Raw genomic sequence first — 55,305 nt, 5'->3', positions numbered from 1 at the left:
TCCCAGCTGTCCGCTCCCTCGCGCTTGTCGACGTCGGGACGGATGTAGGGGACGATCTCCTCGATGTCCAGTTCCGTGAGGTCGGGCTGGCCGGGCCAGTCCGTCGGCAGGGGCATGTTCTGGTAGTGCTCCAGCGCGCGAAGGCGGCGCTCGAGCATCCATTCGGGTTCGTCCTTGTCCTCGCTGATGAGGCGGACGACCTCTTCGGTCAGTCCCTTGTCGGACCTGACCGCGGCCTGTTCTTCTTTCTTGAACGCGAATCGTTCCTCGGTGTCTGTCTCTTTGAGATGGTCCTGGTCGGAGCTCATGATATCACTTTATGCGGTCTGGTAGACTTCGTCGCGCACCCAGTCGTAACCCTTGTCCTCGAGCTTCTCGGCGAGTTCGGCACCGCCGCTCATGGCGACCTCACCGTCGAGCATCACGTGGACGTGGTCGGGTTCGACGTAGTCGAGGATGCGCTGGTAGTGCGTGATCTGAAGGATGCCGGTCCCCTGCTCGTCACGCAGGGCGTTGATGCCCTTCGAGACGTCCTGCAGGCGGTCGATGTCGAGACCGGAGTCGATCTCGTCGAGCACCGCGATGGACGGTTCGAGAATCGCGGCCTGCAGCACCTCGTTCTGTTTCTTCTCCCCGCCGGAGAAGCCGGCGTTCAGATAGCGCTGGGCGAACTTCTCGTCCATGTCGAGCTGTTCCATCTTCTCCTGAAGGATCTGCTGGAACTCGGCGACGCCGACCTCGCCCTCGTCGGCGGGACCTTCCATCGGACTCGTCTCGTAGCCTTCGTCGTCTTCTTCCTCGTCCGCTTCGGCGGCTTCGTCTTCGTCCTCGAACAGCTCTTCGCGCTCTTCGAGCTTGGCGTTGAGCGCGGTCCGGAGGAAGTTCGCCATCGTGACCCCCTCTATCTCTGCGGGGTACTGGAAGCCGAGGAAGACGCCGAGCGCCGCGCGCTCGTTCGGCTCCATCTCCAGCAGATTCCAGGTTCGCTTGTCCTCCGGAATCTCGTCGTCGAAGTCCTCGTCGTCGAGGTGGACGAGTACCTCCCCTTCTGTTACTTCGTAGGCGGGATGGCCGGCGACGATCTTCGCCGTCGTCGACTTCCCGCTTCCGTTCGGTCCCATCAGCGCGTGAATCTCGCCCGAGCGGACCTCCAGGTCCACTCCATTGAGAATCTTCTCGTCTTCCTCCACGACCTCCGCGTGGACGTTTTTGAGTTCCAGTGTTGCCATCGTTAGGTTCACCTAAGTCGTTTTGATGAAGGGGCGGTCGTCCCATAACAGTTTCGCAAGCGTCTGCAATCGGTTTCCGGAACGGGAAAATTCTTTTCCAAAGGCAGAAATTCGGCGTGGTACCATTGCTCCCGGCAAACTCGTTCGAGGCGGTCAGTGGCGGCTTCACGGTCTCACCCTGAACCCCGCTCGTTCCCCTTCTCCGGCCCGAAAACGCCCGGTTTCCTGTTCTCCGAGTTCCTCGCGTGCTCGAGTTCCTCACTCAGTCTTCGTTCGTATTTTGTACGTTAATACTTTCGCGCGCGAAGACAAGGGAGGGCTGACGAGGGCTGACTTCCCGCGAAATGGCCCGGGCTGACCTGGCCGGAAATGCCACGCGCCGACCTCACCGGAGATGGGCCGGAGCGCTCACGTGAAACTGCCCAGGCCGGTCTGCTCCTGGCCGCTCTTTACCTCCTCCCAGGAGATGTCGAGCGCTTCCAGCACGCGGGCAATTGGGCCCCTGAGCGTCTTCTCGAGCATCTTGTCCCAGTCGATTTCGAACTCGTCGGGGATCTGGTCCGCGTACTCGAAGCAGATGACGTCCGGGTCCTTCTTGAACTCGCGGTACAGGGGGTCGGACTGCGGATCGAAGTCCCGTTCGCTCTCCACCCGCTCGAAGAAGGAGGGGTGGACCTTCTTCAGGTAGAGGCGCTTCGGCTTGCTCCCGCGCTGGATGTTCGTCCCCAGCAGGAGGTTGGCGTACTTCGCGCCCCGGACCTGCGCGGTGTCGGTGTCGTAGTCGTCGAGGCGCTTGCCGATGCCGCCCGGGACCGCGACGTCGTCTAGGTCGACGTTTCCGGCCTGGAAGTCCTCGATGATGTCGTGGACGTACTCTTTCACGTCGTCCAGGTCCTCGCCGGTGACGATCATCTCGATGACGTCGCGCTGGACCTCCTTCGTGATAGGTGCGATGTCGCTGCGCTTGTACTCGAAGCCCGTGATGTCGATGTCGTCGACGTCCTTGCCCTCCTTCCAGACGATGTGGCCCGCGTAGCGTTTCTTCTTGCCCGCCTGGAAGAACCGCCGGTAGAGCTTCTCGAACTCGATCTGGAAGCGGTGCTCGTCAGCGTTCAGGTCCTCCCTGGCGAACTCGTCGTACCGGTCGTTGATGTAGTCCTCTATCTCGAACGACTGCTCGATGGCCTCCTCCTTCGAGAACTCGCTCCCGAGTTCGAGCATGACCGAGTCGGTGTCGCCGTACGCCACGTCGTACCCCACTTCGCGCGCCGCCGTCTCGGTGAACTCGATGACCTCCCGACCGGTCGCGGTGATGGCCGCTCCCATCTCCTTGTCGTAGAGGCGGAATCGTTCCCAGCCCAGGACGCCGTAGAGGCTGTTCATGATGACCTTCACCGCCGCCTGCTGACGGTCGAATATCTCGTACTCCGCGGTCTCCGGTTCGTGCTCGTTCCGGAGCGCCTTCTTCTCCTCGCGCTCGGAGAGCGTCTCGTCGATTATCTCCCGGATGATGCCGTTCCGGTCCTTCCGGAAGTGGGTCCCGTTCGGCGCGCGATAGGTGTCGCCGTCGTACTCGTCGGGGTCGACCTTCGTCTCCGGACTGGCGTTGATCGTCGCCATCGACATCGGGTACAGCGACTTCAGGTCGAGGACGGTGACGTTCTCCCTGACTCCCGTGATGGGGTCGAACACCGCACCGCCCTCGTAATCCTCGCTGTCGACCTGGCCCTTCGACGGGAGCGCGAACTCGCCGTGGGCCTTGTGGAGGACGTAGACGTCCACCGCGTCGCCGGGCGTCGTCGCGTCCTCCAGCTTGCAGCCGACGAAGGCGGCGACCTCCTCCCAGAACGCGACTATCTCCTGTTTGCGGTCGAGTTCGACGCAGATCTCGACGTCCCTGACGTTGTACTCCAGCAGGCGCTCGGGGTCCTGCTCCCAGAGGTCGCCGATGTCGCCGGGATACCGCTCCTTGCCGACGCCGAGTTCCGTCTCCCCGACGGCGTCGAGGCGGTACGATTCGAGTTCGCTGAACTGCGTGCGCTTGTAGGCGTACAGCAGGTCGAAGACCACCCGGCCCTTGACGGTGGGACCGCCCCAGTCGCTGCGCCACACCTCGTCCACGCGCGAGAGGCGGTCGGAGTCGAGGTCGTGGTCGTGGTGCCGACCGGCGAGTTCGTCGAGACGGTCGATGAGGTACGGCATGTCGAAGTCGTCGACGTTCCAGCCGGTGAACAGGTCGGGGTCGGTCGCGTCGAGGTAGTCGAGGTACGCCGCGAGCATCGCCTCCTCCTCGTCGAAGACGCGGACGTCTATCGCCGAACCCTCCTGGAGCGGGTCGTAGTCGGCGAGCTCCTCGGGCGCGACGTCCGTGGCCTCGGGCGCGTCGTAGAGCCAGGCGACGTACTCGTCGCTGTAGTTGTCGTGGCTCGTGAGACAGATTATCGGTTCCTCGCCCTCCTCGGGGAACCCCGAGCGGTCGTCGACCTCGAGGTCGAACGTGTGAACGCGGAGGTCCGCCTCGACGTCCGCCGGCGCTACTTCCTCGTGACGGACGACGAGGTCACCGTCCTCGCGGCGACGCTCCGGGAGGCGCACGCCGCTGTTGATGTCCTTGTCGATGAGAAAGCGGTTGGGAAAGAGGATATCCGCCTCGTAGTGGTCGAACTGGTCGCGGATGTTCCCGACGTCGCGCGGCGTCTGGCCGAATATCTTCGTCAGCCGCTCCCCGCGGATGCTCCGGTAGGGGTCGCCGTCGTCGTCGGTCTCCTCGTAGCCCGTGATGCGGTCGTCGTCGAGTTTGTCGTCGTCCAGCGTGTCGGTCGGCGCGTAGAAGTACGGCCGGAAGCCGACGACGCGGACGTGTTCGAGGTCGTCGTCGCGCGTGCGGCCGAAGACGTGGACGACGGGCGTCTCGTCGCCGTTGCTGCCCTCGACGGTGTAGTCGACCTGGGTCACCGCGAGTTCGAGCGTGCCTTGCGCGTCCGGGAGCCAGTCGGTGTCGACGTCGACGTGTGCGTGGGCGTCGGCCGTCTGGCCGTCCCGGCCCGCGATGGCTCGCGCCTCCTCGGCGGGGCGCTCGTCGGCGTCCCCTTCCCCGAAGTCGTCGAGCCCGGATTGAGTCATGTCGGTGATTTTGGCGCTTCCCGATAAAAACCTCCCGCTCGAGACGGGCGAGCGACGGGAGCGTCGAACACCTCGTCGGACAGGGAGGTGCCCCTCGTGCGACCGGCGACCCCGAGCACGCCGCCCCGCAAGCGTGAACTAATAGCACTGTCGCGGGCAACATGAACGCTTATACCATCCTCGTGGTAACTTCCGGGAACATGCGCGTGCGGCCCTCCACGCTGTTACTCGTCGGCGTCGTTATTCTCGTCGCCCCCCTCGCTTCGCTCGTTTTCGCACGAAGTCCGCTCGTCTGGTTCGTCCTCGGTTGCGGGTTCGTCCTCGCCGGCATCGGAACGGCGCTCCACCGACGCGACACCGACGACGTCGCGCTCTCGCGAGACACCGACCAGTACATCGTCTGTCCGCACTGCGACACGCGAAACTACGCCAGCCGCGACGCCTGCCGGGTGTGTGAACGCGAGTTCTAGAGCGAAAGCGGTATCCGGTCGTCGCCCGACGTCTCGGGCATGAGCCTGGACGACCTGAACGACGACGTGGAGGCTGCGTACGCGGACCTCGACGACGAACTGTCGGTCGAACTCGACCGGCAGACGAGAAACGAACTCGCGATGCTCGGGGCCGCCCTCGACGTCGACGACACCGACGAACTCGTTCGACGCGCAGTCCACATGCTGTTCCAGTCGACCGTCGACACCGGCAACCTCGACTTCCACCTCCGCAGCACCTACAACGTGACCTACGACGAGTACCTCTCAGGGATGACCTACGAGGAGATGGCCGGCGGCGTGAACGCGACGGGAGCCTCGACGGGACTGGACGGCGACGACAACCGACGCTACCAGTTCTAATCGAGATCGACGGCGAGCGAAACCGCTTCGCCGCCCCGACGCCACTCGACGAATCCGGCGTCGACCAGTTTCGGTACGTGGGTGTGGTGGAGCGACGCCGCCGCCAGGTCGACGCTCGGACACGAATCGTCGTGGTCCGCGACCGCTCCGGCGAGTTCCGTTACGGTGGCCCGACCGTCCCCCTCGCGTAACTTCCGGAGGACGATTCGCCGACGCTGCTCCGCCAGCACGTCGAGGATTCCCTCGGGCACGTCGAGCAGCGCGTCGAGGCCGACCGCCTCCCCGTTGGCGACCCACTCGGGGAGTTCGTGCTCACCATCGGAACCGTCGCTCGGTCGCACTCCGGCGTTCGGGTTGGGGTCAACTTTCACACGTGGAAGCAGTAACTCCCGGAGGGTATCTACGGTGCCTGTTTTTACAACCGCCTTTTGAGGGGTCAGTTGGAATTACGCTACCGTATCGCCGTCGGCTTGGGACAGCGCCGTGCGCATTACGGTCTGCTCGCCGCGTCGCAGACGCTCCGACATCGCCTGCTGGGTGATGTCGAGTTCGTCGGCGAGTTCGTCCAGCGTGACCTCCCGCGGCACGTCGAAGTAGCCGCGCTCGACGGCCATCACGAGCGCCTCTCGTTGCTCGTCGGTCAGGTCGAACTCGTACGACTCGTCGTGCGTGGCACTTTCGGTGCTGACCCGGTCGAGTCGGTAATCGAGGCCGTGTTCGTCGCAGTAGGTGTCGAACGCCGACAGATCGCCGTGGTCCGCGAATCGGAGCCGGAAGTACCACTCGTCGTTGCCCCGCGCCTCGAGAATCGTCGCACCGGACTCCGCGATGCCGTGCACGAGACTCTCGACCGCTTTGCCCCACTTCGCGCGGTACAGTACCCGATCGTCGAGACGGTCGAGCGCGACGAGGTCGTTCACTTCCTCCGTCTCGGAGACGTGACGCTCGAACTCCTCGAAGGCCGACGGATCGTCGGAGACGACCCAGAAGAACGGCAGGACGTCGGGGGAGGACGGGACGACTCGTTCGAGTTCGACGCGAGTCCGGTCCGGTATTCCCAGGGCGGTCCCGAGCAGGAACTCCTGGCTCGAGATGGTAAGTTCCACGATGACGCTCATCGCGTGCGCTTCGTTCTCGAAACGTAAACGTATCTCGCCCCTACGCGACGTCCTCGATGGCGTCGAACAGCAGGTCCATACCGAGGTCGATCTCGCGCTCGGTCACGTCGAGCGGTGGGAGCACGCGCAGCGTCTTGTAGCCACAACCCAGCGTGAGCAGGCCCCGTTTCAGCGCCGCCTCGACGACGGCCTCGCGACGCTCTTTGGTGTCGAACTCCAGCGCGAGCAGCAGGCCGCGACCCCGTACGTCGACGACGTTCGCAGGGTCGGCGTCCGCAATCCTCTCGCGGGCCTGCCGGCCCCGTTCGACGGCGTTGCCGAGCAGGTCGTGTTCCTCGATGGCGTCGAGGGTGAGTGCTCCCTGGAGCGACGAAACGACGTCGCCCGCTCCCCACGTCGAGGAGAGCCGTCCCGTCTCCTCGGGGAACACGTCCGACCGCGAGATGGTCGCGCCGACGCGGAGTCCCTTCGCACTCGTGATGACGTCCGGTTCGAGGTCGAGGTGGTCGACGCCCCACATCTCGCCCGTCCGGCCCATGCCGGCCTGTATCTCGTCGACGACGACGTTCACGTCGAAGCGCTCCCGGATGTCGGCGAGGTCCCGGACGAACTCCTCGTTCGGGACGCGGTAGCCCCCCTCGCCCTGGACCGATTCGAGGATGACGAACGCGACCTCCTCGGGGTCGATGACGCCCTGTTCGGGGTCGAGTTTGTCCGCGATGGGGTTGCCGCCCGGCCCGTTGGTCTTCCAACCGCACTCGCAGACGTCGTCGCAGGAGCAGTATGGGACGCTGACGACGCCGGGAATCTCGGGATATCCCTTCCGATGAGCGCGCTTCGAGCGGTTGAGCGAGAGCGCGCCGAGCGTGCGACCGTGGAACGCGCCGTCGAACGTGAACGCCCGGTGGCCGCCGCCCTGGTAACAGATCTTGATGGCGTTCTCGACGGCCTCCGCGCCCGAGTTGCTGAGGAAGACGGTGTCCATGTCGTACTGGCTCGTCGCGTCGGTCAGCCGGTCCATCAACTGGGCTGGACCGGGAAACTCGGGGTCTTCGGGCGGCCAGCCGCCCGACGTGTAGAAGTCCTGGCCGGCTATCTTGGTGGGGTCGACGAGGTCGAGCTCGCGGAGTTTGTCCACTATCTTCGGGTTGTTGTACCCAAGCGGTGCGGAGGCGACGTGACTCGTGAAGTCCATGAGGACGTTGCCGTCCACGTCCGTACAGAACGGGCCTTCGGCCTCGTCCGTGATGTCCCAGACGAACTCGTAGACGTAGGTGCTCGGAGCGGAGAACTGGTGATGGTACTCGACCCATCGCTGTGCTCTCTCGCTCGGTATCTCTCGGACCTGGGGCTCTGCGGAATGTCGGTCCATGCACCGCCGTACGGAAGACCGTGTTTTAAAAAATTCGTTACAAATCGGTCAATACGCTGCCACGATGGCAGCTGCGCCGGCCCCGACGAGTAGCACGGTGCTCCAGACGGTGACCCGGTAGGCGAACTGGCGGTCGGGTGCGGACGCGGTCAACGCGGCCTTGACGGCGATGCTCGACGCGGTGGCCAGCATGATGCCGAGCACGGCCGTCCCCTGGTCCAGGTTGCCACCGCTGTAGAGGGTGACCGCCGAGGCGGTCACGCCCGCGCTGGAGACCAGTCCGGAGAGGAGGGCGGTGACGTAGAACCCCGTCTGTCCGAACTGGGCCTTCGCGACCGCACCCCCCACGACGACGAGCAGGAAGATGAGTCCGAACCCCAGCACGTTGCGCAGCGAGAACGGACTCTCGAGGTCGATGTCGACCTGTTCGGACCAGTCCGCGGTGTAGGCGGCGATGGCGACGCTGCCGACGATGATGACGCCCAGCGGGATGGTCGCGCCGTACAGCGGTTCCTTCGAACTGCCGAGCGTGAACGCGATGGCGATGGCGAGGTTCCGGGCCGCCATCGCGGCGTCGGCGAGCAGGATGGCCGCCACGCCGTAGGAGGCGGCCTGCGGACGCTGGCGGACGTGGTCGAGCATCGTCCCGACGACCGCCGTCGAGGACGCTAGACCGCCGAAGAATCCCGTGACCGCGATGCCGCGTCCCCCGTAGTTCCGGACGAGCGCGTAGTTGGCGATGCCGATGCCGGCGACGGTGACGACCATTAGCCAGACGAGTCGCGGGCTGACCGTGACGTCCAGGACCGGCACGTCTCCCGGCGGAAGCAGCGGGTAGATGACGAACGCCAGGATGGCGAACTCGGCGGCCGAACGCAGTTCCTCCCGGGAGAGCCCCCACGCGAACGTGTGGAGTTCGCGCTTCAGCACGAGCAGCAGCGACGACACCACGGCGACGGTGACGCCGACGAGGATGTACCCCTCGGCGACGAGGACGCCGACGCCGAAGGTGACGAGCATCGAGACGGAGGTGGTCAGCGACAGTCCGTCGTTCTCCTCGACCACCAGCCCCTGGACCGCGAGCAGGACGCCCTGGACGATGACGAGCAGGCCACCGAGAAACAGGAGGACGTCCCGGTCGACGATGGTGAACGCCGCGCCGAGCAGACTTATGAGCGTGAACGTCCGTATGCCCGCGGACTTCTGTGACCACTCGCGCTCCAGTCCGAGGAACAGTCCGAGTGCGCCCGCGAGTATGACGCGAACGACGTCGCTGTCGAGCGAAGCCGACACGAGTACGTCTTCGATTCCCGGCACTGTTCGAACTACTGCCCCCATTCGATTAAAGACTAGCGGCCGTGACATCTCCGACACCGTCCCGGGGAGTCCGCCGACGCCGGGAGCGGGCGGTGTTCTCCCGGAGCGAGTCGCGCGCCGGGGGCGACCGCATCGGAACCGTTATCTGAACAGTTGTTCAATCGTCGTATCGATGTCGACAACCGACGAAACGCTGCGACGACTCCTCGTCGACCGTCTCGGCGAATGCTGCGACGAGGACGTCGAGCAGCGCCGCGAGGAGTTGACGGCGCTCACCGACGCCGTCCCCGACAGCACCGCCGACACGCGAGCCCTGTCGGCGCTGTCGAACGACACCCGGTACCGCGTCGCTCGCCTGCTCGCCGCGGCCGACGGTGACCTCTGCGTCTGCGAACTCGCCCCGCTCGTGGACGTGGGCGACAGCGCGCTGAGCCACGCGCTGTCGGACCTGACCGAGGCGGGACTCGTCGAGCGCCGGAAGGACGGCAAGTGGCGCTACTACGCGACGACCGAGCGCGCCGAGGCGCTGCTCGCCGCCCTGGACGACACGCGCGACGGCGGAGGGAGCGACGCGTGAGCGAACCGTCGACGGTCGCGTTCGTCTGCGTGCAGAACGCCGGACGGAGCCAGATGGCCACCGCGTTCGCCGAGCGCGAGCGCGAGAGGCGCGGCCTCGAAACTCTCGAAATCCGCTCTGGGGGGACTCGCCCCGCGGACTCGGTCCACGACGAGGTCGTCGAGGCGATGGCCGAGGAGGGAATCGACCTCTCCGACCGCGAACCGCGGGAGATAACGCCGGCGGAGTTGCAGGAGTGCGACTACGTGCTGACGATGGGGTGTTCGGCGTCCGACGTGTGTCCGGCCACGTGGAGCGGCGAGAACCGCGACTGGGACCTGGATGACCCCCACGGCGAGAGCGTCGATGAGGTCAGGGAGATCCGCGACGAGATAGCTTCCCGCGTCGTCGCGCTGTTCGACGAGCTCCAATCGGACGAGACGGACTGACCCTCCCTCTCGACCGGCTTCCTCCTCGGCGGCGAACGATGTCGTCCCCGCCGCTCGACTGCCCTCCGGCGACTGGGACACCGTTCCCGGTTCAGGGAGTCGGGGAGACTAAATATCGCTCGTCCGAACGAGCGGGCATGGACCCGCCGCTCGTCCTCGACATCGACGGCACGATGACCCGGCGCGACGACTCGATCGACCCCCGATTTTTCGACCTGCTCCCCGACTGGGACGCTCCCGTCGTCGTCGCCACGGGGAAGGCGTTCCCCTACCCGGTGGCGCTCGCGCACTTCCTCGGACTCCCGCAGAACGTCATCGCGGAGAACGGCGGTATCGTCCTCGCGCGCGACGAGGTGACGGTGAACGGCGACGGCGAGGCGGCCCGCGCGGTCGCCGAGGAGTACCGTGCGGCGGGCCACGACCTCGGCTGGGGGCGGTCCGACCTCACGAACCGCTGGCGGGAGACCGAGATAGCGGTCCGGCGCGACCAGCCGCTCGGCCCGCTGGAGGAACTCGCCAGCGAGCACGGTCTGGAGGTCGTCGACACGGGGTACGCCTACCACGTCAAGCCGCCCGACGTGAGCAAGGGGCAGGGGCTGAAGTCGGTCGCGCGCCTGCTCGACCGCGACCCCGGGGAGTTCGTCGCCGTCGGCGACTCGGAGAACGACGTGTCGACGTTCGGCGTCGCCGGGGAGTCCTACGCCGTGGCGAACGCCGACGACAAGGCGCGCCAGGCCGCCGACACCGTGGTCGAGGGGTCGTACGCCGAGGGGACGCTCGCGGTGCTGGAAGCGTTGCGGGAGTAGTCCGCGAACTCCTTCCGGGCGAACCGACCCTTCCCCGTGGTCGGTCTGCCGGGGCGTGATTTTGCGTCGAACGGCGAGAAGATCGAGACGACGAGCACGAAGTTCCTCCGTGCTCTCCTCGGGGTAGGCGTCACGGTCGTTCCGGCGGTGACGCCGTCGCACTTGCCATCCCGTACGGAAACGGGGTCGACTCTGGGCTACTCGTCCTCGTCGTCCGTGCGCCGCCGCCGTCGAACCTCGTTGGCGAACGCGGCGACGCCGACGCCGAGGACGCCCAGCGCGAGCGCCCAGGGGCCTCTCTCGTCCATCACGCCACCTCCGCGTCCACCCAGTCGCCGAACGAGTCGAGCGTCGCGCTCTCGTCGAAGCGCTCGACGCAGGGGACGTCGTAGGGGTGGGCGTCCTCGATTCGGGCGACGAGGTCCTCCCAGCGCTCGTCGGTCGTCTTCGCGAGCAGGACCACCTCCTCGTCGCGGTGGACGTCGCCGTCCCAGCGGTAGACTGACCGGCAGGGGAACCGGTTGACGCAGGCCGCGAGGCGCTCCTCGACGAGCAACTCCGCGATGTCGGTGGCCGCGTCCGGCGGCGCGGTGACGTACGCGGTCGGCATCTCACTCGGCGATGGGATTGTGGGTACCGTTGATGTCCCACTCGTGGATGCAGTACGTTTCGCCCGACGACGAGGAGACGACCCAGCCGTGAACGGACTCGTCGAACTCCTCCTCGCGGCCGCAGCGCAGACACCGTCGACGTTTCGGTACGTTCAGTTCGACCATCGGTTCGAAACGTGGCGTCGAATCCACTTAACTTGCCTTCCCTGTCCCGACGGTCAAGCGCGAGCGGGGAGCGACAACGCCACTACCGTCGCCCGTACAGGAGGACCGATGGCCGAAGCCGACGGTGCGAACGAGGACGCTGACGCGGCGGTTCGAACCGGTACGGCTCACAGCGGAATCGCCGACACCGTCCCGGAGACGTCGCCGACGTACGCCGCGTGACGGCCGACCGCGGGCCCGGCGACGACGCCGTCCTGCGCCATGAACCGCCAGCGCGTTCGTCCTGTCGCGCGGTCGAACGCGAACGTCAGACCGTCATCGTTGGCGACGTACACCGCCTCGTCGGTGACCGCCGGCCGGCCCCAGATGCGGGCGTCCGTCGCGACCCGCCACCGGACCGACCCCGAGCGAGCGTCGAGGGCGTAGGCCGACCCGTCCGTGCTCGTCGCGTACACCGCGTCGCCGGCGAACACCGGCGACGACCAGACGCCGGCCCCGGTGCGGTGCTCCCAGTACGCGTCCCCGGTCGCCGTGTCGACGGCGAACACGCGGTCGCCGTCCACCGTGCCGACGTAGGCGACGCCGTCAGCGACCGCTGGCGCGGCCGCGACCGCCAGCGAGGGCCGGAAGCGGAACCGTTCGGTGCCGTCGAACTTGTGGGCGTACAGGCCGCCGTCGAGTCCCGTCACGTACACCGCATCGTCCGCGACCGCGAGCGAACTCACCGCGCGGGCGACGGTGCGGAACGACCGGCGGCGGTCGCCGTTTGCGGCGTCGAGAACCGACACCTGGCCGTCGCGGCTCGCCACGTACACGTCGTCACCGACGGGGACTGGCGCGACGTCGACGCCGGCGTCCGTCTCGAACCGCCACAGCTCGACTCCGCTGCTCGCATCGAGCGCGTGGAGGACGCCGTCGCGGTCCCCGACGTACACCGCCTCCCCGGTCACCGCGGTCGGTCCCACGGCGGTCGACGTCTCGAACAGCCACTCGCTCACGCCGTCGCGCCTGTCGAGTGCGACGGTGATGCCGTCCCCCGTACCGGCGTACACGCCCCGGTCCCGGACCACCGGCGGCGTCCCGACCGGACCGCCGACCCGCGTGCGCCACGTCGCGCGGACCCGTCCGGCCGCCCGACCGGTCACGTCCCGGCCGCGCTCGTTCGTCGCGTCGCTCGCTCCCCCGCGTCGGGTCCCGATTCCGGCGTCGCCGGTCGTCGACCGTCGCCGCGGTCCCGGCGTGAACCCCTCGGTCGACGGCGACGCGACGTCGTCCGCCCCGGTCGGCTTCGCTCCCTCGTCCGCGTCGTTTCTCTCCACGCCCCCGTCGGACGCGAGGTGGTCCGAACCGTCGCTCGCCTCGCTACGCTCGAACGACCATTCGACGCTGCGGGCGACGCGTTCGTCGCCGCGACGCGTCACCTGGTCGAACTGGAACTCCGCGACCGCCTTCGTGTCAAACTCGCTATCACTGTCGTTCGGTTCTCCGGTCCGTTCTGCACCTATCAGTTGGAAATCACTTGCTCGCGCCGTCGTGTCCTCTGTGTCGTCCCCGTTCATGTGTAGTTACAGACCTGATTACGGTCTGATTGGCAGATTATTAAAATAATTGCCGCTTTGTTATGGACCGGTTAGCCGCCGGTATCGACACATTACTGGCGCGCAACGGTCGGAACTGTTCGCTCCAGACCGACAGGATTTTTCCGGCAGGTATCGCAGTTCGGCTCATGACGGGTCTGTACTACGAGGAGTTCGAGGTTGGCGAGACCATCGAACACGGCAAGCGTCGGACCATCAGCGAGAGCAACAACCAGCAGTTCTGCGACATGACGATGAACCAGCAGCCGCTGCACCTCGACGCCGAGTTCGCCGCGGACACCGAGTTCGGCGAGCGCCTCGTCAACGGTCTCTACACGATGAGCCTCGCGGTCGGACTCTCCATCCCTGACACGACCGACAGCACCATCGTCGCGAACCTCTCGTACGACGATGTCGAACACCCGAACCCGGTGTTCCACGGCGACACCATCCGCGCCCAGTCGACCGTCACCGACAAGCGCGAGACGAGCGACGGCGAGCGCGGCGTCGTCACGATGCACGTCGAGGCGTTCACGGTGAACGGATCCTCGGGGAGCGGCGGCTCGTCGGACTCGTCCGACGGCGAGGACGAGACGCTGGTCTGTGAGTTCGACCGGACGGTGCTGTCGCTGAAACGCGAACACGTGGACGGCGAGTAGCGAGCGTCGACCGGAACCGCATCCGTTTCGTGCCCGGGGGACGAAGCGTCCCCGTGTTCGGACGCCTCGAACGGGAGCTCTCGCGGCGCGCACCAGACCCGACTACCGTGGCGCGCGTCGGCCTCGGCCTGACGATACTGCTGGCGGGGGTTCACAAACTGTTCGCGCCGGACGCATGGGCCGCCTACGTCGTCGACTGGCTCGCGCCATGGCTGGTCGTCTCCCCCGACGCCTTCATGCTCGCGAACGGCGTGCTCGAGGTCGGGTTCGGACTCGCAATCCTCCGCGACCGCTACGCGGCGTTCGCCGCGGCGGTCGTCGCCATCTCGCTCACCGCGACCGTCGCGTATCTCGCGTTCGCCGCGCTCACCGTCGACGCCCCCTTCGTGGACGTTCTCGTCCGGGACGTCGGCCTGACGGCGCTCGCGTGGGCCGTGCTGTTCGAGAGTGTGAGCGAGAGGGAGGGCCGGAGCGGCCCGTCGTCGGAGCGCCCCCGTCGCGACGACTCAGAGGAACAGCGAGAGGTTGAGCAGCGTCGCGACCGCCCACGGTAGCGCGAGGCCAGCGGGAACGACGGCCGTGTACTCGCTGGGCAACAGCGGTCGACAGGCGACGCCGACGCCGACCGCGAACGCCTTGATGCCGAAGAGCGCCACGAACCCGAACCGGGCGATGGCGGAGCGCGCGACCGGGTTGGACTCCACCATACCGGCGCGGAGGCCGGCGTACGTGGTGAGGAGGTCGCCCGCGAGTGTGAGTGCAGCGATCAGCCAGAGGATGCGCTCGACGCGTCCGACGTCGGGCCACGCCGCGCCTCCGAGACGAACGGTCGAGGGTCGTCGGTGACTCATGGGTGTGTCACGCGGGAGGCCCGCGTCGTCCGCACCGACGACCCGAACGGGCTTTATTATAAACCGGCTTGTCGGCCGTTAGGCACCCTCTAAACCCGCCGATGGGCCCCCGTTTCCGCCGGAGACGGCGTCGATCGGCGTCGCCACGCACGGAACCGTCTCCGTCGGCCGTAACGCTCGACCAGGGTCGACGAACCTGCCGCGTACCGTCGGCGGGGCGACGACCGGCCGGGTCAGCGAGAAGCGGGTCGTCGCCCCAGACGATTCCGTCGTTCAGAGACTATCAGAAACTCGCAGGCAATGTAGGAGATGAACCGAACCGCATCGAGAGTTGCTGTGCCTATCACTACCGTATGTTATTCTCTCTGTAAACATCAGAATTAAGGTGGCGGCTGCCTAAGAAGATGTACGTTTCGGGGGTGCACCAACAGATACGATCACTCCGTCACAACTAGAGACAACGGTGTCGCCCATATGCGAGACACGCGCGGACACTGTCTACCTGGTCGACGGTGGAGTGTCCAGTGGTAATTCTCCCGAAGCCCGCCCGAAGACAATGAGTAAAAACGCACAACCGACCATCGACCGTCAGGGCACAGTGGGCCTGGAGAGCGGCCTCGACGCGCTTCGGAACAGTCCCACGTTTCGCGGCCCAGTGGAACCGCTCGACGGCCACCACTCGAACGACCACCTCGCACTCGTCTACGAGACCCGGGAGGAGCAACTCGAAGCCGTCGTCCCGTTCGTCGAGCAGGGGCTCGAACGCGACGAGCGGTGCATGTACATTGCCGACGAGAACTCCGAAGCGGAGATCATCGCTGCGATGCGACGGTCCGACGTCGACGTGGACGCTGCCCTGGAATCCGGCGCACTGACCCTCCACTCGAAACAGGACACCTACTGCCGTGACGGCGGATTCGACCCCGACGAGATGATAGCGTTCCTCTCCGAATCCATCGAGGAGGCCATAGAAGAGTACGAGGCGCTCCGCATCGCCGGCGAGATGACGTGGATTTTCGGCGACGACCCGGAGATCGAGGACCTCATCGAGTACGAGGGCAAACTCAACCGACTGATTCCCGACGAGGACTGTATCGCGCTCTGTCAGTACAACCGCGAACGGTTCCCGCCGGAGATTCTCCGCGACATCGTCCGAACCCACCCTCATCTGGTCTACGACAACACCGTCTGTCACAACTGCTACTACACGCCGCCCGAGGAGTTCTTTGGCCCCGACCGACCCGCCCGAGAGACGACCAGGATGCTGGAGACCCTCCGCGAGCGGACGCAGGCGACCGTCCAACTCCGCCAGCACGAACGACAACTCCAGCGCCAGAACAACCGGTTGGAGAGCTTCGCCAGCATGCTCGCCCACGAACTCCGGAATCCGCTGCACATCGCTCAGATGTACCTCCACGAGGTCGGCGGCGGGAATCCGGACGCCGTGACCGAAATCGAGCGGGCGCTCGACCGCATCGAGGAGATGATAGACATCCTGCTCATCACCGCGCGGACGACCGACGCGGCCATCGACCGGGACACGGTGGCACTGGCAGAGGCTGCAACGGAGGTCTGGACGAAGGTAGCCGCGCCGTCGTCGGACCTCGTCGTCGAGACCGAACGAACGGTGTCGGCCGATTCGGTCCACATCTGGCATCTGCTCGAGAACCTGTTCAAGAACGCCGTCGAACACGGCGGAGCGGACGTGACCGTGCGAATCGGCGACCTCGCGGACGCCGACGGCTTCTACGTGGCCGACGACGGCCCCGGCATCCCGGACGCGGACCGGGAGGCCGTCCTGGAGGCGGGGTGCACCACGGCGTCGAACGGCATCGGCCTCGGCCTCACGTTCGTGTCGCAACTGGCCGCAGCCTACGCGTGGGACTGTACGCTCACCGAGAGCCGGAGCGGCGGGGCGCGGTTCGAGTTTCGGAACGTCGAGTGCGCCGCGCCGAGTCGCTGATTGCTCACACCACGACTCCGTACGGAACGACAGCCGGAGCCGGATACCTTCGACGTCTGCTCGCAGGAAGGGAGTGCGACGCCGGGTGGTCTAGAACACGATGCTCGCGACCATCCACCCGAAGAAGAGGACGACTATCCAGAGCAGCAACTGGAACAACAGAAACAACCGGAGTTTCAACGGGGACTTGGTTTGCACCATGTCAACAATAACCATGATTCGGAGCGAGTTAGTTCTTACGTCCCTGACTGGTGTAATCCGCGGCCACAAAGAACGCACTCCGGGATTACGCTGGCGGAATCGGGTTAGGTTGGTCCGGAATCCCGTTCGGCGGGACCGTGGTCGGCCGACTTCCACCGATAGGTCCTCGTAGCTCGTAGCAACGTCCCCGCTCCGGAGTGTCGAGTCGAAGAGTCCGCAAACGGGGAGAGAAGAAGCTTCGAGGGCGATGAAGCCAGCGCTGCTACCGGAATCGCTTCGAAGGCCGACTGTCCATTAATCAGCAGCGGTGCCGTCTGTCGACGGCCCCGTCGGTCCGTGGCCGAGCACTACCGTGTTCGTCACGAGAGCGTCGTGCGCCCGCCGGAGTCGCTCGGAGAGCGCCTGGTGGGAGATTCCCAGTTCCTCGGCGAGTTCTTCCGCGCTCGTCTCTCGCGGCACCGAATAGTAACCCCGGTCGGACGCGAGCTGCAGGGCGTCTCGCTGTTCCTGCGAGAGCCCGAACCGTCCCTCTTCGTGCCCCGAGAGGGACTTTATGTTCTGAACTTCGAGGTCGATTCCTTTCTCGGCGCAGTACTCGTTCGTTTCCGTAATCGCGTCTCGGTCGCCGAACAGGAGTCGAAAATTCCACGTGTCGCCCTTTCCGGAGGCCGCGAGCACGGTTCCCTTCTGCTTGACCAGTATATTGGCGAGGACTTCGATGCGCGTGCTCCATTCGAGCCTGTACAGGTACTCGTCGTCGAACTCCGCTACGAGCTGGAAGTCGTCGACAGTGTCGTCGTCCCCGAACGCGTCTTCGATCTCGTCGCGCTTTCCGGTCCCCACCCAGACGAACGGCAGTATCAAATCCTCCTTCGACGCGACCAACTGCTCGATGTCGAATCGGACCGTCTCCAGGCGCTGCAACGTCTGTTCGAGCGCGAACTGCTCGGACGGAATTCTCACTTCGACGATTGTCCCTGCCATCAGGACCAATGAACAGTGCGCTCTCTATACCCTTTTCTGTCTATTTCTGATTAATCGGGTGACATCCAAGCCGGCCGGTAAATCGGTGCGTCACGCACGGTGAACCTGCTCGAGGGTCGACGGCCCGGGAGGGGTGACCTGCTCAGTCCCGCGGTGCATCCTCGTCTACGTTCGTGAACTCGAACCGGGACCCGCCGGCCGCGCTCTCGGTCGCCCGGGACTCCCACCCGTACACCTCGGTCAGCTTCTGGACGAACGCCAGCCCTACTACGGTACCGCCTTTCTCGGCTGCCGTCGTGAATCCGGCTTCGAACACGGCGTCACGGTCGTCGGCCGGGATGCCGGGGCCGTCGTCGGCCACGTAGAACCCGGTCGGGAGTTCGCCGACCGCGACGTCGACGTCCGCTCCGCCGTGTTCGACGGCGTTCTCGAAGAGATTCTGGAACAGGTGGCGAATGTACGTCTCGTCGGCCTGAATCGTCCGGTCGACGTCGATGTCGACCGTCGCGTCGGGTGTCTCGACCTCGTCCCACGCTTCCCGCGCCACGTCTGCGAGCGAGACCGTGGTTCGCTCGCCGACCGCCTCGTGGCCCCGCGTCAACGCCAGCCTGACGTCGATCATGGCGTCGATGCGGTCGAACGCTTCCCTGACATGCTCGACCGCGTCCGAGTTGGCCTCGTCCGGCAGTTCGTGACAGTACATCTGGCCGATGGTGACGGGATTGCGGCGCTCGTGGGCGAGCATGCTGGCGAAGCTCTCCAGGCGCTCGTTCGACTGTTCGAGTTTCTCGACCGTCTCCTCAAGTCGCTGCTCGCTGGTCGGAGCTCATTGGCCCTTTTTCCGTCTGTGGGGGGTGAAAATCCGTTGGGCGACAGGTCGTAGTATCTGCCGGCCGGTCGGTCCGGAAGACCGCTCCCGGAAGTTCCGACCGTATCGCCGGCCGTTCACGAACAGCCGTACGGTCGAGGATTCGCGTTACAGAATCGTCCCGTGCTTCTTGTCCGGCAGGTCCTTGTCGAGGTCGGCGTAGAACTCGAAGCGCGCCTCGAGTTCGTCGCGCAGCGTCGACGGCGGGACGATCTCGTCGATGACGGTCTCGCTGGCCATCCGGTGGACGTCGATGTCCTCGCGGTACTCCTCGCGGAGTTCCTGTTCGCGCTGCTTGCGTTCCTCCTCGTCCTCGATGTCGTTCAGCTTGTTCGCGTAGACCGCGTTGATGGCCGCCTCGGGGCCCATGATGGCTATCTCGCCGGAGGGGAGCGCGATGGTGCTCTGGGGGTCGTAGGCCGGCCCCGACATGGCGTAGATGCCCGCGCCGTACGCCTTCCGGACGACGACGCACTGCTTGGGCACCGTCGCCGAGGAGGTGGCGTAGATCATCTTCTTGCCCTTCTCAAGGATGGCGTCCTTCTCGACCTGCGACCCCGCCATGAAGCCGGGCGTGTCGGTGAGATAGAGCAGCGGAATCTCGAACGCGTCGCACTTCCAGATGAACTCCGCGGCCTTCTCCGCGGCGTCCGGGAAGATGGCCCCCGAGCGCTGGGCGGGCTGGTTGGCGACGATGCCGACCGGCCGGCCGTCGATGCGCGCGAACGCGGTGATGATCTCCGTTCCGTACTCCGACTGGAGCTCGAAGTACGAACCGGCGTCGACCACGCGCTCTATCAGGTCGGTCATGTCGTAGGCGCGGTTCGGGTTCTGGGGTACGACGCCGTCGATGCCCTCCGGCGACTTCGCGGGGTCGCTCGGCTCGCTCCGGGGCGGTTTCTCGTGGGCCTTGTCGGGGAGGTACGTGACGAGGTCCGCCACGAGCTGCCGGGCGTGCTCCTCGTCGCGGGCCACGAGGTCCGCGCTCCCGGAGTGTTCCGCGTGCATCCCCGCGCCGCCGAGGTCCTGCATGTCGATGTCCTCGCCGGTGACCATCTGGACCATCCGCGGGCTGGCGATGGCCATCGCGGACATCTCCTCGACCATCACGGTGAAGTCGGCGAACACAGGGGTGTAGGCCGCCCCCGCGATGCAGGGGCCGTAGAGCACGCAGATTTGCGGGACGCGCCCCGACAGCATCGAGTGGTTGTAGTAGTACTTCCCGATGCCCTCGCGGTTGGCGAAGAAGCCGGTCTGCTGGTCGATGCGTCCCCCGGAGGAGTCCATCAGGTAGAGCACGGGGTTGCCGCTCTGGAGCGCGCGGTGTTGCATCCGGAGGAACTTCTCGACGCCCTTGCTCGCCATCGAACCGGCCTTCACGGTGAAGTCGTTCGCCATGAAGTGGACGTCGCGGCCCTCGAACTCCGCCGCGCCCGTGAGCAGGCCGTCCGCCGGCAACCGGTCGTCGGCGTCGAACTCGGCGAACTTGCCGTCCTCGAACTTCAGTCCGTCGTCCCCGAACCAGAGGTCGAGGCGGTCGCGGACGAACAGCTTCCCCTGTTCCTCCAGGCGTTCTTTGTACTTCTCCGGGCCGCCCAGTTCTATCTCCTCTATCTCCTCCCAGAGCCGTTCCTCGCGCTCGGTCGGGCCGAGGTCGTCCTCGTCCGCTCCGCCGACCGTCGCGTTCGTCCCGTCGCTGGCCAACGTGCCGGCCGGTTCGCGCCAGGTCGCTGCCGGTTCGTCGGCGTCGCCGACGAACACCTCTACCTCGTCGCCGACGTGCCGGGAGAGCGCGCTGGCGATTGCCGAGGCCTCCTCCTCGGTCGCCCCCTCGGCGATGCGTACCTTCATGCCTGGCAGTCCGTGGAGCGATTTCAAACCGTTTTCCATTTTAGACCACGGTCGTGGTCGCTCGCGCGTGCGAACCGACCCCCGTCCCGGGCCAGTCGGTCACCGTTCCCGAGTCACGCTTCGGCTCGCGCCGCGAGTTCCACGAACAGTTCGAGCGTCTCGGACGCGTCGTACTCGACGAACTCCCCGGTCCGCTCGAAGGTTATCGCGCCGGCGTCGTCCAGTTTCGGCAAATGCACGTGGAGCAGTTCCGTACGGAGATGTTGGCGACGGGCCGGGTCCGGCATGACGGTCGACCCGTCGCGCTCCTGTTCGGCGATGTGGTCGGCGAGCGACTCGGCGACGGCCGTACCGTTCTCGCGGAGGTGATAGAGGACGTACCGCCGCCGCCGGTGAGCGAGCACGTCCATGACCGTCTCGACCGAGCAGCCGTCGGACCGGCGGAGCACGTCGTCGACGGACGTCACCGACCCCTGCTCGCGCACCAGCAGCTCGAATCCCCCGGCTCCGCGTTCGTCCCCTGACATCTGCCGGCGACGGTAGGCCGTCCAGGTACAAAAGACTGAAACTCGTTGCCGGTCGGTTACCTGGGGAAACCGGAACGTAACGGACGACGAACCGTCCTTCAAGGAGCCGTTTCCTCCTGAAATCCCTTGTTGTCGCCGACGGTCGTTCGCCACCGCAACTCCCGATCGCTCAGTCGCCGGGTAATCGCTTGTTCGCCTTCGGTAACGACGGCGTATCCTCGCCGCGTTTCCGGTAGCGACTCGATAATCTTCGCTGAGAAGTGGCAAAGACCAATTGGTTTCCTCGCTATACTCTTAAGATAAATATAATATGAGGGCGAGACGAGAAGTGCCTGCAATGTCCGACGAAAACGAAAGGTCACGGAAGTACTTCGCAGAGAATCCGCGGATGATGGGCGTCGCGTTCACGCTCGCCCTGCTGTTGCTCGAAGCCGGAAACGCGGCCGCCGCCGTCGGCGGCGTGAACTCGGGTCCCTAACGCAGGTCGTCGACGCCGAGGTCGGTCGACCAGCAAAAGCTCCCGTCGAGCACGACGGGGAACTGTTCCATCTGGAGGTAGTAGCCGAGTTCGTCGGCTCCGATACGGAACTCGGGGAGCGGTCCCCCGGCGATGAAGTGCGTCTCCACGTCGCCGACGTACGGGATGTACAGCGACCCCATCCCTCGCTCTGACGTCGGATACGTGTCGATTCTGACGCCGTACTCGCCGTCCGCGTCGGTCGAGCGGACGCGATAGAAGACGGGGATGCCGCTCTCGTTCTGTGCCACCTCGACGCCGCCGTCGCCGACGACCGTGTACTGGTTGGCGACGATGCGCCGCTCCCGGACGACCGCCAGCGCCGACCGGAGCGAGAAGCCGGCGTTGAGCAGGCGCGCGACGAGTCGTCCGACCGCGGTCGCCCCGCCGTTCCCGACGTCGCCGTGCGTGACGATGCCCCCGATGCTGCCGTTCTCGACGAGGCTGACACCCTGCCGATAGGAGTTACAGCCATTCAGGAAGAACGTCCTCGCGCCGGTCCGGTCGAGGCTCTCGGCGTCGAGCACGCCGTCCGGACAGACGAACCCTCCTGCCTCGACGTGACCGACGTAGTGGAGGAAGTCCGTCTCGGACGCGAGCAGTTCGGCGAGCGTCTCCGTCGAGCAGTTCGCGTGAACGGTGACGTCGAACGGGAGGTCGGCGCGGTCGCCGTAGAGCGCACCGTCTTCGACGTCGACCTCCTCGCGCATCCGCTCGTCGTTACAGACGATGTCGATGTCGATGTCGTCCGCGGTCGTCTCTCGGTCGCGGTGTTCGAACGCGGCCCGCCGGAGTTCGTTGGCGCCGAACACGCGGCCGTCGCCGAGCCACGCCTGTTCGAGCGCGTCGGTCTCGGGCGGCGAGACGTACGGTTCGTCGCTTCTCGCCCGCCGGCCCCGGTCCACCGACCGGACGAACTCGTCGACGTAGGACGGCATCGACGAGCGCGCTCGCCGTCGACCCTGCGCGTCGGCGCGTCGGACGACCGCGAGGTCGTCGACGAGGTACGGAAGCAGCGTCGCGTTCTCGGCGTCCGGCGTCACGTGCGCCGCCAGTCTCCACGTCGGCACGGCGTCCCGGACGGCGTCGAACGGGACCGAGAGGTAGGCCGCGAGTCGCTCCGCCGAGGGGGCGTCGTACAGGTCCGGAAACGACAGGGACACGTCGTCCTCGACCGCCTGCCGTTCGTGGAGGTCGACCGGGTACAGCCCCTCCGTCCGGGTCAGACAGTCCAGGAGGAACACCTGCTGGAGAACGCGCGCCACCTCCGCGTCGAACCCACGGTCCGTGCGGAGCGAGTGTTCGAACCCGTCGGCGGTGACGATCCGGGGTCGCTCCCCGGGTCGAACGTCGGCCCCGAGGTAGTACGCGAGCGTGCTGACGGCGTAGACGGACTGTCGGTCCGTGGGCACCTCGATGTGGACGCCGGTGTCGGGGGCGTCGAGTCCGTCCGGAATCGCCAGGTCGTCCCCGAGTTCGACCGTCGGGGGGTGGCCCCGGAGCGTCGGGAACGACCGTTCGGGACTCGTCGTCTTCAGCGCCGACCCGAACGTCGACACCGCCGCCATCAAGTCCTCGGGGTCGGCGGTCGTCGTCACCGTCGCCGCCGGGCGTTCGTGGTAGGAGCGCGCGCCGACGCGGACGGCGGTCTCCTCGCCGAAGTCGAACTCCATGCGGTCGACCGACGACGCGACGGTCACCTCGCCGTCGACCCGGACGAACGTCTTGATGGGCGCGTGCAACTCGAGGCAGTACTCGTCCGGCGGTAACTCTTCGTACGCGTAGTGTTCGGCCTCGACCAGCGGCGATCCGTCGGGGTCGCGGACGTAGGTCTCGACGACGTACGGGAGGACGAGCTGGTCGACGGCGACCTCGACCGCCGCGTCGACCGGGAACCGGAAGCGGTCGGTCCCGACCGGCGACGGGTCGACCGGCGACGACGTCTCGAGTTCGAACCGTCGGTCCTGGACCGGGTCGAACAGTCCCAGGCCCGGCCGCTCGGTGGTAGTGAATCTCGGTTTCATGCCGAACACTCGTTGTCGCGTCCTCGGCGACCGTCTCGAAGCACCATTCAGCGTTCGTCGAGAGCGAACCAGTCCGTGGTGAACTCGGTGTCCTGGAGGTACCAGCGCTGTTCCGGCCCGGCCTCGCCGACGCGAAGCTCGACGGTCGCGTCGAATAGGGGTTCGATGTCGGCCACCACCTCGGAGCGACGCGCCATCGGGAGGACGTAGCACCCCAGCCCGGAGAGGTCCTCGACGGCGTCGAAACAGTCGCTCAGGAACGGTTCGACGTCGCGGTCGTCATCGTCGTCGACGACCGGTCGGAGGGAGTCGAAGCAGAACCGGAGTTCGCCCGGGGCGAGTCCGCGTCGTTCGAAGTCGATCCGGCGTAGCGTCTCCTCGATCGCCGCGCCGAAGTCGGCGAGGTCGCCGCCGACGTCGGTCACCCGGTAGTCGGTCCCTGACGCCGTCGCGGCGGTCGTCGACCGGGCCTCGGCCTGGTAGTCGAGAACGTACCCGCCGGCGGCCGACGCACCCGCGCGGTCGAGTCGGTCGTAGGCGGTCCCCACGTTCCGGTCGTGGAGCGCGACGACCCGTTCGTGGTCCCCGGCGCGACCGAGCAATCGGACTGTCGCGTCCTCGAGGACCTCGTCCGGCACCTGGCCGGTGAGGAGGAGGTTCCCGCCGGTGCGCTTTATCCGGGCGAGTTCCGACTCGACCTCCACGACGCCGTCGGCGGAGACGGTCGCGTAGTGGCCGTGTATCGAGAACGTTACCTGACCGTCCGTTCGCTCGACCCCGTTCCGCCGCGAGGCGAACAGGGCGTCGAGCGCGTCGGGGTCTATCACGTCGTAGAGACTCGTGTCCAGCTCGGGAGGCGTCACCCCCGCAGACTCCGCGACGGCCTCGACGACGAGCGTCCCGAGCATTCGACCGCCCTCGTCCGAACGTCTCTTTCGGACCTTCCGGACGCCGTCGGCAGCCGTCCGGTCGACCGTGTCCTCGTCCCGGTTCATTGGTTTTCACTTCCCGTAACACCTAACCACGTATAAAACGCACTGATTATTTGAAATATCGGGGTGAGTGTGAACATACCACACTAGAAGCCTCCGGTATCACCGCTCCCGGGTGGCGACGACGGCAGAGCGGTCCACGTCCGCCACGGCGTCGTACCCCGAGAGCGCGAGCGTCAGGTCGAGGTCCGCGAGAAAGTTGGCGAGGACGGAACGAACGCCGTTCTCCCCGTCGACCGCCAGGCCGTAGGCGTAGGGGCGGCCGAGCAGGACGGCGTCCGCGCCGAGCGCGATGGCCCGGAACGCGTCCGCGCCGCGACGGACGCCGCTGTCGAAGAGGACGGGAACTCGGCCGTCCACCGCGTCGACGACGTCCGGCAGGGCCTCCAGCGCGCCGATAGCGCCGTCGACCTGGCGACCGCCGTGGTTCGAGACGACGAGGCCGTCGACGCCGCGGTCGAGCGCCTCGCGGGCGTCCGCGGGGTGTAGGATGCCTTTCAGCACGACGGGGAGGTCCGTCTGCTCTCGGAGCCAGTCCAGGTCGTCCCACGTCAGCGACGGGTCGCCGAATATCTCCGTGAAGTGCCAGACTGCGGCGGTCTCGTCCTCTTCGGGCGGCGCGTCGAGCGCGTCGCGGAAGGCGGGGTCGGAGAAGTAGTTCGCCACGCCCTCGCCGTCGAGGAACGGGAGGTAGGCCCGGTCGACGTCGCGTTCGCGCCACCCCATCATCGGCGTGTCGACGGTGACGACGACGGCCTCGTACCCCGCCTCCTCGGCCCGCCGGAGGAAGCTCGCGGTCACGTCCCGGTCGGCGCTCCAGTAGAGCTGGAACCAGGCCGTCGTGTCGCCGAGTTCGCCGGCCACGTCCTCCATCGTCTCCGAGGACGCGGAACTCAGCACGACCGGCACGTCGAGGTCGGCGGCGGCGCGCGCAGTCGCGAGTTCGCCCTCCTCGTGGACGATGGACTGGACGCCGATGGGGGCGAGCAGCACCGGCACGGGGAGTTCGCTATCGAACAGTTCGACGGAGAGGTCCCGCTCCGCGACGTCGCGGAGCATCCGCGGGACGATGCGCCAGCGGTCGAACGCCCGGCGGTTCTCGCGGGCGGTGCTCTCGTCGCCGGCGCCGCCCGCGAGGTAGGCGTACGCCTCCGGCGACAGCGCCTCGCGGGCGAGGTCGGCGAGTTCCCCGGGCGAGGCGGGAAGGTCGGGCGTCTGGTCGGCGAGCATTCCCGCGGCGTACACCTCGTTCTGGCGGTCCGGACCGAACGGTTGCGATGGATCGTCCATGACTGGTGCGACCACCTGACAGGAATTATAGCTTTCTCCGGAGCTGGTACGCCGCGGTGCCGGCGAGGAACGCCACGCCGACGTTCGTGACGAGGCCGAGCGCGCCGACGCCGAGGGCGAGCCAGCGGTCATCGGTGGCCAGCCCGGCCCGGCCGAGTTCGACCGCGACCAGCGCGAGGACGACGCCGAGCACGGCGAGCGGGAAGGCGGCCACGAGGTCGGCCGCGAACAGCGCCGCCACCGCGTACAGCAGGCCGAGGACCAGGTTCGCGCCGGCGCTGCGCGCGCCGAAGGCGTGCTTCCCGGCGACGCCGCCGCTCCCGTGGCACATCGGCATGGCACCGAAGGGGACGGCGAGGAGGTTCATCGCGCCCATGCTGGTCGCCAGGTCGTCCGGCGAGACGTCGGCGTCGTACAGGTCCGAGAGGAGCAGCGACGTGGCGACCGCGGCGTTGCCGACCGTCATCGCGAGCTGGCCGGCGGTCGCGGCGAGCGCGTCGTCCGTGAGCGCGACCGCCACGCCGCCCGCGAACAGCGGGACGCCGGCGGAGAGCGACGGAACGCCGGGCGTCGGAATCCCCACGTCGACGCCGGCGACGACGACGCCGAGGGTGAGTACGGCGAGCGCGCTGGCGCGGCGGTGACCCAGCGCGACCGCGAGGCCGGCGACGCCGACGGCGGCCGCCGCGGTCGCGGGGGCCGCCACGCCGAGGTCGAGTCCCGTCCGCGCGAGCAACAGCGCGACGCTCACCTGCACGCCGCGGACGACCGGTTCGCCGACCGCGTTCGCCAGCCGCCCGACCGCGCCCGTCGTGCCCAGCGCGAGCAGGACGCCGCCGGCGACCAGCCCCGCCGACAGCAGCTCGCCGGCCGTGAGCGTGCCGGCGACCACGAGCCCCGCGAGCGCCTTCATCGGTTCGACGGAGACGGGAACGCCGTACCGCAACCCCCAGACGACCTGGAAGGCGGCGAACCCGAGCAGCAGCACCGGCAGTCGGAGGTCGGTGAGCGCGGCGACGGCGACCACCACTGGCAACACCGTCACGGAGTCACCGACCGCCCCGGTCACCTCTCCGACCGAGAGTTCGAACCGACGCTCCCCGCCGTACGACACTTCGACGGCCATGCCGGCGGAACGGACGCAACTACCAAAGGTTTACTCAGTAACCGAAATCGGGCTCCGGCCCCGGGTTTCGAAACCGGGTACGGTTACATCGCCGGCCGGCTCAGTTTCGCTGCGACGACAAGAACTTTCCTGTCGGTTCGAGTAGTGTCACCCATGGACGAGAGTGATACGGAGGCAGGCAGCGAGTCGCCGAACCGCTTCTCGGTCGAGGGCGAGCGCGTCCTCGTGACCGGCGCGTCGAGCGGCATCGGCCGCGTCGTCGCCGAACAGTTCGCGGCCGGCGGCGCGGACGTGGTCGTCTGCTCGCGCGAGCAGGGCAACGTCGACCCCGTCGCCGATGGCATCGAGGAGAGCGACCGCCCGGGGCGCGCGCTGGCGGTCGAGTGCGACGTGACCGACCGCGACGCCGTCGACGCGCTCGTCGAGGCGACGGTCGAGGAGTTCGGCGGCGTGGACGTGCTCGTCAACAACGCCGGCGCGAGTTTCATGGCCGGGTTCGACGACCTCACCCCGAACGGCTGGCAGCGCGTCGTCGACATCAACCTCACTGGCACGTACCACTGCACGCAGTCGGCCGGCGAGCACCTGAAGGAGGGCGGCGGCGCGGTGGTCAACCTCGCGAGCGTGGCGGGTCAGGACGGCGCGCCGTACATGAGCCACTACGGCGCGGCGAAGGCCGGCGTCGTCAACCTGACCCGGTCGCTCGCCTACGAGTGGGCGGGCGACGGCGTCCGGGTGAACTGCGTCGCGCCGGGGTTCGTCGCCACACCCGGCCTCGAATCGCAGATGGGCATCAGCGCCGACGACATCGAGCGCGACGACGTGGAGCGCCGCGTGGGGACCAGCGAGGAGATAGCCGACGTCGTCCAGTTCCTCGCCAGCCCCGCCGCCTCCTATCTCGTCGGCGAGACGATAACGGCGGCCGGCGTCCCCGACGTCATGGAGTCGCCGGACGTCTGATCAGATCCAGCCGTCCTCGGCCAGCAGTTCGCCGTTGAGCAGGCTCGCGCCCGCGGCACCGCGGATGGTGTTGTGCGCGAGACAGTTGTACTGGACCCCGCTCGGCGTGTCCTGGACCCCGCCCGCGGCGACCGCCATGCCGCCGCCGAGCGTGCGGTCGAGCCGCGGCTGGGGGCGCGACTCGTCGTCGAACACCTCGATGAGCGGGTCGGGCGCGCTCGGCAAGTCGAGCGTCGGCGCGTCGCGGAACGCCTCCTCGACGTCCGTCGGACCGACGTCCCGGTTCGTCTCGGCCCAGACGTTCTCCAGGTGACCGTCGAGCGTGGGCACGCGGTTGCAGGAGGCCGACACCTCGACGTCGTGGAGGTCGACACCGCTCCCGTCGAAGCTCCCGAGGAGCTTTCGCGTCTCGGTCTCCATCTTCTCCTCCTCGCCGCCGATGTGGGGCACGACGTTGTCGAGTATCTCCATCGACGTGACGCCGGAGTAGCCCGCGCCCGAGACGGCCTGGAGGGTGGCGACGTGGACGCGGTCGAGGCCAAACTGGTCGAGCGTCGAGAGCGTCGGGACCATCGCGATGGTTGAGCAGTTCGGGTTCTTCACGAGCGCACCGTCCCATCCGCGCTCGTCGCGCTGGACCTCGATGAGGTCGAGGTGGCCGTGGTTGACCTCCGGGATGACGAGCGGGACGTCGTCGGCCATCCGCGCGTTCGAGGAGTTCGAGGAGATGACGTACCCCGCCTCGGCGAACGCCGGTTCGACGTCGGCGGCCACGCCGGAGGGCAGCGAAGAGAAGAGAAGGTCGAGGTCGTCCGGGACTGCGCTGGGTTCGGTCGCGCGCACCGTGAGGTCGCCGACGTCGTCCGGGATTGGCGAGTCGACGCGCCACTTGGCCGCCTCGCTGTACGGCTTGCCGGCGCTGTTCTCGCTCGCAGTTATCGTCGCCAGTTCGAACTCGGAGTGACCGTCGAGTAGCTGAACGAACCGCTGTCCGACCGCTCCCGTACCGCCGAGAATACCGACTCGTACACTCATGTGCGAACGTCTAACCTACGTCCGTGCAAGTAGCTTTCGACGCGCTCAGAAACTGCCGCAGTCGCGAAAAATCCTACTTCTTCCGGGTGACGTACCCGGCGATGCGGTTGCGAACGCCCTTCGAGTCGATGTTCGTCAGCTTCTGTACGCTGTCTTTGTTCTGTTCGAAGTCCGTCGTGAACGCGTCCGGGTATCGCTCCAGGAGGATAGTCCCGGTCTTCTTGACGTAGTCCGGTTTTATCGCCATACCGGTCGTTTGCTCGCTGTCACCCTTAAATGCATTCGTTCGGCTCCGTCGGGGACTACCAGTCGGCGTACTCGCGGACCCGCTCGAACGCCTCACGCTCGCGCTCGCCGCCGCAGGTCTCGACCACCGACTCGAAGTACGCCAGCCGCGACCGGAGTTCCGCCGCGTCGTACGTCGGAACGTCCAGCCGGGAGGCCGCGACGGTCGCCTCGATGACGGCGTAGAACCCCCGATTCGTCGTCGGCACCGTCTCGCGCTCGACCCGCGATTCGACGGGACGAAGCTCCCACTCCTCCCAGCGAGCGTCGCCGGACTCCCCCGAGTCCACCTGCTCCACCTCGACCTCGACCCACGCGTCCGCGGCGTCGAGCACCGGGTCCGACTCCTCGCGGACGGCGAGCGCCGCGTCGGCGAAGACGACGGCGTCGGACACGAACTGGACGACGCCGTCGCCCTGCCGGTGGAGGTTCCGCCGGGTCCGGGTGTCGCCCCACGTCCGGGCGGTCACCGGGTCGCCGGCGTGGAGTCCGAGCGCCGCGACGTTCCACAGCCCGTTCGGTCCGAGCGTGGTGACGACGGACTCGGTGACCCCGCGGAGGTCGACGGGCCAGTCGGTCACACCGACACCTCCCCGCGCTCCAGCGCGACGAACAGCGCCGCCGCGACGACGTCGGCGGTCGTCCCCGGATTCAGGCCCTCCGCGACGAGGTCGTCCGCGAGCGCTCCGGGGTCCGTCTCCCCGGCGAGCGCGGCCGCCGCTCGCTCGCTGACGCGCTCGGCGGTCTCCTCGCCCGCTTGCTTCGCGACGAGGGTGTCCGGTTCGTCGGCGAGCAGTTCGAGAAAGAGCCGGGCCGTTCGGTCCGAGAGCGGGCCGTCGAGTTCCGCGAGGCGCTCCGCTCCGTCGAAGGTGCGCGCGAACCCCGTCGTCCACTCGCGGGCGACCCCGTCCTCCGGCGCGGAGAGCGCCATCACCTCGGCCAGGGTCGTCCCGCGCTCCTCGACCGCCGGCACCGCGTCCGCGCCGCGGCGCACGTCGAGGTCCGCGGCGTCCTCCGGCGGGTCGTCGACGAACACGTCCACGTGCTCGAACGCCCGGTAGAAGTTCGCCGCGTCGTCGACCGTCGTCGCCTCCACCACCACCGTCGCAGCGTCCGGCGTCACCGCCCCGCGTTCGCTCGCGGCGCTCACAAGCGGTACGACCAACAGCAGCGCGCCGAACTGGGTGTTGTCGCCCTCCTGCCGGCTCATCCCGGCCACGGCGCGCTCGAACGCCTCGCCCACCGGCGCGCCCGACTCGGCGGCCCGGAGGCCCTCGCCGGCGCCGACCGCGCCCGCGAGGAAGTGCTCGAACCGGAGGTCCGGCAGGTCGCGCTCGCGGTCCACGTTCCCCGGTTTGGGCGTCCCGGAGACCTCCAGCAGGAGCGCGAGCTGGGCGTTCTCGGCGGGCGTCACGGTCGCGCCTCCGTCCGCTCTTCGCCCTGGAACCACTCCGCCGTCGCCCGCCGGACCCGTTCGAGCACGGCGGGGTCGTCGCTCGGTCGACCGACGCTGACGGCGTCTGCGCCGTAATCGAGGTACTCCCGGACTGTCGCGGCGTCCCTGACGCCGTTGTTCGCGACGACGAAGCAGTCGTCCGGGACGGCGGCCACCACGTCGGCGACGACCGCCTCGGAGTCCATCGCGTCTACGTGCACGGCGTCCGCGCCGGCCGCCGAGACGCGTCCGGCGAGTTCGGGGAGGTCGACGCCCGCGACCTCCGTCCTGACCTTCACGCTCACCGTCGCGCCGGCGTCGGCGGCCGCCCGGACCTGTCCGCAGAGGCGGTCGGGGTCCCGGAGCAGCGCCTCCCCGGCGCCCACGGCGCACATCTCGTCCTGGCGGCAGTGGGCGTTGACCTCCAGCATCGCGCCGTGGCGCCGACAGACCACAGCGACCTCCCCGACCGGTTCCGGCGACGCCGCGCGGACGTTGAATCCGGGGCGGAGCGGCGCGTCGTCGAGCGCCCCCAGCTGGCGGTCGACGAACGCCACGGGGTCGTCGGGCAGGAACTCCTCGCGGTCGCGGGCGACGAGTTCGCGGGCCGCCGTCCGCGTCGGGTCGTCGAGCGCGATGCCGCCGAGGAACGCAGCGCCGACGTGCGCTTCGGCGGCGCGCGCCCACTCGGCGTCCGACTCGCCGCTGAGGCTGGCGGCGGCGACCCTGGGGTCGAACATCACGCCACCTCCGCGAGGGCGTCGGCGACCGCTCGCGCGACCCGGCCGGCGTCCTCGGCGTCGTTCATCTCGGTGTCGGTGCGGACGACGGGCCGGTCCAGGTCCGTGCCGTCGGCGTCGTCCAGCACGAACGCGTCCGCGAACGGGTAGGCCGCGGCGACGCCGGCCGTGCTCGGGTCGTAGCCCGTCGCCGCCATCAGCTCCGCCGCGGGGCCGGAGAACACGCGGTCCTCGACGAACGGCGAGACGGCGACCACCGTCGCGTCGTCGAGCGCTTCGCGGACGCCGTCGACGGCGAGCATCGGTCCGATGCTGGTCACCGGGTTCGAGGGACCGACGACGACCGTCTCGCCGCGGAGCGCGTCGAGCACCGGTGGCGCCGGCTCGGCCTCGTCCGCGCCGCGAAACTCCACGTCCACGACCTCGGGGTCGCCGCGCCGGGCGACCCAGAACTCCTGGAAGTGCATCGGCCCCTCGGGCGTGTGGACGATGCTCGCCACCGGGTCGTCGCTCATCGGCACGAGGTCGAGCGGCACGTCGAACGCGTCCGCCAGCGTTCGGGTGGTCTCCGTGAGCGTGCGTCCCTCGTCGAGCAGTCCGGTTCGGGTCACGTGGACCGCGCGGTCGCGGTCGCCGATCTCCATGAACTCCGCGACGCCGGAGAATCGCCGCCAGCGCGCGATTCGGCGGCCCGCGGTCTGGCGCTCGTCGGGCAGGTAGCGCGGCCCGCCCGCCAGGTCGGCCGACTCGGCGAGCCGACGGAGTTCGTCGTGGGTCGCCGTCGTGTCGTCGGCGATGCCCCACCACGTCTCCCGGTCGAGTTCGCCGGCCTGCTGGAAGAGAACGGTGTCGACGTCAGGGCAGACGAGCAGGCCGCCGAGTTCCACGTCGTCGCCCGTATTGCCGATCACGGTCGTCTCGGCGGGCGAGAAGACGTCGTCCGCGCCGTCGAGCAGCTTGGGGGTGCCCGTCCCCCCTGAGAGAAACGTCGTCATACGTCGAGGTGCGCGTTCGGGCGTGTAAACGCTTGCGCTCCTCGTCGTCCGGTACGTCGACGAACGTCGCTTCTCGCTCGTCCTTCAGTTTTTATATCAGGACGGTCCAAACCACTCACAATGAAGACAATCAAGGACAGCGTCCACGACCACATCCAGGTCGAGGGCGTCGCCCGGGACTTACTCGACACGCCCGCAGTACAGCGGTTGCGTCACATCAAACAGCTCGGGACGGCCCGGCTCGTCTACCCCTCCGCGAACCACACGCGCTTCGAGCACAGCCTCGGCGTCTACCACCTCGCCTGCCAGGCGCTCGACAACCTGGGCATCGAGGGCGTCCAGGCCGAGCGGATGCGCGCCGCCGCGATACTGCACGACGTGGGCCACAGCCCGTACAGCCACACCGTCGAGGAGCTCGTCTACCGGCACACGGGCAAGTACCACGACGACGTGGCGGACCTGCTGGTCGACTCGACGGTCGGGGGCGTGCTCCGCGACCACGACCTCGACCCGGACGCCATCGCCGGCCTCATCGCCGGCGAGGGCGAACTCGGCCAGCTCGTCTCGGGCGAACTCGACGTCGACCGGATGGACTACCTCGTCCGGGACGCCCACCACACCGGCGTCCCCTACGGCACAATCGACCACGAACGGCTGGTCCACGAACTGACGTTCATCGACGGCGAACTCGTCCTCGCGGAGGGCAACGTCCAGACCGCAGAGAGCCTGCTCGTCGCCCGCGCGCTGATGAATCCGACCGTGTACACCCACCACGTCACCCGCATCAGCAAGGCGATGGTCCAGCGCGCGAGCGAGCGCCTGCTCGACGCGCCCGACGTCACCGCCGACGACCTGCGCCGGATGGACGACCACGACCTGCTCGTCGCGCTCCGGACCAACCCCGACACGACCGAGTACGCCCGTCGCCTCTCCCAGCGGGACCTCTACAAGCGCGCGGTCTGGGCGGAGATGGACGACGTGCCGGACGAGGTGGTCGACGCCGACCACGAGACCATCCGGGAGTTCGAGCGCGACGTCGCCGCGGACGCGGGCGTCGACCCCGAACACGTCGTCCTCGACGTGCCGGGCCGCCCCGGCATGAAGGAGTCGTCCTCACGGGTCATCGTCAACGGGGAGGTCCGTCCGCTCGCCCGCCAGTCGACGCTCGTCCGCGCGCTCCAGCAGGTCCAGCACGACCAGTGGCGGCTCGGCGCGTACGCCCCCGCCGACGAGACCGGGGCAGTCGGCGCCGCCACCGAGCGCGTGCTGGGCCTCGACACGGAGGGCGCGCTCGTCAGCAAGGTGCGAACCGGACAGCGGACGACACTCGACGACTTCGAGTAAGCGCTCCATCGGGCCGAAGGCTGATAGCGACGCCGGACGTACTCCCGCGCCGATGAGCGACGACACCGATGCGACCGGGAGATGGGAACGGTTTTTTGACTGGCCCGGAAACGCCGGGCCAATGCGTGCCTGGTTGTCCGTCTACCTGAAGGGACTGTGCATGGGCGCTGCCGACGCCGTTCCGGGCGTCTCCGGCGGCACTATCGCGCTCATCACGGGTATCTACGAACGCCTCATCTCCGCCATCGCTTCGTTCGACCCCCGCCTCGTCTCGTCGCTCCTCCAGTTCTACGACGCCGACGCCCGCGCCGAGGCGTGGGCGATGCTGAAGGAGATGGACGTCGGATTTCTGCTCGCGCTCGGCACGGGCATCGTCACGGCCGTGGTGACGGTGACCGGACTGGTCGACTACGCCGACGAGACGGTCCCGGCGCTGATGTTCGCGTTCTTCTTCGGCCTCGTCCTCGCGTCCGCCGTCGTCCTCTACCGGGAGGTGGCGATAACGACGCCGCTCCGCATCGGCGCCGCCGTCGCCGGGTTCGCCCTCGCCTTCCTCGTCGCCGGCGCGTCCGAGACGCAGGCTGCGTCCCCCTCGCTGGCGCTGGTCTTCTTCGGCGGTGCCATCGCTATCTGTGCGATGATATTGCCGGGCGTGTCGGGAGCGCTCCTGCTGATGCTGTTCGGTCTGTATACGTACCTCTCGGGGACGCTCCACGAGTTCCTGAGCGCGGTGCTGGACCTCGTCGGGGGCGGGAGTTTCGCGCACGTGGTCGAACTGGGGACGCCCGTCACGACGTTCATGGTGGGTGCCGTGCTCGGCCTCCTCACCGTCTCGCGCGTCGTCTCGTGGGCGCTGGAGCACTACCGGTTCGCCACGCTCGCATTCCTCGTCAGCCTGATGGTCGGCGCGCTGCGCTACCCAGCACAGCAGGTCGTGAGCGTGGTGACCGGCACGTACGACCATCCGGGACTGCTCGACGGCTGGACCGGACCGACCGTCGCCGCCGTCGTCGTCGCCGCTCTCGTCGGCGTCTTCGCCGTCCTCGCGCTCGACTACTACACAGACGACCTGAACTACTGACGGCGTCGACTCCGGGGGACGTTCGCATCGACTGACATCGGAGTCGTTAGCCCCAGATGTTTTATCCTAACCCGTCGAAGGAAATGGCGGTTTGGTCTCACGAATGGACGGACGAACATCAACCACGACGTTCGACGACGCTCACCGCGCCGACCTCGACTGGTGTCACGACGCGGTTCAGGGGGTCTCACGGACGTTCGCTATCACCATCGATCTACTGGAAGCGCCCATGGCAGACGCTATCGGCGTCGGATACCTCCTCTGCAGAGTCGCCGACACTATCGAGGACGCGGGCCACGTTCCGCCGGACGAACAGGCCGAGTTGCTCCGACTGTACGCGCGGGTGCTCGACCCCGACGATCCGACCGACGCTACCGACTTCTCGACCGACGTCGAAGAGTGGATTCCGGACGACGGCGGCGACGACTGGGACGTCGTCGCTAACGCGCCGCGAGTCGTCGCCACGTTCGAAACGCGCCCGGCGTCGGTTCGTAGCGCCGTCCGTCCCCCGGTTCGGGAACTCGTCGGTGGGATGGCGACGTTCGTCGACGAGCACAGCGACGCCGGTGGTCTCCGCATCGGGACAGTCGAGGAACTCGAAGAGTACTGCTACTACGTCGCCGGGACCGTCGGCGAACTCGTGACGAACCTGGTCTCTCGCGACGCCGACCGCGAACAGGTCGCGCGCATGCGCGAGACGGCCGAGTCGTTCGCGCTCCTCCTGCAACTCGTCAACGTCGCCAAGGACGTACACGCCGACTACCACGAGGAGAACAACGTCTATCTCCCGGCGTCGTGGCTGGAGGCCCACGGCGTCCCGCAGGACGACCTCTGTGACCCCGAGCACGCCGAGGCGGTCGCCGCGGTCGTCGAGCGCACGGCGGAACGCGCCGAGAGCTACGCCGACGACGCCCTCGCGTACCTGGAGGCGATGCCGGAGACGAAGGGCAACCGCCTCGTCGCGTGGGTCATCCCGTTCCTGCTCGCGGTCGGGACGCTCAGGGAGGTTCAGGACCGACCGGGCGACGCCCTGCGCCGCGAGGGAATCAAGGTCGACCGCGAGGAGGTCCACGCCCTGATGGCCGCCTTCTCCGACGGCGTCGAGCGCGAGGCGATCGCGGACCTCCGCGCGACGGTCGCCGAGACGCCGTTCCACCGGGCCTGAGTCGCCGTCGAACGTGAGCCACTGCCGACGCTCTCTTCACCGGAAAGCGACGACCGCGTTCCCGCCGACCGGTTCTCGACGGGCGGGTCCGTCGGAACGTACGGACGGTCGGTTGTCCCGATGCGGGTCACACCAGTCCGAGGCTCAGCCCGAGCGTCACGAGGAGGAACACGGGCAGGACGGTACGGATGCTCCAGAGCCAGGGAACGCCGAGCGCCCGCGCTATCCGGCCCGACCCGGTGCCGTACTCCGCGAGCGCGTCGCCGCCTAGCACCCAACCGGCGAACACGAGGAAGCCCGCCAGCCCGGCGGTGAGCAGGGTGTCGACCACGGGGCCGGAGACCGTCGTGAACAGGCCGGGGTTGAGCGCGCAGACGGTTCCCGTCACGAGGATCAGTCCGGCGAGGCCGAGCGTGGCCGACCGCCGCGAGACGTCGTGTTCGTCGACGAGGTAGGCGACCGGGATCTCCAGCATGCTGATGGAACTGGAGAGGGCCGCCAGGAGGACGACGCCGAAGAAGCCGACGGCCAGCAGTTGACCGAACGGAACCTGCTGGAAGGCGCTCGCGACGCTGACGAACAGCGCGCCCGGACCGCCGCCCGCCGCCGTCTCCGAGAGACCGCCCTGGAGAGCGAACAGCAGGGGGAAGACGACGAGGCCGGCGAGAACGCCGACGCCCGTGTTGAGAAGGGCGATGACGCTCCCGTCGAACGCGAGGCTGTTGTCCTCGCCGAGGTAGGAGGCGTACGTTATCATCGTTCCGACGCCGAGCGAGAGGGTGAAGAGAGCCTGACCGGCCGCGGCCTGGAGCACCGAAATGGGATTGGCCTGCAGGTAGTCGGCGTCGAAGTCGAGGTAGAACGCGAGGCCGGCGTCGGCCCCGGACTGCGAGATGGCCCAGACCGCCAGCGCGGCCAGCATGACGACGATGAGCGGCGTCATCACCGTCGTCGCCTTCTCGATACCGCTCCGGACGCCGCCGACGACGATGAAGGCCGTCAGTCCGAGGAACGCGACGTGGAACGCCGCCGCCTCGGCCCCGAAGCTGATGGCGTCGAAGTAGCCGGGGTTGCCGAAGTACGCGCCGGTGACGCTCGCGCCGACGTACCGGAGTATCCAGCCGCCGACGACGCTGTAGAACGAGAGGAGGACGAGTGCGGTGAACACGCCGAGCAGGCCGACGATACCCCACGAGCCGGAGCCGTTGGAGAGCCGGTAGAGCGCGCCGGCCGGATTGCGCTTGGAACGGCGACCGATGACGAACTCCGCGAGCAGTCCGGGAACGCCGACTAATAGGATGATGCCGAGATAGACGACGAGAAAGGCGCTCCCGCCGTTCTCCGCCGTCATCCAGGGGAATCGCCAGAGATTACCGAGTCCCACTGCGCTCCCGACAGCGGCGAGGATGAAACCGAGTCGAGTGGTCCACGATTCGCGTGTCATGTCATCTTGTCGCTCGCTGCCGGACCAAGAGGGTTTCGGGATTGAAACCCGTCAACTGTCGGTAACGTCGGTGAACGGGACAGGAAGGTTACTATTCAATTCGATGCAGCGGGAAAAATTCTCGTTCGCCTAGAAATCGTCGCCAGGGTCGCGCCCGGACGGACGACCTCTACAGGAACTCCATGAAGCTCAGCGCGAGCGTTCCGACGACGGCGACCAGGACGACGGTGCGGACGTGCCACAGCCACGCCGGCCCGAGCGACCCGAGGCCGTCGGTGCCCTGCCGGAGTTCCTCGATGGCTCCACCGGCGAACACCCAGCCGACGAACGTGACGATGAGCGTCACGCCGAGCGGCAGTAGCAGGCTGTTGGCGACGGTGTCGTACAGCCCGAACGTGTCGAGGCTCATCGCGCTGGGGAGGCCCAGCAGGAAGATGACCAGGCCGAGCGCGGCGGTGGCCGGTAGGCGACCGATAGCGTAGTTGTCGACCGCGTAGGAGACGACGACCTCCAGCAGGCTGATCGCCGACGACAGCGCCGCCACGAGGACGACGAGGAAGAATATCAGCCCGATGACGGTCCCTCCTGGAAGCTCCGCGAACGCGGTCGCCATGCTGATGAACACCGCGCCGGCACCGGCGCTGCCCGGGTCGACGCCCTGCGCGTACAGGAGCGGGAAGACGACGAGGCCGGCGAGCACGCCGACGGACGTGTTCAGGATGACGATGAGGCTACCGTCCATGCCGAGGTTGTCGTCCTTGCCGAGGTACGACGCGTACGTTATCATCACGCCCATCCCGAGCGACAGCGAGAAGAACGCCTGCCCGACCGCGAACGGGATGATGGTGTCGAGGTTCGACATGAGCGCGTCGAAGTTCGGGTTGAGGAAGTACTCGAAGCCCTCCATCGCGCCGGGGAGGGTCGAGCCCCAGACGGCCAGGCCGGCGAGGATGACGAGGATGGACGGGACCATCAGCTTCGTCGCGGCCTCGATACCGTCCTCGACGCCGAGCGCGACGATGCCGACGGTCAGCGCCATGAAGACGGCGTGGAAGACGATGGTCGACGTGCCGGTCGAGATGCTCCCGAAGTACGCCTCGGGGTTACCGAAGTACGCGCCCTGGACCGTGCCGATGACGTACTGGATGACCCAGCCGCCGACGACGCTGTAGTACGACAGTATCCAGAACCCCGTCACCAGCCCGAGCAAGCCGATTATCTGCCACGCTGGATATCCGATGCCCTCGAAGGCGTTGATGACGTTCTTCTTCGCCTTCCGTCCGATGGCGAACTCCGCGAGCATCGCCGGAAGTCCGATGCCGAACGCGGCGATGAGGTACACGACTAGGAACGCCGCGCCACCGTACTCCGCAGTCATGTACGGGAATCGCCAGATGTTTCCGAGGCCGACTGCGCTACCGACGGCGGCCAGGATGAATCCGACCCTGGACGCCCACGTTTCACGTTGTGCCATGCTTATCCGTCCCAACCGAAGACTAGCTTATAAAAAATGCGATTACTATCATCCGTTCCGATAGTCCCTGTATGGAAGAACGTCTTGACCGCGGCCGACGCCGGGCTCTCAGCCGAACTCGAACACGGGACCGGCGAGCACCTGCGCGTTCACGAGCAGCGTCTGGACGCCGAGGACGAGCGTGAAGAGGATGCCGGCGGGGACGACCAGGCGGACGAACCAGAGCCAGGTCACGGAGAACCAGTTGCCGGTCTCCGAACCCCGGCGTATCTCGTCGAGCGCGTCCCGGCCGTACACCCAGCCGACGAACACCGCGACGGCGAGGACCGAGAGCGGCAACAGGAGGTTGTACGCGATGTCGTTGTACCAGGTGAGCGTATCGATGCCGCTGGCGTCCTGCAGGCCAAGCCAGTTCAGTCCGAGCGCGGCCGGTAGGCCGAACAGGAAGACGGCCGACCCGGCCCCGACGGAGACGCTCGACCGCTCGTAGTCGGTGTTGTCGAGGACGTAGGAGGTTACGACCTCGAGGAGGCTGATGGAACTGGACAGCGCGGCGATGAGCAGGACGAAGAAGAACACGGACGCGAGCACCCGTCCACCGCTACCCAGGCCCGCGAACGCGCTGCTCAACGTCGTGAACGCCGTGCCTGAGCCGCCGGCACCCGAGAGGTCGATGTTCGGGTCGTAGTGGAACAGCACCGGGAAGACGACGAGACCGGCGAGCACGCCGACGAGCGTGTTCAGCACGGCGATGATACCCCCGTCAGCCGGCAGACTGTCGTCTTCGCCGAGATACGACGCGTACGTTATCATCGCACCCATCCCGAGCGAGAGCGTGAAAAACGCCTGCCCGACGGCGTACGGAATGACCGTGCCCCACTGGACTTCCCCGAGGTCGGGCGAGAGGTAGAAGTCGTACCCTGCCCCCGCGTTGCTCAGCGTCGCGGCCCAGACTGCGATGCCGACGAGCAGGACGACGACGCTCGGCACCATCAGTTTGGTCGCCCGCTCGATGCCGTCGGAGACGCCCAGCGCGACGATGCCGACGGACAGCAGCATGAACAGCGCGTGGAACGCCACGGCGTCCGGGCCCATCGCGATGCTCAGGAAGTAGTTCCCGACTTCGGTTCCGCCGAAGTACGCGCCGGTCAGGCTCCCGACGAGGTAGCGAATGACCCAGCCACCGACGACGCTGTAGAACGAGAGTATCCAGAAGGCGATGAACGCGGTCAGCGCGCCTGCGAACGTCCAGCTACCGTAGCCGAGTTCCCGGAACGCGTCGACGGGGTTCTTCTTGCTCCGTCGTCCGACGACGAACTCTATCAGCATCGCCGGCAGGCCGACGAGTAACACGACGACCAGATAGACGAGCAGGAACGCCGCCCCGCCGTTCCTGCCGGCCTGGAACGGGAACCCCCAGATGTTACCGAGTCCGACGGCGCTACCCACCGCGGCGAGGATGAATCCCAGCCGCGTCGTCCACGTCTCTCGCTGTGTCATGAGTGCTCGAGCCTTCCTAACCTCGATTCATAAGCTACACGGTATTTATTATCCGGAGGAATCGTTCGCTATCGATTATCCGTATCGGGCCGAAAGATAACCACGCGGGAATCGAGCGACGCCGCCGGGGTCGCGCGGCCGGATCAGGCCTCCCCGTACACTGGCACCGCCGCGCCGCTGGTCACGCTCGCCGCGTCGCTGCAGAGGAACAGCATCACCTCGGCGATGTCGGCCGGGTCCACCCACGTTTCGTGGTCGGCGTCCGGCATCATCTCGCGGTTCGCCGGGGTGTCGATGACGCTCGGCATGACGGCATTCGCCCGCACCTCGCCCTCGTTCTCCTCGGCGAGCGTCTCCGTGAGCAGGCGGACGCCGGCCTTGGACGCCCGGTAGGGTCCGTCGCCCTCGCCGCCCCGGAGCGAGGAGCGCGCGCTGACGGAGACGATGGCTCCCGAACGCTCCTGGAGGTGTGGCAGGGCGTGCTTGCTGGCGAGGAACGCCGTCTTCAGGTTCACGTCGAACAGAAGGTCGAACGTCGCCACGTCCGTCTCCTCGACGGGCGACCCACCCTTCCAGGTGCCGGCGACGTTCGCCAGCGCGTCGATGCCGCCGTGGTCGTCGACCACTCGCTCGACGACCGTCTCGACCTCCGACTCGTCGGTGAGGTCGCCCCGGTAGAAGTCGACCATCTCCGGGTCGAGCAGCGCGTCCTCGCCCTCCGGTTCCACCACGTCGGTCGCACAGACGGTCGCACCCGCGTCGGCGAACGCCTCGCACGCGGCGCTGCCGAGCGCGCCGCTCGCGCCCGTGACGAGCGCGACCCGTCCGTCGAAGTCGAAGCTGACGCTCATGGGCGGTACCTCGACCGCTCGACTGATAAAATCGCACGTCCACAGACGCCGTCACGTCGAACTGCAGGAGAGAGACGGAAAACCCTGTCCCCGTACGACTGCGACCCGGACCGCGGCCGTCCGCTCGGCGGTCACTCGATGAGGTCTTCGAACTCGGGGAGAACGTCGTCCTCGTCCGAGGACTCGTCGGAGGCGTCGGACTCGTCGACCGACTCCTCGCTCTCGTCTTCGGTTTCGTCCTCGGTTCCGTCCTCCTCGATGATCTCGACTTCGAGGACCGACAGCGGGATGTTCTCGAGGCGCTGGCCGATCTCCTTGCGCGCGATGCGGGAGGCGTGCTCTTCCCGTTCGACGTTGAACACCGTCATCTCGAGTTCGAGCGCGACGAGCGCCTCGTCCGCGGCGATGAACGCCGGCGGGAGTTCCTCGCCGTCCGGCGAGGTGCGCTCGCCCATGTTGATCTCGACGTAGTTCAGGTCCGGGTTCAGCAACTCGCCAGTCTTGGAGATGGCGATCCGCACCGCCTCGTCCGGCGTCTCCACGTCGTACACCGGAATCGCGGCCTCGACGACGACTCTGCAGTTCATGGTCCCACCGGGTGTTGTATCGCCAACAGTATGAAGTTTGGCCCTCGATCCGATTCTCCGGGTGAAATCGGCCGCCTCACGTCCGCCGTACGGCGTTACGAGGGGTGTGAGAGAAGCCCTCGCATTATGTCGGCGTCTCGTCCGAAGCGAAAGACTTGCTCCCGTCCGGCGTCTCTCGGAGAGCGATGGCTTCCGGTTCCATTCCCGTCGCCGACCTGCCGGGCGGGTTCGACCTCCAGTCGACAGTCGAGAGCGGCCAGAGCTACGTCTGGCGGCGCGAAGACGGCCGAATGTACGAGACAACGGGCGCGTACGGCGGGTCGGCGTGGTACTACGCCACCGTCGACGGCGAGGTAGTGCGCGCCCGCCAGCGCGACGGCGTCGTCGAGTGGGAGGCGACGACCGACGCCGAACCGCTCCTGTTCGACCTGCTGCGCCTCGACGACGACCTCGCGGCGATCGTCGACGCGACGCCCGACGACTCGCTGGTCGACGCCGCCTTCGACGCCTACTCGGGGATGCGTCTCGTCCGCGACCCCTTCTTCCCCTGTCTCGTCTCGTTCATCTGCTCGGCCCAGATGCGCGTGAAACGCATCTACGACATGCAGACCGCGCTGGCCCGCGAGTATGGCGACGCGGTCGCGTTCGACGGCGATACGTACCACGCGTTCCCGACGCCGGACCAGCTCGCCGCCGCGACCGAATCCGAACTGCGGGACCTCGGACTCGGCTACCGCGCGCCGTACGTCCGGCGAACCGCGGAACTGGTTGCCTCCGGCGAGACGACCGCGGACGACGCGCGCGGACTGCCCTACGAGGACGCCCGTGACGCGCTGAAGCAGTTCGTCGGCGTCGGCGACAAGGTGGCCGACTGCGTCCTCCTCTTCTCGCTCGATTACCTCGAAGCCGTCCCGCTGGACACGTGGATTCGGTCCGCAATCGAGGAACACTATCCGGACTGCGCGCGCGGGTCGTACGCCGAGACGTCGCGCGCAATCCGCGAGCGGTTCGGCGGCCAGTACGCCGGCTACGCCCAGACCTACGTCTTCCACTACCTGCGGAACTGACGGCGGCGGCCCCGGAGGAACCGTCGGGGACTCGCCGGACGACGGGGCAGCGTCAGCGACGGATTCGGAACCCGTCCTCGCCCTCGGGGTCGCCGTACTCCACCTCGACGTCCTCGACGTCGGCGGCGGGACTGCCGGTCTCGCACCACTCGACCATCTCGTCGACAGCGTCCTCGGAACCCTCGAAGACGGCCTCGACGCGGCCGTCCGAGAGATTCTGCACCCAGCCGTCGACGCCCCGTTCTCTCGCCGCGTCGCGGGTATTCGCGCGGTAGTAGACGCCCTGTACCGTCCCGGAGACGAACACGTGCGCTCTGGTCCGGTCCGTCATGCGCTGGGCTTCGCGCGCGAACGCCAAAAGACCGGGGGTAGTCGGCCCCCCGACGACCCGACGCCGGCGGCGGACTCGCGGGCCGGACGCCGCGGACGCGGCGGGGGGTCGAGCCAGCACCGTTTTGGCGTCGTTCGGCGTACCGCGCTCCATGGGGGAGAAAGTGTACGACGTCTACCTCGTGCCGAGCGAACGCGGCGACGGCGACCGGAACATCGTCTCGCCGGTCGAGGGCCACGAGGTGGAGTTCTACGAAACCGGGGTCTGGCTGGCACGGGAAGGGGGGCGGAACTTCTTCCCGTACGCGCAGATACGGACCATCCGGGAGCACAGTCGCGAGGCCGGCGAGACGCCGACCGACGAACCCGGAAGCGACGGGAGCGAGGAGTAGCTACTCGAGTGCCAGCCCGACCGTCTCGCGGGCGAAGACGTCGGCGTAGCCCGAGAACGACATCTTCAGCGCCGGGACGCCGGGGAAGGTGAGCGTCTGGAGCGCGAGCATCGGCTGGTCGGCCGTCGCGCCGAGCGTCCGGAGCGCGCTCGCGACGGCGTCGTACAGCTTCGCCGTCTCCTCGACTTCGAGGTCCGAGCAGACGCCGGCCACGCGCGCCGGCAGTTCGGCGACCACCTCGCCGTCGTCGACGACCGCCCAGCCGCCGCCCATCTCGTTGACGTGGGCGACTGCGGTCCGGAGGTCCTCGCCGCTGCCGACCGCGAGCACGCCCGGCACCTCCCAGACGACGCTGGTCGCTACCGCACCCTCGAACGCGCCGAACCCCGTCAGGAAGCCGGCGAACCCGGTGCCGTCGCCGTCCGGGTGGCGGTCGAGCAGGACCGCCTTGAGGAGGCCGGACTCGGGGTCGGCGACGAGGTCGTCGCCCTCGCGAGGCGGTTCGACGGTCGTCGCCAGCGAGACGAGGCCGTGGTCGTGTTCGATTGCCCTGACCGCGCCGTCGTCGGCGGCGTTCGCGGGCACCCGGTACTGGCCGGGGTCGGTGCTCACGTCGACGCTGTCGTAGAACCGGTCCGGGTACTCGTAGGCGCGGGGCGCGACCGTCGTCTCGTTGTTGTCGTAGACGACCTCGCCGTCCGCCACGACCGTCGTGACGTTGACCGATTCGAGGTCGTCGATGACGACGATGTCTGCGAGGTTACCCGGCGCGAGCGAGCCGCGGTCGGACAGCCCGAAGTGGCGGGCGGGGTTCAGCGTCGCCATCCGAAGTGCGTCGGCGGGCGCGACGCCCTCCTCGATGGCTCGCCGGACGACGACGTCCATGTACCCCTCGCGAACGAGTTCCCGCGGCCACATCCCGTCGGTCGACAGCGACAGTTCGCTCGCGCCGACCTCCTCGTAGGCGTCGCCGACGGCCTCTACGTCGTCGCGGATGGAGCCGTACCGCCCGATGGCGTGGATGCCGTTCGCGACGCGCTCGACGATTCCCTCGCCGGAGATGGCCTCGTGGTCGTCGTCGACGATGGAGGCGAACGCCTGGAGTTTCTCGTCCGAGCAGCCCGCACCGTGGCCGGTGACGGTCTTGCCCTCGCGGGCCGCCCGCTCGTACAGCCGCTCCGCGGGCGTGTCCCGGCCGACCGCGTGAATCCAGTCGGTCTCGCCGACGCCGACGATGCGGGGGTCGCCGAGCAAGTCGGCGAGTTCGCCGGGGGCCTCCCTGGCGGGTTCGAACGTCTCGATGGTCGGCTGGGGGGGCACCGTCGCCGCCACGCGAATGGGCAAGTAGGAGGTCGCGGCCAGCAGCTCTTCGACGCCTTCCGCGCCGAACGCGGGACCGAACCCGGTCACCTCCGAGACGACGGTCGTCGTGCCGCTCTCCAGGGCATAGTGGTACGCGTTCTCGAACGTCTGGTGGAGGTCGAGATGCGTGTGTGCGTCGATGAACCCCGGCGCGACGACGCGGTCCCGGGCGTTGACGACTTCGGTCTCCTCGCCGACGACGTCGTCGGCGTCCTCCGGCAGCGCTGCCACCCGGTTGTTCTGGACGGCGACGTCGCGGGCCTGGAACTCCCCGAGTTCCGGCACGAGGACGCGACCGCCCCGGACGACGAGGTCGGCGTTCTCCTCGCCGAGCGCGACGGGTTGCAGGTCGTTCACGCCGCCACCTCTTCGTAGACGTAGACGCCGCCCTGCTTGCGCCGCTCGACGTCGCCGCGCTCCTCCAGCACGTCGAGATGACCAACCGCCTCGCTCATGGCGGGGAACTGCTCCGTCGCGGGCAGGTCACCGAACAGCCCCTCCATCACGTCGAACGCGGTCGTCGGGCCGTCGACGAGTTCCCGAACCTCTCGCGTGCGCTCCTCGTGGGCGGAGAGTATCTCGTCGATGCGCTTCGTCGGCTCGTCGATGATCTCGCGGTGGCCCGGCAGCAGGCGGTCGAACCCGCGTTCGCGCAGCCCTTCCAGCGAGCGGTTGTAGGCCGGGAGGACCCGCGGGCGGTCTCCGTCATCGCTGGCGGGCGGCTGGAGCAGCGGGTTCGGTGTGATGTCGGGGAGGACGTGGTCGCCGACGATGGCGGTCGACTCGCCGTCGTCCTCGAACGTGAACGCGGTCTCGCCGTGGGCGTGGCCCTGTACCGCCTCGGCCGTCACGGCGCTGTCGTGGACCTCGATGACCTCCCCGTCGTCGAGTTCGCGGTCCGTCTCGACGCCGGGCGCGACCGAGAGGTACGCCGACGGCAGGTCGGTCACCGTCTGCGCGGTCGTGCGAGCCATCCCGTTCCGGTCGAAGAAGTCGACGAAGTACTCCTGTTCGTACTCCAGTCGAGCGGCGAAGTCCCGGATGATGTCCGCAGTTCCGGGGCTGGCGACGACGCGTGCCCCTGCTTCCCGAAGCCGCGCGGCGAGGCCGAAGTGGTCCGGGTGGGGATGGGTGACGAGCACTTGCTCGACGTCCGTCGGGCCGAGTTCCCGCTCTTCCAGCGCGTCGAGCAGCGTCGCCCATGCTTCCTCGCTCCCCGGCCCCGGGTCGACCAGCGTCCGCCCCGCGAGATAGGCGTTCACTGGTCCGACCTCGAACGGCGTCGGAATCGAAAGCCGCGTGAACATACGCACCGTTTCTTCCCGCGCTGTAAAACAGTTTTTGAAGCGTCTCGGTCGACGTCGAGGGGGTGAAAATCCAGCGTCGGCTACGGGATGGGACCCTTCCGGCGACGCCCGAGTCGGCGGTCGTCGACGCCTCCTGGTCGCCCGCGGGCCGAAGACTACCAGCCGAGGTCGGCCCGGTGCTGCTCGGCCCGTTCGACGCTCGCCTCGGTCCACGGCGGCGCGTCCGGGTGGTCGACCACCTCGTCGGCGGTGAGCCAGAACACCTCGGCGACCTCCTCCGGTTCGCGGGGGCGGGCCGTCCCGGACTCGTGACGACCGAGAAAGACCACGTTCACGCAGGGGTCGCCGTCGGCGAGGAACGCTCCACTCTCGACGTAGCGCAGTTCGCCGACCTCGACCCCGACCTCCTCGCGCACCTCCCGGCGGGCGGTGCGTTCGAGCGCGTCCTCGGCTTCCTCGATTCCCTCGACCGTACCGCCGACGAACGAGAGCGTCCCGGTGGCGTGGTCCTCGCTATCGGCGCGGCGCGCAATCAGGAACTCGCCGTCCCGGACGACCGCCGCCTCGACGTTGACGACGTAGCGTTGATTCATGGAGAACTATCTACGACCAGAATATTTCAATCTGACTCAACGAGCGCGTCGCCCTCTCCCCCTATCTCGTTCAGGACGCGCTGGTGGAACTCCTGGAGGACGGCGCTCTCGTCCTCGGCGAGCACCACGTCGCTGGCCATCAGCGTGGCGAGGCCGAACGCCCGGGGCGTCGGCGAGTCGACCCGCTTCTGGACGACCTCGACGTCGCCGGACTGGACGTCCGCGAGCACGTCCTCGACCGCCGAGACGGCGAGTTTGTCCTCGATTATCTCGCGGTACGTCTCCTCGATGACGGCGAACTCCTCCAGGTCCTGGGCGAAACCGAGCAGCATCTCGCTCGACACCTGCTGTTCGCTCGCGGACTTCTCGTACCCCTTGTAGCGTTTGAGTATCATCAGCGACCGCGTCGCGTTGATGCGGAAGTACCGCTGGAGCAGTTCGGTGCCGTCGAGCGACGCCCGGAGGTCGCTCCGCACCTCGTCTGGCGAGACGTCGCGGAGGATGCGCGCGACGTCGACCTTCCTGTTCAGGGGCATCGAGACGGTGAAGCCGTTGTCCGCGACGGCGACGGAGACGTTGGTGTTGGCGGCGTTGGCACAGCGGTAGGCGACGACCCGGGAGAGGCCGTCGTTGAACTTCCGGCCGTAGTTCGAGTGGACGTAGTAGTGGCGCTCGTACTCGTCGCGGTCCAGTTCCACCTCGACGGCGATGCGTTCGGCGGTGCTGACGCTCTCCGCCCCCGCGTACCGGACCTGCTCGTCGAACGTGCGGGTGATGGCGCGGACGCTGTTCTCGTCCAGCGGGAACTCCCGGAGCCACACCCGGACCGCGGGCTTGCCGCGGTCGGTCAGGCGCGCCAGCAGTTCGCCCTGGAAATCGAGGATGGCGCGTCCGAGGTCGTAGGAGAGGGGCAGGCGCTCGGAGAACCACGAGGGGACGGTCGGCCGGGCGCTCGTGCGGTCGACGTACACCTTCGACCCGCGCCGGTAGCGGAACTCGAAGTGCTGGCCCCCGAGGACGAACACGTCGCCTTTCTCCAGGGTGTCGAGGTAGCTCTCGTCCAAGTCGCCCACCCACTCGTCGTCCGCGCGAGTGAACACGTCGCAGGAGAACGAGTCGGGGATGGTGCCGATGTTCGTCATGTAGATGACGCGCGCGAGGCGGCCGCGCTTGCCGACAAGCGGTTCGCCGACCGGGAACTCCTCGTAGTGGTGCTCGCCGTCCGGCGGGTCGTTCTCGTCGCGCCACACCTTCGCGTAGACGTTCTTCTCCTCCAGTCCCTCGTAGTCGGCGGTGAGATAGCGCATCAGCGACTCCCACTCTTCGTCGGAGTAGTTCCGGTAGGGGTACGCTCGCCGGAGCGTCGCTCGCACGTCCGCCTCGCGGCGCACCTCGTTGATGGCCATGCCGTAGACGTGCTGGGCCGCGACGTCCTGGGCGTTCTCCGGGACGAACACGCGGTCGACGAACCCTTCCTCGGCCTTCTTCAGCATCACGGCGCACTCCACGAGTTCGTCGCGGTCGAGCGCGACGACCCGGCCCGTGACGGTCTGGCCGAGGCGGTGGCCGGCGCGGCCGACGCGCTGGAGCAGCGAGGCGACCGATTTCGGGCTTCCGACCTGCACCACGAGGTCGACGTGGGGCATGTCGATGCCGAGTTCGAGGCTCGTCGAGGTGGTCACCACGTCGAGCGCGCCGGCCTTCAGTCGCTCCTCTACGTCCTGGCGGGCCTCCTTCGAGAGGCTACCGTGGTGACAGCCCGAGTTGTCCTCGTCGTAGGCCTCGAAGCGGTCCCGGAGGTTCTGGAGGACACGTTCGGCTCCCGACCGCGTGTTCGTGAACACGAGCGTGTTCGTGTGCTCTCCGATCAGTTCGTCCAGCCCCTCGTAGAACCGGTCCTGGACCACGTCCCGCGGCGTGTGGACGAGGTCGTCGGTCGGACACTGCAGTTCCAGGTCGAACTCCCGGACGAACCGGGTGTCCACTATCTCGTACTCCCGGCTGGGGCCACCCGGCGACTCGCGGCCGACGAGGAACTCCGCGATGTCCGAGAGCGGTTCGACCGTCGCGGAACAGCCGATGCGGGTCGGCGACGTCTCGGCGGCGTCCTCCAGCCGTTCGAGGCTGACCGAGAGGTGAGTGCCGCGCTTGCCGTCCGCGAGACTGTGAATCTCGTCGACGACGACGTACTCGACGGTCTGGAGCTTCTCGCGGAACTTCGGCGAGTTCAGTAGGATGGCCAGCGTCTCTGGCGTCGTGTTGAGGACGTGGGGCGTCTCTTTCAGCATCCGCTGGCGCTCGCTGTCCTCCGTGTCGCCGTGGCGGATGGCGTGGCGCACCTCGCTGACCTCCTCGCCGCGTTCGTCCATCCGCTCGCGGATACCCGACAGGGGCCGTTCGAGGTTCCGGTGGATGTCGTTGGCGAGCGACTTCAGCGGCGAGACGTAGAGGCAGTAGACGGAGTTGTCGAGGCCATCCTCGCGCTCGCGCCGGAACAGTTCGTTGAGGATGGCGGTGAAGGAGGCGAGGGTCTTGCCCGACCCCGTCGGCGAGGCGACGAGCGCGTTCTCGCCCTCGTGGACGAGCGGAATCGCCTCGCGCTGGGGCGGCGTGAAGAAGCCGCCGTTCTCGGGGACGTACTCGCCGAACTGCTCGACCCACCACTCCCTGACCGCGGGTTCGAGCAGCGCCAGCGTCTCCTCGTCGCGGAGGGTGACGTCCTCGGCGAAGTCGAACCCCTCGCGCGCCAGCAGCGCTCTCCCATCCATCGATTTGCCGTTGGAAGCCGGCGAACAAGAGGATTGTGTCCCCGGAGTGAAAGTGAAACGAACGGCCTAGTGTCCGCCGTCGTCCGCCCGGTCGTCGACCGTCGACGCCGACGGCAGCACCGGCGTCACGTCCGTCGCACGTCGGCGACGACGGGGAAGTGGTCGGAGGGGTGGGGAGCGTCCGTCCCGACCGTCAGAGCGGTCTCGATGTCGAACGTGGCGGTCGGAAGGACGTAGTCGATTCGCTCCCCGGGCGTCCCGGTGAACCCGTGGAACGTCCCCTCCGGGCCGGAGACGCTCGCTGCGAGGTCCCTGGCGGACCGCAACTCTCCCGCCGTCAACCGGTCGAGGACGTCCGACCCCGGCGGAGCGTTGCAGTCGCCGACGACGACCGCGGGGTAGTCGAGGGCGGCGACGTGGGCCGCGACCGAGGCCGCGCCCTCGCGCCGTGCCACCGCCCCCACGTGGTCGAGATGCACGCTGAGAAAGCGGAGCGGCCGGCCGTCCAGTTCGAGGTCGACCCACGTGACGACGCGGGGACAGCGACTGTCCCACCCGACGCTCGGTTCGTCGGGCGTCTCCGAGAGCCAGAACGCGTCGGCGTCGACCCGGTCGAACCGGTCCGGGCGGTACGCGACCGGAACGTGCTCGCCCTCGTCCCCGCCGCGTCGACCGACGCCGAACCACTCGTACTCCGGGAGGTGCCGGCGGAGGTAGTCGAACTGCGCCGGCAGCGCCTCCTGCAGTCCGAGGAGGTCGGCGTCGAGGGCCGAGAGCAGTTCGACCGCCCGCTCCCGCCGGTTCGGCCACGCGTCGCGCCCGTCCTCGGGTTCGTCGTACCGGACGTTGAACGTCGCGACGCGGAACGCCGTCGTCCGTCCGGGGGCGCCACTGTTCGCGCCGTCGGCGGTCTCGTCGCCGCCGTCCGTCCCCACGGTCACGTCGACCCCTCCGTCGAATCCGTGCTCCATCGCGTTCGAAGCGTTCGCTTCCAGGCAGTTACCTTCACCGGGCGACCGAAGCCGTTTTCGGCCGCCCGACCGGGGATACGCACATGCGAGTCACGTTCCTCGGTACTGGTAGCGCGATGCCGACCGGCGAGCGGTTCCAGACGGGCATCCTGCTCTCGGACGAGGACCGCCGCCTGCTGGTCGACTGCGGGAGCGGCGTCCTCCACCGCCTCCAGCAGGCCGGCGTCGGGTACGAGAACGTCTCGACGGTCCTGTTGACGCACCACCACCTCGACCACGTCGCCGACCTCCTCCCCCTGCTGAAGGCGCGCTGGCTGGCCGGCGAGGAACGCCTCGAAGTCGTCGGCCCCGAAGGGACGAAATCCCTGCTCGACGACCTGCTCGCGGTCCACGACTACCTCCGGGACCGCGTCGACCTCCAGGTGCGCGAGGTCGGCGCGCACGAGTTCGAGGTCGCCGGATTCGACGTCGAGGGGTACGAGACGCGCCACTCGATGCCCTGCCTCGCCTACCGGTTCGGCGACCGGTTCACGTTCAGCGGCGACAGCGAGGCGTTCGAGGGACTGGCGAACTTCGCCGACGGCTGTGCCGTGCTCGCCCACGACTGCTCGTTCCCCGACGGCGTCGACGTGTCGAACCACCCGACGCCGGCGAAACTGGGAGAGGCGCTGTCCGGCGCGGACGTCGGCCGGGTCTACCTCACCCACCTCTACCCGCACACGGACGGCAACCACGAGGAGATGGTCGACTCCATCGGCGAGCGCTACGACGGCGACGTGCGCTTCGCGGAGGACCTCCTGTCGGTCGACATCTAACGTGCGGCGGGGGGCTCCGGCGCTCCCGCCGTTCGGTCGACGGACGTCGATTCGCCGTCTATCCCGAAGCTCGCCTTCCCGAGCGGTAGCTCGCGGTCCCGGACCGTCAGGAGGCGCTGGAGGACGAGTTCGCCGTCGAGCCACAGGTCGGCGTCCGGGGGGAGGTCGTGGACGCGACACTCGAGCCGGAGCGTCCCGTCGCCCCCGGCGGTGACCTTCGAGGCCGCGACGTTCGCCGGCGGCTCGTCGAACTCCTCGGTCCAGACGAAGTTGTGGCAGGTCGCGCCCGTCTCGGCGAGCCCCAGACGGAGGTGGCCGCCCGCGACCCGGGCGTCGAGGCTGCTGTCGTTGTCGAGCGTCACCGCGACGACGACGTCGGTCGGCGAGCGGTCGTCCCCTCCCTGCTCGTTCGTCGGCTGGTCGCTCGCGGACGACGCTCGCACGTCTGCGACCGACACGTCGTCGACGAGCGGCCCGAACATCCGGTTCTCGTAGTCGTCCGAGAGCCGCATACCGACGACGGGGACGAGCCGGAGCAGGTAGTAACCGGCGACGATGCCCAGCCTGGCCAGCAGGTAAAACGACAGCACTCCCGGTAGTTCGGGAGGCCGTCGTTTAAGCGTTCTCGCCGCGGAAAACGCGAACGTGGCCGGCGCGTCCACCGACGGGGTCGGGAGGGGCAACCCCCGACGGCGGTCGGCGGAATCGACCGTGGCTCACTGCAGCCGATAGCGCAGAAGCGCCGCGATGCCGCCGAGGTTCCGCAGTTGCTCGCCGGGGGCGAACTCGCCGGAGAAGACGGTCACCTCGCCGCCCTGCTGTTCGACGCTCTTGATGACCTCGTTCACGTCCACGCTCCACTCGCCCTCGCCGGACTCCTCCTCGCCGGTCGCGCCGCGTTCGGTGCGCAGTTTCTCGTCGAGGACGAGCAGCGTCTCGACCGCGCCGAACTCCGCGGCCTCCGCGACCTCCTCGATGCCGTACGCGACCTTTGCGCCGTCGCCGATGCGCTTCGTGAGTTCGTCGATGAGTTCGGCCTCCTCGGCGATGCGGGTCTCCTCCTGGACCTCGGCGACCGCGCCGCGTTTCAGCACCTCGTGGACGCCCCGGTCCCCGACGGCGCTGGTGTCGACCATCGTGATGTGGTCGGCGAGGTCGGGGTACTCCTCGGTGACGTAGTCCTCGGCGTCCTGCTTCGTGAATCCCGGCCCGGCGAGGACGATGGCGTCCACGTCGAGCCGCGAGAGCACCGCGCCGAGTTCGTCGAACAGTTCGTCGCGGCCGCGTGCGTACTCGCCCTTCCCCGTCGTTCCCGTCAGCGAGGCGTACTCCTCGGTGCCGTACTGGGCGACGGTGTGGACGTGGGCCTCGCCCTCCTCGACGGTGGCGATGGCCACGTCGGGCGAGTCGGTCGCCTCCACGGCGTCCTCCAGGCGGTCGAGCTGGTCGCGCTTCCAGCGCTTCTCGACGCTCAACTCGTCGCGCTGCTCCACGTTGAGCGTGTGGTGGAACCCGAGCTGGTCCTCCCGGGAGCAGTCGGTGATGACCCCGCCGACCCGTACCCGGTTGGCGAACTTGTGGAACTCGACGCTCTCGACGTCGATGGTGACGTGCATGTGCTCGCGCTCGCCGCCCGTGTCGCGGGTCTTGTCGTCGTCGCGCTGGATGCGCCGCGTCGTGTCCCCCGACACGAGGTCGCCCGGCTCCAGCAGGTAGGTGAGATGCCAGAGGTCGTCCAGGCTCTCCGGGACGAGCGTGATGCGCTCGCGCTCCCCGTCGAGGGACGTCCGGTCTTTCACTTGCATGGCCGAACGTCCGGTCCCGCCCGGTAAGTGCCCTGCTATTCGCGACCTTCGGCCCGGTCGTCGTCGACCGCCTCCTGGACCACGTTCTCGTGGCCGCGCCGCAGTCGTTCGGAGATGGCCTGGTGGGAGACGCCGAGTTCCTCAGCGAGTTCCTCCGTCGTCGCACCGCGCGGCACGTCGTAGTAGTTCCGGTCGACGGCGGCCCGGAGCGTCTCGTACTGGTCGTCCGTGAGACCGCCCTGCGCCGCTCCGAGTGCGTTCGCCCGGCCGTGAATCGTCTCGACCGTCACCGACAGCCCTGCCGCCTCCCAGTCGTCGTACGCCGACGACATCGCGGCCCGAGTGGGGAAGAAGAGTTCGAACTCCCACTCGGCGTCGCGTCCGGTCGCGGCCAGCATCGACGCGTCGCGACCCAGCAACGTGTCGAGCACGCTGCAGACGTCGTCGCTCCACGTGACGTAGAGCAGGTCGCACTGTCCGCAGTCCGACAGCACCGTGGCGTCGTCGACGCTCGAATCCTTCCCGAGTAGTTCGGTCAGGGACTCGCCGCGCAGCATGCGGAGGAACGGCATCGGACGGTCGCTTCCGTTGGCGGCGACGCGCGCCATCTCGAACGTCGCCTCCGGTTCCTCGTCGAACGTCTCCGCCAGTGCGAACGTCTCCGCGGGAACCCGTACGTCGGCCCTCGTCGGTGACCGTTCCACCGAAACTTTCGCCATCGAGCGATGGTATGCGAATATTGACCTAAATAGAAACTGGCCGGCTCTCCCGGCGTTCGCGACGCGGGCGAGGCCGGGCGACGCTCACTCCTCGACCTTGCGACTCCCGCCCGCCGGCAGGAACTCCTGGATGCGGTCGGGACTCGCCACCTTCCGGACGAAGGAGGTGTCGGCGAACCGCTCGCGGAACTCCCGGTAGAGACGCTTGGCGATGTCGTTCTGGGCGTACTGGCCCGGTTCGACCTCGACGTGCGTCTCCGTCCGCGGAACGACGGCCGACGGCGGTCCGCCGAGGACGCGGGTGTGCGGTTCGACCATGATGCCCACCGCGACGCCGACCGGGACGTCCCGGAAGTAGTTACGGTCGCCGCGGATGGCGAACCCGCCTTTCTCAAGGTATTCGCCGCTCTCTGGCGTCTTGCTCACCTGGTCCGGCGAGACGGTGTACGCGTCCCCGGAGAAGCGACCGTCCTTCCACACCGACGAGTAGGAGACGGCGAACTGGGCGGCCTCCCGCTTGCTCTCTTCGGGCACGTCCACGTCCTGCGCCGGTTCGCTCGGGTCCGAGGTCTTCAGCACCGTCACCGGGCCGCCGTGGGCCTGCGCGTGGAAGAACAGGTCGTGGCGGTCCATGTACTTCTGGACGATCTCCTCGTTCTGATCCGCGTTCCGGCCGCCGATGACGAGGAAGCCGTCGCTGGTGCGGAACCAGCGGAACCGGTCGTACCACTGCTCCTGGTCGCGTATCGGGATGGACGACCGCGACAGCCAGTCGACCTCTCGCTCCTCGCCGCCCTCCTCGTCCGTCTCGTCCGGTTCGGCCTCCCACTCCTTGCGGCGCTGCTTGACTGCCTCCAGTTCCTCACGCGTGTCCTCGATGGCGGCCTGCGCGCCCTCCTTCTTCTCCTCGACGCGCTTGGCCTCGGTGTATAGTCGGTCGGCGTTCTTCTCGACTCCGGCCTCCGGGTCGAGTTCGACGTCCGTCCCCTCTATCTCGACCGTGACCGTCCCCTCGCGCTCGTCGACGCCCTGCACCGCTTCCGCCTCGGGGATGCCCTGCTCGGCTCCCTCGGCGAACCGCTCCTCGATGTCCTGCCAGGGGGTGTCCCGCTCGCGGGCCTGCCGGACCGTCGACAGGATCTCGTCGACGAGGCCGTAGTTGCCGTACAGCAGTTCGGCCTTCTCGCGCTCCCGTTCGGCCTGCTCCTCGAACCCCTCGATGGCTCCCTGCTGTTGCTCGATGATGCGCTTCT

56 protein-coding genes (2 of these 56 only partly in view) are annotated in these 55,305 nt (G+C 67.9%); 16 read left to right on the top strand and 40 right to left on the bottom strand.

The annotated features are described in order from the left end of the window. The 3 genes from sufB to ACRYA2_RS03615 form a co-directional block, all read right to left on the bottom strand. Positions 1 to 308, bottom strand: partial view of a Fe-S cluster assembly protein SufB gene (gene sufB, locus ACRYA2_RS03625; RefSeq protein WP_113275675.1) — the start only. It extends 1,123 nt beyond the left edge of the window; 308 of the gene's 1,431 nt are visible here — the first part of the coding sequence; it begins with the start codon at positions 306 to 308; its stop codon lies off the left edge, out of view. 9 nt (positions 309 to 317) lie between these two features. After that, positions 318 to 1,229, bottom strand: a complete 912-nt coding sequence (locus ACRYA2_RS03620; RefSeq protein ID WP_113275674.1) for an ABC transporter ATP-binding protein — start codon at positions 1,227 to 1,229, stop codon at positions 318 to 320. Positions 1,230 to 1,637: 408 nt separating this feature from the next. Continuing rightward, positions 1,638 to 4,352 carry a DNA-directed DNA polymerase gene (locus ACRYA2_RS03615; RefSeq protein WP_433624302.1) on the bottom strand — a complete coding sequence of 905 codons (2,715 nt, stop codon included), beginning with the start codon at positions 4,350 to 4,352 and terminating at the stop codon, positions 1,638 to 1,640. Positions 4,353 to 4,552: 200 nt separating this feature from the next. Between ACRYA2_RS03615 and ACRYA2_RS03610 the strand changes: the two genes are divergently transcribed. Both ACRYA2_RS03610 and ACRYA2_RS03605 read left to right on the top strand, forming a co-directional pair. After that, complete coding sequence (locus ACRYA2_RS03610; RefSeq protein ID WP_433624300.1) at positions 4,553 to 4,822, top strand: hypothetical protein; 270 nt, start codon at positions 4,553 to 4,555, stop codon at positions 4,820 to 4,822. Positions 4,823 to 4,861: 39 nt separating this feature from the next. Then, complete coding sequence (locus ACRYA2_RS03605; protein ID WP_433624299.1) at positions 4,862 to 5,203, top strand: ribbon-helix-helix protein; 342 nt, start codon at positions 4,862 to 4,864, stop codon at positions 5,201 to 5,203. Here the strand turns inward: ACRYA2_RS03605 and ACRYA2_RS03600 are convergent. From ACRYA2_RS03600 to ACRYA2_RS03585, 4 genes are all read right to left on the bottom strand, one after another. Next, entirely contained in the window at positions 5,200 to 5,574 is a 375-nt protein-coding gene (locus tag ACRYA2_RS03600) for a DUF7344 domain-containing protein (RefSeq protein ID WP_433624297.1), read from the bottom strand. The two genes, ACRYA2_RS03605 and ACRYA2_RS03600, sit on opposite strands and share 4 nt — an antisense overlap. A gap of 75 nt (positions 5,575 to 5,649) precedes the next feature. Continuing rightward, positions 5,650 to 6,321, bottom strand: coding sequence for a helix-turn-helix domain-containing protein (locus ACRYA2_RS03595; protein WP_433624295.1), 672 nt, complete (start codon positions 6,319 to 6,321; stop codon positions 5,650 to 5,652). A gap of 40 nt (positions 6,322 to 6,361) precedes the next feature. Beyond that, positions 6,362 to 7,693 (bottom strand): class-III pyridoxal-phosphate-dependent aminotransferase, encoded by a 1,332-nt coding sequence (locus ACRYA2_RS03590; RefSeq protein ID WP_433624293.1) that lies wholly within the window; start codon positions 7,691 to 7,693, stop codon positions 6,362 to 6,364. A 48-nt stretch (positions 7,694 to 7,741) separates the two neighbouring features. Beyond that, positions 7,742 to 9,010: an MgtC/SapB family protein gene (locus ACRYA2_RS03585; RefSeq protein WP_433624291.1), complete on the bottom strand. Its 1,269-nt coding sequence runs from the start codon at positions 9,008 to 9,010 to the stop codon at positions 7,742 to 7,744. A 172-nt stretch (positions 9,011 to 9,182) separates the two neighbouring features. Between ACRYA2_RS03585 and ACRYA2_RS03580 the strand changes: the two genes are divergently transcribed. The 3 genes from ACRYA2_RS03580 (at position 9,183) to ACRYA2_RS03570 (ending at position 10,821) form a co-directional block, all read left to right on the top strand. Further along, positions 9,183 to 9,587 (top strand): ArsR/SmtB family transcription factor, encoded by a 405-nt coding sequence (locus tag ACRYA2_RS03580; protein ID WP_433624289.1) that lies wholly within the window; start codon positions 9,183 to 9,185, stop codon positions 9,585 to 9,587. Beyond that, positions 9,584 to 10,015, top strand: coding sequence for an arsenate-mycothiol transferase ArsC (locus tag ACRYA2_RS03575; RefSeq protein WP_433624287.1), 432 nt, complete (start codon positions 9,584 to 9,586; stop codon positions 10,013 to 10,015). The genes ACRYA2_RS03580 and ACRYA2_RS03575 overlap by 4 nt, the downstream gene beginning before the upstream one ends. Before the next feature lie 137 nt (positions 10,016 to 10,152). Further along, positions 10,153 to 10,821, top strand: a complete 669-nt coding sequence (locus tag ACRYA2_RS03570) for a phosphoglycolate phosphatase (protein WP_433624285.1) — start codon at positions 10,153 to 10,155, stop codon at positions 10,819 to 10,821. Positions 10,822 to 11,128: 307 nt separating this feature from the next. Here the strand turns inward: ACRYA2_RS03570 and cutA are convergent, their stop codons facing one another. From cutA to ACRYA2_RS03555, 3 genes are all read right to left on the bottom strand, one after another. Then, a complete protein-coding gene (cutA, locus tag ACRYA2_RS03565) occupies positions 11,129 to 11,431 on the bottom strand; it encodes a divalent-cation tolerance protein CutA (RefSeq protein WP_433624283.1) in 303 nt (100 codons plus the stop codon). Position 11,432: 1 nt separating this feature from the next. Further along, positions 11,433 to 11,597 (bottom strand): HEWD family protein, encoded by a 165-nt coding sequence (locus ACRYA2_RS03560; RefSeq protein WP_433624281.1) that lies wholly within the window; start codon positions 11,595 to 11,597, stop codon positions 11,433 to 11,435. 167 nt (positions 11,598 to 11,764) lie between these two features. Next, a complete protein-coding gene (locus ACRYA2_RS03555; RefSeq protein ID WP_433624279.1) occupies positions 11,765 to 13,156 on the bottom strand; it encodes an outer membrane protein assembly factor BamB family protein in 1,392 nt (463 codons plus the stop codon). Between the two features lie 167 nt (positions 13,157 to 13,323). On the opposite strand from ACRYA2_RS03555, the gene ACRYA2_RS03550 reads away from it, so the two are divergent. Both ACRYA2_RS03550 and ACRYA2_RS03545 read left to right on the top strand, forming a co-directional pair. Next, positions 13,324 to 13,833, top strand: coding sequence for a MaoC family dehydratase (locus ACRYA2_RS03550; protein ID WP_433624277.1), 510 nt, complete (start codon positions 13,324 to 13,326; stop codon positions 13,831 to 13,833). A gap of 53 nt (positions 13,834 to 13,886) precedes the next feature. Continuing rightward, positions 13,887 to 14,387, top strand: a complete 501-nt coding sequence (locus ACRYA2_RS03545; protein WP_433624275.1) for a DoxX family protein — start codon at positions 13,887 to 13,889, stop codon at positions 14,385 to 14,387. On the opposite strand, the gene ACRYA2_RS03540 is transcribed toward ACRYA2_RS03545, so the two are convergent. Further along, on the bottom strand, positions 14,340 to 14,684 hold the full coding sequence (locus ACRYA2_RS03540; RefSeq protein WP_433624273.1) for a DUF5658 family protein: 345 nt from the start codon (positions 14,682 to 14,684) through the stop codon (positions 14,340 to 14,342). The genes ACRYA2_RS03545 and ACRYA2_RS03540 overlap by 48 nt on opposite strands. A gap of 556 nt (positions 14,685 to 15,240) precedes the next feature. Between ACRYA2_RS03540 and ACRYA2_RS03535 the strand changes: the two genes are divergently transcribed. Continuing rightward, on the top strand, positions 15,241 to 16,647 hold the full coding sequence (locus ACRYA2_RS03535) for an MEDS domain-containing protein (protein WP_433624271.1): 1,407 nt from the start codon (positions 15,241 to 15,243) through the stop codon (positions 16,645 to 16,647). Between the two features lie 495 nt (positions 16,648 to 17,142). Here ACRYA2_RS03535 and ACRYA2_RS03530 read toward each other — a convergent pair whose 3' ends face one another. The 4 genes from ACRYA2_RS03530 to ACRYA2_RS03515 form a co-directional block, all read right to left on the bottom strand. Next, positions 17,143 to 17,832: a helix-turn-helix domain-containing protein gene (locus ACRYA2_RS03530; RefSeq protein WP_433624269.1), complete on the bottom strand. Its 690-nt coding sequence runs from the start codon at positions 17,830 to 17,832 to the stop codon at positions 17,143 to 17,145. A gap of 142 nt (positions 17,833 to 17,974) precedes the next feature. Further along, positions 17,975 to 18,577, bottom strand: a complete 603-nt coding sequence (locus ACRYA2_RS03525; protein ID WP_433624267.1) for a sensor histidine kinase — start codon at positions 18,575 to 18,577, stop codon at positions 17,975 to 17,977. 231 nt (positions 18,578 to 18,808) lie between these two features. Then, entirely contained in the window at positions 18,809 to 20,551 is a 1,743-nt protein-coding gene (locus ACRYA2_RS03520; protein WP_433624265.1) for an acyl-CoA carboxylase subunit beta, read from the bottom strand. A 113-nt stretch (positions 20,552 to 20,664) separates the two neighbouring features. Then, positions 20,665 to 21,078, bottom strand: coding sequence for a DUF7344 domain-containing protein (locus ACRYA2_RS03515; protein WP_433624263.1), 414 nt, complete (start codon positions 21,076 to 21,078; stop codon positions 20,665 to 20,667). A gap of 337 nt (positions 21,079 to 21,415) precedes the next feature. Here ACRYA2_RS03515 and ACRYA2_RS03510 point away from each other — a divergent pair, with 337 nt between their 5' ends. Beyond that, positions 21,416 to 21,556 carry a DUF7503 family protein gene (locus ACRYA2_RS03510; RefSeq protein ID WP_433624261.1) on the top strand — a complete coding sequence of 47 codons (141 nt, stop codon included), beginning with the start codon at positions 21,416 to 21,418 and terminating at the stop codon, positions 21,554 to 21,556. Here the strand turns inward: ACRYA2_RS03510 and ACRYA2_RS03505 are convergent. From ACRYA2_RS03505 to ACRYA2_RS03490, 4 genes are all read right to left on the bottom strand, one after another. After that, positions 21,553 to 23,619 carry a hypothetical protein gene (locus ACRYA2_RS03505; protein ID WP_433624259.1) on the bottom strand — a complete coding sequence of 689 codons (2,067 nt, stop codon included), beginning with the start codon at positions 23,617 to 23,619 and terminating at the stop codon, positions 21,553 to 21,555. The two genes, ACRYA2_RS03510 and ACRYA2_RS03505, sit on opposite strands and share 4 nt — an antisense overlap. Positions 23,620 to 23,666: 47 nt before the next feature. Further along, the gene (locus tag ACRYA2_RS03500; protein ID WP_433624257.1) at positions 23,667 to 24,614 is read right to left on the bottom strand and encodes a DUF7504 family protein; all 948 of its coding nucleotides are present in this window, start codon (positions 24,612 to 24,614) and stop codon (positions 23,667 to 23,669) included. 99 nt (positions 24,615 to 24,713) lie between these two features. Next, a complete protein-coding gene (locus tag ACRYA2_RS03495; protein WP_433624255.1) occupies positions 24,714 to 25,901 on the bottom strand; it encodes a lactate 2-monooxygenase in 1,188 nt (395 codons plus the stop codon). Between the two features lie 25 nt (positions 25,902 to 25,926). Next, positions 25,927 to 27,027 (bottom strand): putative sulfate/molybdate transporter, encoded by a 1,101-nt coding sequence (locus ACRYA2_RS03490; RefSeq protein WP_433624253.1) that lies wholly within the window; start codon positions 27,025 to 27,027, stop codon positions 25,927 to 25,929. Positions 27,028 to 27,180: 153 nt separating this feature from the next. Between ACRYA2_RS03490 and ACRYA2_RS03485 the strand changes: the two genes are divergently transcribed. Beyond that, positions 27,181 to 27,987, top strand: coding sequence for an SDR family NAD(P)-dependent oxidoreductase (locus ACRYA2_RS03485; RefSeq protein ID WP_433624251.1), 807 nt, complete (start codon positions 27,181 to 27,183; stop codon positions 27,985 to 27,987). On the opposite strand, the gene asd is transcribed toward ACRYA2_RS03485, so the two are convergent. The 6 genes from asd to cofD form a co-directional block, all read right to left on the bottom strand. Continuing rightward, positions 27,988 to 29,022, bottom strand: coding sequence for an aspartate-semialdehyde dehydrogenase (gene asd / locus ACRYA2_RS03480; protein ID WP_433624249.1), 1,035 nt, complete (start codon positions 29,020 to 29,022; stop codon positions 27,988 to 27,990). Positions 29,023 to 29,095: 73 nt separating this feature from the next. Beyond that, positions 29,096 to 29,269: a 30S ribosomal protein S17e gene (locus tag ACRYA2_RS03475; protein ID WP_113275648.1), complete on the bottom strand. Its 174-nt coding sequence runs from the start codon at positions 29,267 to 29,269 to the stop codon at positions 29,096 to 29,098. Positions 29,270 to 29,324: 55 nt separating this feature from the next. Then, a complete protein-coding gene (locus tag ACRYA2_RS03470; RefSeq protein WP_433624246.1) occupies positions 29,325 to 29,888 on the bottom strand; it encodes a DUF447 domain-containing protein in 564 nt (187 codons plus the stop codon). Then, positions 29,885 to 30,721 carry a triphosphoribosyl-dephospho-CoA synthase gene (locus tag ACRYA2_RS03465; protein ID WP_433624244.1) on the bottom strand — a complete coding sequence of 279 codons (837 nt, stop codon included), beginning with the start codon at positions 30,719 to 30,721 and terminating at the stop codon, positions 29,885 to 29,887. Before ACRYA2_RS03465 ends, ACRYA2_RS03470 begins: the two co-directional genes overlap by 4 nt. Then, a complete protein-coding gene (locus tag ACRYA2_RS03460) occupies positions 30,718 to 31,482 on the bottom strand; it encodes a tRNA-dihydrouridine synthase (protein ID WP_433624242.1) in 765 nt (254 codons plus the stop codon). Before ACRYA2_RS03460 ends, ACRYA2_RS03465 begins: the two co-directional genes overlap by 4 nt. Continuing rightward, on the bottom strand, positions 31,482 to 32,477 hold the full coding sequence (cofD, locus tag ACRYA2_RS03455) for a 2-phospho-L-lactate transferase (protein WP_433624240.1): 996 nt from the start codon (positions 32,475 to 32,477) through the stop codon (positions 31,482 to 31,484). Before cofD ends, ACRYA2_RS03460 begins: the two co-directional genes overlap by 1 nt. Before the next feature lie 120 nt (positions 32,478 to 32,597). Here cofD and ACRYA2_RS03450 point away from each other — a divergent pair, with 120 nt between their 5' ends. From ACRYA2_RS03450 to ACRYA2_RS03440, 3 genes are all read left to right on the top strand, one after another. Then, positions 32,598 to 33,821 carry an HD domain-containing protein gene (locus ACRYA2_RS03450; protein ID WP_433624238.1) on the top strand — a complete coding sequence of 408 codons (1,224 nt, stop codon included), beginning with the start codon at positions 32,598 to 32,600 and terminating at the stop codon, positions 33,819 to 33,821. Positions 33,822 to 33,942: 121 nt separating this feature from the next. Further along, complete coding sequence (locus ACRYA2_RS03445; RefSeq protein WP_433624724.1) at positions 33,943 to 34,902, top strand: DUF368 domain-containing protein; 960 nt, start codon at positions 33,943 to 33,945, stop codon at positions 34,900 to 34,902. A gap of 103 nt (positions 34,903 to 35,005) precedes the next feature. After that, the gene (locus ACRYA2_RS03440; RefSeq protein WP_433624236.1) at positions 35,006 to 36,067 is read left to right on the top strand and encodes a phytoene/squalene synthase family protein; all 1,062 of its coding nucleotides are present in this window, start codon (positions 35,006 to 35,008) and stop codon (positions 36,065 to 36,067) included. A 127-nt stretch (positions 36,068 to 36,194) separates the two neighbouring features. On the opposite strand, the gene ACRYA2_RS03435 is transcribed toward ACRYA2_RS03440, so the two are convergent. From ACRYA2_RS03435 to ACRYA2_RS03415, 5 genes are all read right to left on the bottom strand, one after another. Then, complete coding sequence (locus ACRYA2_RS03435; RefSeq protein ID WP_433624234.1) at positions 36,195 to 37,511, bottom strand: sodium-dependent transporter; 1,317 nt, start codon at positions 37,509 to 37,511, stop codon at positions 36,195 to 36,197. A 169-nt stretch (positions 37,512 to 37,680) separates the two neighbouring features. Next, the gene (locus tag ACRYA2_RS03430) at positions 37,681 to 38,985 is read right to left on the bottom strand and encodes a sodium-dependent transporter (RefSeq protein WP_433624232.1); all 1,305 of its coding nucleotides are present in this window, start codon (positions 38,983 to 38,985) and stop codon (positions 37,681 to 37,683) included. 108 nt (positions 38,986 to 39,093) lie between these two features. Then, on the bottom strand, positions 39,094 to 40,485 hold the full coding sequence (locus tag ACRYA2_RS03425; RefSeq protein ID WP_433624230.1) for a sodium-dependent transporter: 1,392 nt from the start codon (positions 40,483 to 40,485) through the stop codon (positions 39,094 to 39,096). 143 nt (positions 40,486 to 40,628) lie between these two features. Then, on the bottom strand, positions 40,629 to 41,336 hold the full coding sequence (locus tag ACRYA2_RS03420) for an SDR family oxidoreductase (protein ID WP_433624228.1): 708 nt from the start codon (positions 41,334 to 41,336) through the stop codon (positions 40,629 to 40,631). A 131-nt stretch (positions 41,337 to 41,467) separates the two neighbouring features. Further along, positions 41,468 to 41,923 carry a DUF555 domain-containing protein gene (locus tag ACRYA2_RS03415; RefSeq protein ID WP_433624226.1) on the bottom strand — a complete coding sequence of 152 codons (456 nt, stop codon included), beginning with the start codon at positions 41,921 to 41,923 and terminating at the stop codon, positions 41,468 to 41,470. A 185-nt stretch (positions 41,924 to 42,108) separates the two neighbouring features. Here ACRYA2_RS03415 and ACRYA2_RS03410 point away from each other — a divergent pair, with 185 nt between their 5' ends. Next, positions 42,109 to 42,990, top strand: a complete 882-nt coding sequence (locus ACRYA2_RS03410; protein WP_433624224.1) for a DNA-3-methyladenine glycosylase family protein — start codon at positions 42,109 to 42,111, stop codon at positions 42,988 to 42,990. Between the two features lie 52 nt (positions 42,991 to 43,042). On the opposite strand, the gene ACRYA2_RS03405 is transcribed toward ACRYA2_RS03410, so the two are convergent. Continuing rightward, a complete protein-coding gene (locus tag ACRYA2_RS03405; protein ID WP_433624222.1) occupies positions 43,043 to 43,321 on the bottom strand; it encodes an acylphosphatase in 279 nt (92 codons plus the stop codon). 151 nt (positions 43,322 to 43,472) lie between these two features. Between ACRYA2_RS03405 and ACRYA2_RS03400 the strand changes: the two genes are divergently transcribed. Beyond that, entirely contained in the window at positions 43,473 to 43,712 is a 240-nt protein-coding gene (locus ACRYA2_RS03400; RefSeq protein WP_433624220.1) for a hypothetical protein, read from the top strand. Here the strand turns inward: ACRYA2_RS03400 and ACRYA2_RS03395 are convergent, their stop codons facing one another. The 5 genes from ACRYA2_RS03395 to ACRYA2_RS03375 all read right to left on the bottom strand — a co-directional run bounded on the left by ACRYA2_RS03395 (position 43,713) and on the right by ACRYA2_RS03375 (position 50,713). Then, complete coding sequence (locus ACRYA2_RS03395) at positions 43,713 to 45,431, bottom strand: adenine deaminase C-terminal domain-containing protein (protein ID WP_433624218.1); 1,719 nt, start codon at positions 45,429 to 45,431, stop codon at positions 43,713 to 43,715. It lies immediately after the preceding gene. Continuing rightward, positions 45,428 to 46,381 (bottom strand): MBL fold metallo-hydrolase, encoded by a 954-nt coding sequence (locus ACRYA2_RS03390; protein WP_433624216.1) that lies wholly within the window; start codon positions 46,379 to 46,381, stop codon positions 45,428 to 45,430. Before ACRYA2_RS03390 ends, ACRYA2_RS03395 begins: the two co-directional genes overlap by 4 nt. Before the next feature lie 155 nt (positions 46,382 to 46,536). Next, a complete protein-coding gene (locus ACRYA2_RS03385) occupies positions 46,537 to 46,974 on the bottom strand; it encodes an NUDIX domain-containing protein (protein ID WP_433624214.1) in 438 nt (145 codons plus the stop codon). A 26-nt stretch (positions 46,975 to 47,000) separates the two neighbouring features. Beyond that, a complete protein-coding gene (locus ACRYA2_RS03380; RefSeq protein ID WP_433624212.1) occupies positions 47,001 to 49,742 on the bottom strand; it encodes an ATP-dependent helicase in 2,742 nt (913 codons plus the stop codon). 125 nt (positions 49,743 to 49,867) lie between these two features. Continuing rightward, positions 49,868 to 50,713, bottom strand: a complete 846-nt coding sequence (locus ACRYA2_RS03375) for an endonuclease/exonuclease/phosphatase family protein (RefSeq protein ID WP_433624210.1) — start codon at positions 50,711 to 50,713, stop codon at positions 49,868 to 49,870. Between the two features lie 83 nt (positions 50,714 to 50,796). On the opposite strand from ACRYA2_RS03375, the gene ACRYA2_RS03370 reads away from it, so the two are divergent. Then, complete coding sequence (locus ACRYA2_RS03370; RefSeq protein ID WP_433624208.1) at positions 50,797 to 51,528, top strand: MBL fold metallo-hydrolase; 732 nt, start codon at positions 50,797 to 50,799, stop codon at positions 51,526 to 51,528. On the opposite strand, the gene ACRYA2_RS03365 is transcribed toward ACRYA2_RS03370, so the two are convergent. The 4 genes from ACRYA2_RS03365 to rqcH all read right to left on the bottom strand — a co-directional run. After that, positions 51,525 to 52,118, bottom strand: a complete 594-nt coding sequence (locus ACRYA2_RS03365; RefSeq protein WP_433624206.1) for a hypothetical protein — start codon at positions 52,116 to 52,118, stop codon at positions 51,525 to 51,527. The two genes, ACRYA2_RS03370 and ACRYA2_RS03365, sit on opposite strands and share 4 nt — an antisense overlap. 126 nt (positions 52,119 to 52,244) lie before the next feature. Further along, positions 52,245 to 53,333: an mRNA surveillance protein pelota gene (locus ACRYA2_RS03360; protein WP_433624204.1), complete on the bottom strand. Its 1,089-nt coding sequence runs from the start codon at positions 53,331 to 53,333 to the stop codon at positions 52,245 to 52,247. Between the two features lie 35 nt (positions 53,334 to 53,368). Then, entirely contained in the window at positions 53,369 to 54,052 is a 684-nt protein-coding gene (locus ACRYA2_RS03355; RefSeq protein WP_433624202.1) for a helix-turn-helix domain-containing protein, read from the bottom strand. Positions 54,053 to 54,136: 84 nt separating this feature from the next. Beyond that, on the bottom strand, positions 54,137 to 55,305 hold the 3' portion of the coding sequence (gene rqcH, locus ACRYA2_RS03350) for a ribosome rescue protein RqcH (RefSeq protein ID WP_433624200.1). It continues 925 nt past the right edge of the window; 1,169 of the gene's 2,094 nt are visible here — the last part of the coding sequence; the start codon falls outside the window, past its right edge; its stop codon occupies positions 54,137 to 54,139.

The sequence above is a fragment of the Halomicrococcus pelagicus genome, from assembly GCF_050954125.1.
Note: the sequence above shows the minus strand (reverse complement) of the source record. Positions and strands in the feature narration are given on the sequence as shown.

Coding starts and splice junctions, on each gene's coding strand:
- ACRYA2_RS03370 (WP_433624208.1), top strand. CDS start 50,797: ATGCGAGTCACGTTCCTCGGTACTGGTAGCGCGATGCCGACCGGCGAG.
- ACRYA2_RS03390 (WP_433624216.1), bottom strand. CDS start 46,381: ATGTTCACGCGGCTTTCGATTCCGACGCCGTTCGAGGTCGGACCAGTG.
- ACRYA2_RS03435 (WP_433624234.1), bottom strand. CDS start 37,511: ATGACACGCGAATCGTGGACCACTCGACTCGGTTTCATCCTCGCCGCT.
- ACRYA2_RS03385 (WP_433624214.1), bottom strand. CDS start 46,974: ATGAATCAACGCTACGTCGTCAACGTCGAGGCGGCGGTCGTCCGGGAC.
- cutA (WP_433624283.1), bottom strand. CDS start 11,431: ATGCCGACCGCGTACGTCACCGCGCCGCCGGACGCGGCCACCGACATC.
- ACRYA2_RS03555 (WP_433624279.1), bottom strand. CDS start 13,156: ATGAACGGGGACGACACAGAGGACACGACGGCGCGAGCAAGTGATTTC.
- ACRYA2_RS03580 (WP_433624289.1), top strand. CDS start 9,183: ATGTCGACAACCGACGAAACGCTGCGACGACTCCTCGTCGACCGTCTC.
- ACRYA2_RS03450 (WP_433624238.1), top strand. CDS start 32,598: ATGAAGACAATCAAGGACAGCGTCCACGACCACATCCAGGTCGAGGGC.
- ACRYA2_RS03445 (WP_433624724.1), top strand. CDS start 33,943: ATGCGTGCCTGGTTGTCCGTCTACCTGAAGGGACTGTGCATGGGCGCT.
- ACRYA2_RS03415 (WP_433624226.1), bottom strand. CDS start 41,923: ATGAACTGCAGAGTCGTCGTCGAGGCCGCGATTCCGGTGTACGACGTG.
- ACRYA2_RS03615 (WP_433624302.1), bottom strand. CDS start 4,352: ATGACTCAATCCGGGCTCGACGACTTCGGGGAAGGGGACGCCGACGAG.
- ACRYA2_RS03380 (WP_433624212.1), bottom strand. CDS start 49,742: ATGGATGGGAGAGCGCTGCTGGCGCGCGAGGGGTTCGACTTCGCCGAG.
- ACRYA2_RS03610 (WP_433624300.1), top strand. CDS start 4,553: ATGCGCGTGCGGCCCTCCACGCTGTTACTCGTCGGCGTCGTTATTCTC.
- ACRYA2_RS03425 (WP_433624230.1), bottom strand. CDS start 40,485: ATGACACAGCGAGAGACGTGGACGACGCGGCTGGGATTCATCCTCGCC.
- ACRYA2_RS03590 (WP_433624293.1), bottom strand. CDS start 7,693: ATGGACCGACATTCCGCAGAGCCCCAGGTCCGAGAGATACCGAGCGAG.
- ACRYA2_RS03475 (WP_113275648.1), bottom strand. CDS start 29,269: ATGGCGATAAAACCGGACTACGTCAAGAAGACCGGGACTATCCTCCTG.
- ACRYA2_RS03490 (WP_433624253.1), bottom strand. CDS start 27,027: ATGGCCGTCGAAGTGTCGTACGGCGGGGAGCGTCGGTTCGAACTCTCG.
- ACRYA2_RS03485 (WP_433624251.1), top strand. CDS start 27,181: ATGGACGAGAGTGATACGGAGGCAGGCAGCGAGTCGCCGAACCGCTTC.
- ACRYA2_RS03430 (WP_433624232.1), bottom strand. CDS start 38,985: ATGGCACAACGTGAAACGTGGGCGTCCAGGGTCGGATTCATCCTGGCC.
- ACRYA2_RS03620 (WP_113275674.1), bottom strand. CDS start 1,229: ATGGCAACACTGGAACTCAAAAACGTCCACGCGGAGGTCGTGGAGGAA.
- asd (WP_433624249.1), bottom strand. CDS start 29,022: ATGAGTGTACGAGTCGGTATTCTCGGCGGTACGGGAGCGGTCGGACAG.
- cofD (WP_433624240.1), bottom strand. CDS start 32,477: ATGACGACGTTTCTCTCAGGGGGGACGGGCACCCCCAAGCTGCTCGAC.
- ACRYA2_RS03410 (WP_433624224.1), top strand. CDS start 42,109: ATGGCTTCCGGTTCCATTCCCGTCGCCGACCTGCCGGGCGGGTTCGAC.
- ACRYA2_RS03460 (WP_433624242.1), bottom strand. CDS start 31,482: ATGTTCGACCCCAGGGTCGCCGCCGCCAGCCTCAGCGGCGAGTCGGAC.
- ACRYA2_RS03500 (WP_433624257.1), bottom strand. CDS start 24,614: ATGAACCGGGACGAGGACACGGTCGACCGGACGGCTGCCGACGGCGTC.
- ACRYA2_RS03495 (WP_433624255.1), bottom strand. CDS start 25,901: ATGGACGATCCATCGCAACCGTTCGGTCCGGACCGCCAGAACGAGGTG.
- ACRYA2_RS03440 (WP_433624236.1), top strand. CDS start 35,006: ATGGACGGACGAACATCAACCACGACGTTCGACGACGCTCACCGCGCC.
- ACRYA2_RS03510 (WP_433624261.1), top strand. CDS start 21,416: ATGTCCGACGAAAACGAAAGGTCACGGAAGTACTTCGCAGAGAATCCG.
- ACRYA2_RS03525 (WP_433624267.1), bottom strand. CDS start 18,577: ATGCTCGCCCACGAGCGCCGCAATCCCGTCACCATCGGCCAGATGTAC.
- ACRYA2_RS03570 (WP_433624285.1), top strand. CDS start 10,153: ATGGACCCGCCGCTCGTCCTCGACATCGACGGCACGATGACCCGGCGC.
- ACRYA2_RS03520 (WP_433624265.1), bottom strand. CDS start 20,551: ATGAAGGTACGCATCGCCGAGGGGGCGACCGAGGAGGAGGCCTCGGCA.
- ACRYA2_RS03420 (WP_433624228.1), bottom strand. CDS start 41,336: ATGAGCGTCAGCTTCGACTTCGACGGACGGGTCGCGCTCGTCACGGGC.
- ACRYA2_RS03405 (WP_433624222.1), bottom strand. CDS start 43,321: ATGACGGACCGGACCAGAGCGCACGTGTTCGTCTCCGGGACGGTACAG.
- ACRYA2_RS03540 (WP_433624273.1), bottom strand. CDS start 14,684: ATGAGTCACCGACGACCCTCGACCGTTCGTCTCGGAGGCGCGGCGTGG.
- ACRYA2_RS03355 (WP_433624202.1), bottom strand. CDS start 54,052: ATGGCGAAAGTTTCGGTGGAACGGTCACCGACGAGGGCCGACGTACGG.
- ACRYA2_RS03505 (WP_433624259.1), bottom strand. CDS start 23,619: ATGAAACCGAGATTCACTACCACCGAGCGGCCGGGCCTGGGACTGTTC.
- ACRYA2_RS03535 (WP_433624271.1), top strand. CDS start 15,241: ATGAGTAAAAACGCACAACCGACCATCGACCGTCAGGGCACAGTGGGC.
- ACRYA2_RS03550 (WP_433624277.1), top strand. CDS start 13,324: ATGACGGGTCTGTACTACGAGGAGTTCGAGGTTGGCGAGACCATCGAA.
- ACRYA2_RS03360 (WP_433624204.1), bottom strand. CDS start 53,333: ATGCAAGTGAAAGACCGGACGTCCCTCGACGGGGAGCGCGAGCGCATC.
- ACRYA2_RS03595 (WP_433624295.1), bottom strand. CDS start 6,321: ATGAGCGTCATCGTGGAACTTACCATCTCGAGCCAGGAGTTCCTGCTC.
- ACRYA2_RS03375 (WP_433624210.1), bottom strand. CDS start 50,713: ATGGAGCACGGATTCGACGGAGGGGTCGACGTGACCGTGGGGACGGAC.
- ACRYA2_RS03515 (WP_433624263.1), bottom strand. CDS start 21,078: ATGTCAGGGGACGAACGCGGAGCCGGGGGATTCGAGCTGCTGGTGCGC.
- ACRYA2_RS03560 (WP_433624281.1), bottom strand. CDS start 11,597: ATGGTCGAACTGAACGTACCGAAACGTCGACGGTGTCTGCGCTGCGGC.
- ACRYA2_RS03530 (WP_433624269.1), bottom strand. CDS start 17,832: ATGGCAGGGACAATCGTCGAAGTGAGAATTCCGTCCGAGCAGTTCGCG.
- ACRYA2_RS03605 (WP_433624299.1), top strand. CDS start 4,862: ATGAGCCTGGACGACCTGAACGACGACGTGGAGGCTGCGTACGCGGAC.
- ACRYA2_RS03400 (WP_433624220.1), top strand. CDS start 43,473: ATGGGGGAGAAAGTGTACGACGTCTACCTCGTGCCGAGCGAACGCGGC.